At 38.3% G+C, this 57,671-nt stretch carries 58 protein-coding genes; 38 read left to right on the top strand and 20 right to left on the bottom strand.

Annotated features, from left to right (window positions below):
• Positions 1-24: 24 nt before the first annotated feature.
• Positions 25-1,518 (bottom strand): sulfurtransferase, encoded by a 1,494-nt coding sequence (locus ND811_RS11965; protein WP_265352393.1) that lies wholly within the window; start codon positions 1,516-1,518, stop codon positions 25-27.
• A gap of 377 nt (positions 1,519-1,895) precedes the next feature.
• Here ND811_RS11965 and acpP point away from each other — a divergent pair, with 377 nt between their 5' ends.
• Genes acpP through ND811_RS11935 form a run of 6 tightly spaced genes read left to right on the top strand, consistent with a single transcriptional unit; the run spans position 1,896 to position 6,073 of the window.
• On the top strand, positions 1,896-2,129 hold the full coding sequence (gene acpP / locus ND811_RS11960) for an acyl carrier protein (protein WP_002974954.1): 234 nt from the start codon (positions 1,896-1,898) through the stop codon (positions 2,127-2,129).
• Between the two features lie 53 nt (positions 2,130-2,182).
• On the top strand, positions 2,183-2,911 hold the full coding sequence (rnc, locus tag ND811_RS11955) for a ribonuclease III (protein WP_265352394.1): 729 nt from the start codon (positions 2,183-2,185) through the stop codon (positions 2,909-2,911).
• Positions 2,908-3,372, top strand: a complete 465-nt coding sequence (locus ND811_RS11950) for an NUDIX domain-containing protein (protein WP_265352395.1) — start codon at positions 2,908-2,910, stop codon at positions 3,370-3,372. Before rnc ends, ND811_RS11950 begins: the two co-directional genes overlap by 4 nt.
• Positions 3,369-4,460 (top strand): 3-dehydroquinate synthase, encoded by a 1,092-nt coding sequence (gene aroB, locus ND811_RS11945; RefSeq protein WP_265352396.1) that lies wholly within the window; start codon positions 3,369-3,371, stop codon positions 4,458-4,460. Before ND811_RS11950 ends, aroB begins: the two co-directional genes overlap by 4 nt.
• Position 4,461: 1 nt before the next feature.
• Positions 4,462-5,358 (top strand): mechanosensitive ion channel family protein, encoded by an 897-nt coding sequence (locus ND811_RS11940; RefSeq protein ID WP_265352397.1) that lies wholly within the window; start codon positions 4,462-4,464, stop codon positions 5,356-5,358.
• Positions 5,333-6,073, top strand: a complete 741-nt coding sequence (locus ND811_RS11935) for a toxin-antitoxin system YwqK family antitoxin (protein ID WP_265352398.1) — start codon at positions 5,333-5,335, stop codon at positions 6,071-6,073. Before ND811_RS11940 ends, ND811_RS11935 begins: the two co-directional genes overlap by 26 nt.
• A 4-nt stretch (positions 6,074-6,077) precedes the next feature.
• Here ND811_RS11935 and ND811_RS11930 read toward each other — a convergent pair whose 3' ends face one another.
• Together ND811_RS11930 and ND811_RS11925 are read right to left on the bottom strand one after the other, a co-directional pair.
• Positions 6,078-7,097 carry an LIC_10230 family protein gene (locus ND811_RS11930; protein ID WP_265352399.1) on the bottom strand — a complete coding sequence of 340 codons (1,020 nt, stop codon included), beginning with the start codon at positions 7,095-7,097 and terminating at the stop codon, positions 6,078-6,080.
• 5 nt (positions 7,098-7,102) lie between these two features.
• Entirely contained in the window at positions 7,103-8,089 is a 987-nt protein-coding gene (locus ND811_RS11925) for a hypothetical protein (RefSeq protein ID WP_265352400.1), read from the bottom strand.
• 60 nt (positions 8,090-8,149) lie between these two features.
• Between ND811_RS11925 and ND811_RS11920 the strand changes: the two genes are divergently transcribed.
• The 11 genes from ND811_RS11920 (at position 8,150) to ND811_RS11870 (ending at position 20,128) form a co-directional block, all read left to right on the top strand.
• Complete coding sequence (locus ND811_RS11920) at positions 8,150-9,502, top strand: ABC transporter permease (protein ID WP_265352401.1); 1,353 nt, start codon at positions 8,150-8,152, stop codon at positions 9,500-9,502.
• A complete protein-coding gene (locus ND811_RS11915; RefSeq protein ID WP_265352402.1) occupies positions 9,495-10,190 on the top strand; it encodes an ABC transporter ATP-binding protein in 696 nt (231 codons plus the stop codon). The genes ND811_RS11920 and ND811_RS11915 overlap by 8 nt, the downstream gene beginning before the upstream one ends.
• Before the next feature lies 1 nt (position 10,191).
• Entirely contained in the window at positions 10,192-10,977 is a 786-nt protein-coding gene (locus tag ND811_RS11910) for an ATP--guanido phosphotransferase (protein ID WP_265352403.1), read from the top strand.
• Positions 10,978-11,037: 60 nt separating this feature from the next.
• Positions 11,038-13,587, top strand: a complete 2,550-nt coding sequence (locus ND811_RS11905) for an ATP-dependent Clp protease ATP-binding subunit (RefSeq protein WP_265352404.1) — start codon at positions 11,038-11,040, stop codon at positions 13,585-13,587.
• A 26-nt stretch (positions 13,588-13,613) separates the two neighbouring features.
• The gene (locus ND811_RS11900) at positions 13,614-14,048 is read left to right on the top strand and encodes a hypothetical protein (RefSeq protein ID WP_265352405.1); all 435 of its coding nucleotides are present in this window, start codon (positions 13,614-13,616) and stop codon (positions 14,046-14,048) included.
• Complete coding sequence (locus ND811_RS11895) at positions 14,045-14,824, top strand: tetratricopeptide repeat protein (protein ID WP_265352406.1); 780 nt, start codon at positions 14,045-14,047, stop codon at positions 14,822-14,824. The genes ND811_RS11900 and ND811_RS11895 overlap by 4 nt, the downstream gene beginning before the upstream one ends.
• Entirely contained in the window at positions 14,821-16,110 is a 1,290-nt protein-coding gene (gene mtaB / locus ND811_RS11890; protein ID WP_265352407.1) for a tRNA (N(6)-L-threonylcarbamoyladenosine(37)-C(2))-methylthiotransferase MtaB, read from the top strand. The genes ND811_RS11895 and mtaB overlap by 4 nt, the downstream gene beginning before the upstream one ends.
• Before the next feature lie 55 nt (positions 16,111-16,165).
• The gene (locus ND811_RS11885; protein ID WP_265352408.1) at positions 16,166-16,936 is read left to right on the top strand and encodes an efflux RND transporter periplasmic adaptor subunit; all 771 of its coding nucleotides are present in this window, start codon (positions 16,166-16,168) and stop codon (positions 16,934-16,936) included.
• Positions 16,937-18,190: an ABC transporter permease gene (locus ND811_RS11880; RefSeq protein ID WP_265352409.1), complete on the top strand. Its 1,254-nt coding sequence runs from the start codon at positions 16,937-16,939 to the stop codon at positions 18,188-18,190.
• The gene (locus tag ND811_RS11875) at positions 18,191-18,859 is read left to right on the top strand and encodes an ABC transporter ATP-binding protein (protein WP_265352410.1); all 669 of its coding nucleotides are present in this window, start codon (positions 18,191-18,193) and stop codon (positions 18,857-18,859) included.
• Between the two features lie 96 nt (positions 18,860-18,955).
• A complete protein-coding gene (locus ND811_RS11870; RefSeq protein ID WP_265352411.1) occupies positions 18,956-20,128 on the top strand; it encodes a trans-sulfuration enzyme family protein in 1,173 nt (390 codons plus the stop codon).
• Here the strand turns inward: ND811_RS11870 and ND811_RS11865 are convergent.
• The 8 genes from ND811_RS11865 to ND811_RS11830 form a co-directional block, all read right to left on the bottom strand.
• Positions 20,088-21,299: a multiheme c-type cytochrome gene (locus ND811_RS11865; protein ID WP_265352412.1), complete on the bottom strand. Its 1,212-nt coding sequence runs from the start codon at positions 21,297-21,299 to the stop codon at positions 20,088-20,090. The genes ND811_RS11870 and ND811_RS11865 overlap by 41 nt on opposite strands.
• A 26-nt stretch (positions 21,300-21,325) precedes the next feature.
• The gene (locus ND811_RS11860; RefSeq protein ID WP_265352413.1) at positions 21,326-22,774 is read right to left on the bottom strand and encodes a rhodanese-like domain-containing protein; all 1,449 of its coding nucleotides are present in this window, start codon (positions 22,772-22,774) and stop codon (positions 21,326-21,328) included.
• Positions 22,775-22,783: 9 nt separating this feature from the next.
• A complete protein-coding gene (locus ND811_RS11855) occupies positions 22,784-23,740 on the bottom strand; it encodes a hypothetical protein (protein ID WP_265352414.1) in 957 nt (318 codons plus the stop codon).
• A gap of 3 nt (positions 23,741-23,743) precedes the next feature.
• Positions 23,744-24,103 carry a hypothetical protein gene (locus ND811_RS11850; protein WP_265352415.1) on the bottom strand — a complete coding sequence of 120 codons (360 nt, stop codon included), beginning with the start codon at positions 24,101-24,103 and terminating at the stop codon, positions 23,744-23,746.
• A gap of 77 nt (positions 24,104-24,180) precedes the next feature.
• A complete protein-coding gene (locus ND811_RS11845) occupies positions 24,181-25,557 on the bottom strand; it encodes a rhodanese (RefSeq protein ID WP_265352416.1) in 1,377 nt (458 codons plus the stop codon).
• A gap of 226 nt (positions 25,558-25,783) precedes the next feature.
• Positions 25,784-26,395: a helix-turn-helix domain-containing protein gene (locus ND811_RS11840; RefSeq protein ID WP_265352417.1), complete on the bottom strand. Its 612-nt coding sequence runs from the start codon at positions 26,393-26,395 to the stop codon at positions 25,784-25,786.
• On the bottom strand, positions 26,379-27,662 hold the full coding sequence (locus ND811_RS11835) for a hypothetical protein (RefSeq protein ID WP_265352418.1): 1,284 nt from the start codon (positions 27,660-27,662) through the stop codon (positions 26,379-26,381). The genes ND811_RS11840 and ND811_RS11835 overlap by 17 nt, the downstream gene beginning before the upstream one ends.
• Positions 27,663-27,709: 47 nt before the next feature.
• Positions 27,710-28,186: a DUF4395 domain-containing protein gene (locus tag ND811_RS11830; RefSeq protein WP_265352419.1), complete on the bottom strand. Its 477-nt coding sequence runs from the start codon at positions 28,184-28,186 to the stop codon at positions 27,710-27,712.
• Between the two features lie 137 nt (positions 28,187-28,323).
• Here ND811_RS11830 and ND811_RS11825 point away from each other — a divergent pair, with 137 nt between their 5' ends.
• Genes ND811_RS11825 through ND811_RS11805 form a run of 5 tightly spaced genes read left to right on the top strand, consistent with a single transcriptional unit; the run spans position 28,324 to position 33,086 of the window.
• Positions 28,324-29,238, top strand: coding sequence for a sulfurtransferase (locus ND811_RS11825; RefSeq protein WP_265352420.1), 915 nt, complete (start codon positions 28,324-28,326; stop codon positions 29,236-29,238).
• Positions 29,235-30,551 carry a multiheme c-type cytochrome gene (locus ND811_RS11820; RefSeq protein ID WP_265352421.1) on the top strand — a complete coding sequence of 439 codons (1,317 nt, stop codon included), beginning with the start codon at positions 29,235-29,237 and terminating at the stop codon, positions 30,549-30,551. Before ND811_RS11825 ends, ND811_RS11820 begins: the two co-directional genes overlap by 4 nt.
• The gene (locus tag ND811_RS11815; RefSeq protein ID WP_265352422.1) at positions 30,529-31,263 is read left to right on the top strand and encodes a glycosyltransferase family 2 protein; all 735 of its coding nucleotides are present in this window, start codon (positions 30,529-30,531) and stop codon (positions 31,261-31,263) included. Before ND811_RS11820 ends, ND811_RS11815 begins: the two co-directional genes overlap by 23 nt.
• Before the next feature lie 34 nt (positions 31,264-31,297).
• On the top strand, positions 31,298-32,530 hold the full coding sequence (locus tag ND811_RS11810; RefSeq protein ID WP_265352423.1) for an MptA/MptB family glycosyltransferase: 1,233 nt from the start codon (positions 31,298-31,300) through the stop codon (positions 32,528-32,530).
• A gap of 10 nt (positions 32,531-32,540) precedes the next feature.
• Positions 32,541-33,086 carry a TIGR04282 family arsenosugar biosynthesis glycosyltransferase gene (locus ND811_RS11805; protein WP_322113471.1) on the top strand — a complete coding sequence of 182 codons (546 nt, stop codon included), beginning with the start codon at positions 32,541-32,543 and terminating at the stop codon, positions 33,084-33,086.
• On the opposite strand, the gene ND811_RS11800 is transcribed toward ND811_RS11805, so the two are convergent.
• Complete coding sequence (locus ND811_RS11800) at positions 33,083-33,559, bottom strand: OmpA family protein (protein ID WP_265352425.1); 477 nt, start codon at positions 33,557-33,559, stop codon at positions 33,083-33,085. The two genes, ND811_RS11805 and ND811_RS11800, sit on opposite strands and share 4 nt — an antisense overlap.
• 102 nt (positions 33,560-33,661) lie before the next feature.
• Here ND811_RS11800 and lpxD point away from each other — a divergent pair, with 102 nt between their 5' ends.
• Complete coding sequence (gene lpxD / locus ND811_RS11795) at positions 33,662-34,681, top strand: UDP-3-O-(3-hydroxymyristoyl)glucosamine N-acyltransferase (protein ID WP_265352426.1); 1,020 nt, start codon at positions 33,662-33,664, stop codon at positions 34,679-34,681.
• Between the two features lie 3 nt (positions 34,682-34,684).
• Here the strand turns inward: lpxD and ND811_RS11790 are convergent, their stop codons facing one another.
• From ND811_RS11790 to ND811_RS11775, 4 genes are read right to left on the bottom strand one after another with little or no spacing between them, the layout of a single operon-like run.
• Positions 34,685-35,104, bottom strand: a complete 420-nt coding sequence (locus ND811_RS11790; RefSeq protein ID WP_265352427.1) for an SRPBCC family protein — start codon at positions 35,102-35,104, stop codon at positions 34,685-34,687.
• Positions 35,105-35,452, bottom strand: a complete 348-nt coding sequence (locus ND811_RS11785) for an arsenate reductase family protein (protein ID WP_265352428.1) — start codon at positions 35,450-35,452, stop codon at positions 35,105-35,107.
• Positions 35,449-35,688, bottom strand: a complete 240-nt coding sequence (locus tag ND811_RS11780) for a hypothetical protein (RefSeq protein WP_265352429.1) — start codon at positions 35,686-35,688, stop codon at positions 35,449-35,451. Before ND811_RS11780 ends, ND811_RS11785 begins: the two co-directional genes overlap by 4 nt.
• A gap of 39 nt (positions 35,689-35,727) precedes the next feature.
• Complete coding sequence (locus ND811_RS11775) at positions 35,728-36,555, bottom strand: LIC_11366 family protein (RefSeq protein WP_265352430.1); 828 nt, start codon at positions 36,553-36,555, stop codon at positions 35,728-35,730.
• Between the two features lie 35 nt (positions 36,556-36,590).
• Here ND811_RS11775 and asd point away from each other — a divergent pair, with 35 nt between their 5' ends.
• From asd to ND811_RS11705, 14 genes are all read left to right on the top strand, one after another.
• Positions 36,591-38,837, top strand: a complete 2,247-nt coding sequence (gene asd, locus ND811_RS11770) for an archaetidylserine decarboxylase (protein WP_265352431.1) — start codon at positions 36,591-36,593, stop codon at positions 38,835-38,837.
• 2 nt (positions 38,838-38,839) lie between these two features.
• Complete coding sequence (locus ND811_RS11765; protein WP_265352432.1) at positions 38,840-39,163, top strand: DUF971 domain-containing protein; 324 nt, start codon at positions 38,840-38,842, stop codon at positions 39,161-39,163.
• A 94-nt stretch (positions 39,164-39,257) separates the two neighbouring features.
• Positions 39,258-40,328: a flagellar motor switch protein FliN gene (gene fliN / locus ND811_RS11760; protein WP_265352433.1), complete on the top strand. Its 1,071-nt coding sequence runs from the start codon at positions 39,258-39,260 to the stop codon at positions 40,326-40,328.
• Between the two features lie 41 nt (positions 40,329-40,369).
• Complete coding sequence (locus ND811_RS11755) at positions 40,370-41,113, top strand: FliO/MopB family protein (RefSeq protein ID WP_322113474.1); 744 nt, start codon at positions 40,370-40,372, stop codon at positions 41,111-41,113.
• Positions 41,110-41,919, top strand: a complete 810-nt coding sequence (gene fliP, locus ND811_RS11750; RefSeq protein ID WP_407658899.1) for a flagellar type III secretion system pore protein FliP — start codon at positions 41,110-41,112, stop codon at positions 41,917-41,919. Before ND811_RS11755 ends, fliP begins: the two co-directional genes overlap by 4 nt.
• Positions 41,916-42,179, top strand: a complete 264-nt coding sequence (gene fliQ / locus ND811_RS11745) for a flagellar biosynthesis protein FliQ (RefSeq protein WP_002974890.1) — start codon at positions 41,916-41,918, stop codon at positions 42,177-42,179. The genes fliP and fliQ overlap by 4 nt, the downstream gene beginning before the upstream one ends.
• Position 42,180: 1 nt before the next feature.
• Positions 42,181-42,963 (top strand): flagellar biosynthetic protein FliR, encoded by a 783-nt coding sequence (gene fliR / locus ND811_RS11740; RefSeq protein ID WP_265352435.1) that lies wholly within the window; start codon positions 42,181-42,183, stop codon positions 42,961-42,963.
• A complete protein-coding gene (locus ND811_RS11735; RefSeq protein WP_407658898.1) occupies positions 42,960-44,210 on the top strand; it encodes an EscU/YscU/HrcU family type III secretion system export apparatus switch protein in 1,251 nt (416 codons plus the stop codon). The genes fliR and ND811_RS11735 overlap by 4 nt, the downstream gene beginning before the upstream one ends.
• A gap of 4 nt (positions 44,211-44,214) precedes the next feature.
• Entirely contained in the window at positions 44,215-46,329 is a 2,115-nt protein-coding gene (locus ND811_RS11730) for a flagellar biosynthesis protein FlhA (protein ID WP_265352436.1), read from the top strand.
• Between the two features lie 9 nt (positions 46,330-46,338).
• Entirely contained in the window at positions 46,339-47,310 is a 972-nt protein-coding gene (dusA, locus tag ND811_RS11725; RefSeq protein ID WP_265352437.1) for a tRNA dihydrouridine(20/20a) synthase DusA, read from the top strand.
• Between the two features lie 329 nt (positions 47,311-47,639).
• A complete protein-coding gene (locus tag ND811_RS11720; protein WP_265352438.1) occupies positions 47,640-49,337 on the top strand; it encodes a DNA repair helicase XPB in 1,698 nt (565 codons plus the stop codon).
• A gap of 8 nt (positions 49,338-49,345) precedes the next feature.
• Positions 49,346-50,563 carry a pyridoxal phosphate-dependent aminotransferase gene (locus ND811_RS11715; protein WP_265352439.1) on the top strand — a complete coding sequence of 406 codons (1,218 nt, stop codon included), beginning with the start codon at positions 49,346-49,348 and terminating at the stop codon, positions 50,561-50,563.
• A 97-nt stretch (positions 50,564-50,660) separates the two neighbouring features.
• Positions 50,661-51,686, top strand: coding sequence for an SH3 domain-containing protein (locus tag ND811_RS11710; protein ID WP_265352440.1), 1,026 nt, complete (start codon positions 50,661-50,663; stop codon positions 51,684-51,686).
• A 29-nt stretch (positions 51,687-51,715) separates the two neighbouring features.
• Complete coding sequence (locus tag ND811_RS11705; protein WP_265352441.1) at positions 51,716-52,504, top strand: alpha/beta fold hydrolase; 789 nt, start codon at positions 51,716-51,718, stop codon at positions 52,502-52,504.
• Between the two features lie 135 nt (positions 52,505-52,639).
• Here the strand turns inward: ND811_RS11705 and ND811_RS11700 are convergent, their stop codons facing one another.
• Positions 52,640-53,113, bottom strand: coding sequence for a Dps family protein (locus ND811_RS11700; RefSeq protein WP_265352442.1), 474 nt, complete (start codon positions 53,111-53,113; stop codon positions 52,640-52,642).
• 23 nt (positions 53,114-53,136) lie between these two features.
• A complete protein-coding gene (locus ND811_RS11695) occupies positions 53,137-53,754 on the bottom strand; it encodes a CsgG/HfaB family protein (RefSeq protein ID WP_265352443.1) in 618 nt (205 codons plus the stop codon).
• Positions 53,755-53,881: 127 nt separating this feature from the next.
• On the opposite strand from ND811_RS11695, the gene ND811_RS11690 reads away from it, so the two are divergent.
• A complete protein-coding gene (locus ND811_RS11690) occupies positions 53,882-54,796 on the top strand; it encodes an alpha/beta hydrolase (RefSeq protein WP_265368934.1) in 915 nt (304 codons plus the stop codon).
• A gap of 10 nt (positions 54,797-54,806) precedes the next feature.
• On the opposite strand, the gene ND811_RS11685 is transcribed toward ND811_RS11690, so the two are convergent.
• Positions 54,807-56,531, bottom strand: coding sequence for a hypothetical protein (locus ND811_RS11685; protein ID WP_265352445.1), 1,725 nt, complete (start codon positions 56,529-56,531; stop codon positions 54,807-54,809).
• Between the two features lie 9 nt (positions 56,532-56,540).
• Positions 56,541-57,569, bottom strand: coding sequence for an LA_0442/LA_0875 N-terminal domain-containing protein (locus ND811_RS11680; RefSeq protein WP_265352446.1), 1,029 nt, complete (start codon positions 57,567-57,569; stop codon positions 56,541-56,543).
• Positions 57,570-57,671 lie beyond the last annotated feature (102 nt).

Raw genomic sequence — 57,671 nt, 5'->3', positions numbered from 1 at the left:
GAAGTGTGCAAACTGGGAAAGAGATTAGTACTTATAAGCCTTATCTTCTTGAATGAATTTTTTTGTTGTGGTTGCCGTTAGATTGACATTGGGACGTACAACATGTGTAGCGTTGTTATACCATAGGAAGTTTGATACACTCGTGTTATCAGTTCTCCATTTAAAATCGGTTGGTATTTGGTTGATGGATGATGTTCCATGTCCTGCGACAAGTGCTGTCCATTCCACAAGAGAACCATCATAATACACTGTTGGGTATCCGAGAATATTCAAAGAGGCAAATCCATTGACTTGTGCTTCGAAATTGGTTCGGCATTGACTCACTATTGTAACTCCTGGCGTGTAAACAGCTCTTGTTGTATTAAACAGTGTTTTAAGTGCAGCTTTATCCAGATATTCATATCCATCTGCATTATCTTTTAGTAGATCAGACCAAGGAAATGTTTTTGAGGATTTGATACTTCCTTCGAAAGGCACAAAAGTTTGGTTCCCTGCTGATGCGGAAGGTGCACCGGACGATTGGTAGGAAGTTGTGATATAAGCTTGGCTTGCAGGATTCGCAACTAGTAAATTTCTCGGCACATTCAATCCATCTGCTGATCCATCATATTGAGTCGCTGGTCTTGCATCGATAATTTGTTGTTTAGCAGTGAGACCAGAGAGATTTGCATTTCCTCCAGTTTTTGCAATCTCATATATATCCTCAAGGCCCAAGGTAAGAACCGTATTATCGACTCGCAGTTGTTTTACGGAGAATCCACCGTTTCGTTCTAAGTTGATACCGGAACGACTTGTCGAAAGTGGGATTCCAGCACCAGTTGCTTTTTTGTTTAGGTTCCCATTGAGTATCGCGAGGTTTTTGATTTCAGCCCCCCAATAACGTAACCAATAAACGCCACGAGTGATATCTTGGACAGCACCGGCCCCTACAGCTTTGCCAGGATAGGCACCACCAGAAATTCCATTTCCAGTACCTACCGCAAATACAACTAAGTCTTTTGAGAGATTAATTCCAAAGGTTTTTAGCCAATCATCCACAAACTGACCATTTGCTTGGTAACGGACAGAGTTTGTAAATAAGCCGGTATCTCTTGTTTGGTTGAATCGAAAACCACCACTTGGTAAATCTGCCGGTTTATAATCGTCAAGTAAGTATACATAGACACCTTGACCAGGATTTTCTGCTACGTATGGGGAAGCAGCCCCGCCAGCAACACGATTCGCATCATCCGTTTGTAAGATGATGAGGTTTCCTGTGATATGACTTGGTTTGTTTGCGGGCCAATTTGTGACAAATCGAGCCAAGGTCTGCGGGGTGATGAGTCCCCAATTGTTCTGGTTGTAATCATCGGCCGATTCGTTCACCAGATCAGTGGCAGAATTGACTTTGATTTGGTTTGCGGCCAAGTAAAGCAGAGCGGCTAGTAAAGTGTTTTTGTCTTCTTTCTTTTCGACACAGGAAACCGAGAAGGAAAGTAGGAGGAAAGCAGTCAGTGTTTGGGTCCATTTTTGAATCATGGAGTGCTCCTTAATTTTTTTCTTAGGGCTGACTTTAGTGTTCCGGGTTAGGAAGGGAAGCTTGTTCTGTTATAATGGAATATAAATCTGCTAAAATGGATCAAAGGCTTGGAAATCGGACCAGGATTTTGGAAATTTCCTGGATGCAGGGCTCTTCTGTTCTCTTTTCTCAGCAAATCGAACGATTTCAAATCAGATTAATTCAGGTTAGGTGATGTTAGAATGATGTCAAAGGTTTCAAGAGGAAAATAATCTATTTAGACTTGCCAAAAATTTCGACAATTTCATTTTAAAAAAACGCTAGGCGTACATATATACCTAGCGGAAAACGATTTAACACTTGCCCCACTGATTAACAGTGGCCTGGAGGATATAAAATGGCAGATTTCGAAAAAATTAAGTCAATCATCGTAGAACAACTTGGCGTTGATGAATCAGAAGTTACACCTGAAGCTCACTTCATCAATGATCTTGGTGCTGACTCTCTTGATACAGTTGAACTAGTTATGGCTCTTGAAGAAGAGTTTGGTGTGGAAATTTCTGACGAAGACGCAGAAAAAATCCAAACCGTAGGCGATGTAATTAAATTCATCGATAAACTTAAGGGGTAATTCCCAATCCAAAAACCGGGTTCCCCGAATAGAGGAACCCGGATCTTTGTACCTTGTCCGACTCAATTCGTATCAAACTTCCTCAAGAAAGAATTTCCTCTCTCAAAGAACTTCAATCTCTAACAAAAACACAGTTTAACAACATATCCCTTCTCCACCTAGCATTTGTTCACAGGTCATTCGCAAACGAAGACTCTGATCGTTACCTTTCAGATAACGAACGATTGGAATTTTTAGGAGATTCGGTTCTCGGCATCTTAGCTGCTGAATTTTTATACCAGTCACTTCCTAAAGGAAAAGAAGGCAAACTTGCCAGATTAAAAAGTAAAATGGTTTCTGCACCGGCCATAGCGAAGTTAGCAAGATCCTACAGGTTTCCTGAATTTTTATTACTCGGCAAAGGAGAAAAAGAAAAAGGCGAATCCAATACGAATCTCCAAGCAGACTGTTTTGAGGCCTTTCTTGGTGCCCTTTACTTGGACCAAGGCCTTGAGAGCTGCCGTAAGTTCCTGAACCCTCATTTTCAGATCATGGAAAAGGGAGTGGAGGATGCAGAAGAAACGAAAGATTATAAAACCATTTTACAAGAATTTTGCCAAAAGAAATGGAAAAAATTACCCGAATATTCTGTTATGAAAGAAGAGGGTCCTGACCACGATAAAGAGTTTCTTGTTTCTGTGATTTGTGAAAATCACTTCCGAGCGACTGGGGATGGAAAAAATAAACGCCGTGCAGAGCAGATGGCTGCCAAGTCTGCCCTACGTTTTTTAAAAATACTATGATCGATTTTTTATTAAAATCCAAATCGATGCGAGTTCGCGTCGCAGCACTCATCCAAGATCCCAAGGGAAAAATATTGTTTGTCCAACAGCAAAAAAAACAATCTGGGTATTGGCTCCTTCCCGGTGGAGGGATTGAATTTGGTGAATCAGGAGAGGATGCACTCAAACGAGAACTAAACGAAGAGTTGTCTCTGGAAGTGAGCCAAATGGATTTTTTATTTTTAAACGAATCGATTGATCCAGATAAAAAACGCCATTTGATCCAAATTGTTTTTTTAACTAAAGTAAAAGATTTGTTACCCATTTTAAATCCAAAAGAAAAAGCCATATCTGGATTTGGTTACTTTACTACAAAAGAAATATTATCTATGGACATTCGTCCGGATATTAAACATTACTTCCGGGCTAAAAGTACAAATAAACCTCGATATATTTCAAGCCCGTGGGTGAATGAACCATGAAGTTATCAGAACGTGAAATCATTGGGCATGGGTTTCGTTACCCAATTGAATTACACGAAGACTTCCAAGGTCTGTCCGAAAAATTAAATTCGCTTCCGAAAGTTTCTAAGATTTATGTTCTAACGAGCAGAGAAATTGCCGGAATTTACGAAAAATATATTACTAAAGAACTAAATTCCTTAAATGTTCCTTTTACCTATATCTATTTAAAACCGGGAGAAAAGAACAAACACATTGACCGTGTGAAGAAGGTTTATAACCAACTGATTGAAACCGATGCAGACAGAAAGTCTGTTGTCATCGCATTTGGTGGTGGAGTGGTAGGAGATTTCGCGGGATTTATTGCTGCCACCTACCAAAGGGGAGTCCGTTTTGTACAAGTCCCAACAACTCTTCTCGCCTGTGTAGATTCTTCTGTGGGAGGAAAAGTCGCAGTCAATGTAGATTCAGGAAAAAACATGGTAGGTGCTTTTTACCAACCAGAGTTTGTATTTGCTCCTCTTTTTACACTATCTACGTTACCAGAAAAGGAATGGAGTTGTGGCCTTGCTGAAATTGCAAAACATGCATTTCTTGATGGTGGTGATTTTTTAAATAAAATAGCCGAATCGAAACGAGTAGATTTTACAGCAAAATCAACAATCCTTCGTTATGCGATTGAAGAATCTGTGCGAGTTAAATCAGGTATTGTCGCACAAGATGAAAAAGAGTCTGGACTTAGGGCAGTTTTGAATTTAGGCCATACAACTGGACATGCGATTGAATCCTTAACACAATACAAAAAATATTCTCATGGGGAAGCAGTGGCGGTTGGTCTTGTGACTGCTTTACTATTGTCTTGTGAGTTAGTTGGTTTTTCAGAATCAAATTTTCAAAAAGCAATTACTTTGATGAAACAACTGAAACTACCAACTCGTTTAGAAGAAAAACCAGAAGAGATTTTAAAACATATGGAACATGATAAAAAAAAGGAAGGTTCTTCTTTGAAATTTGTTCTATTAGAAGATTTTGGGAAACCAAAATTCGGAGTTTCTGTTGAACGAAAAACAATTTTGGAAATTCTAAAACGTCAGAAAGGAAAGTTATAGAATGGGTGGAGGAAGTCTAAAAGAGTTCTACTTGGATTTGAATCCATTAACTTTGTTACGAAGTTCGAACCGCGATGTTGCAGAAACCATGATCCTATTCGCGTACTTGGTTGTTTTTGCCATATTTTCTTATAAAATTACAATGATTCTTGTTGAGAGAATCAAACCTGCTCCAGATGCCGTTCATGAATACAATCGCCGTAAAGTGGCTCGGATGGGGTTTCTTTTGGTTTTTGGAATCGCCTATTTACCATTAATTTTTTCCAGTTTATCGTTACTCCCTACGGTTCTTGGTCTTGCTGGTGCGGGGATTGTGATTTCACTGAAAGAGGTTTGGCTCAATATGGTGGGTTGGTTTATGATCATGGGAGCCAACGGATTTAAGGTTGGCGACCGAATCGAAATCGATAACATCAAAGGTGATGTAGTCAATATTGGTTTTTTTAAATTTACATTACTTGAAATTGCAGCAGATCCTAGATTTGAGCAATCCACAAACAGACTCATTCATTTCCCCAATTACAATATAGTTCTTAATCGGTTTTTTATCGTATCGGAAACTATGGATTTTGTTTGGGATGAATTTCGTATTTTTTTGGAACTCAACTCTAATTGGGAAAAAGCAGAAAAAATATGTTCTCAAATCTTACACGAAGAATTAGTTTTGGCACCTGAATTAGTAGAGTCTAAAATTCGCGAGATGTCAAAAAACTATCTTGTGAGACTTGGCAAAACCACTCCTATTGTATATACTTCCTTAGAACCGGAAGGAATTATTTTAATGTGTTTGAGATATTTAACGCCTATTAGGTCAAAGCGTTTAAATCGAATCCTAATTTCCAAAGAAATACTGACAAAGTTCAAAAATGAAAATGACATCCACATCCACACCCGTTAAAGATAATTCCATTTGGATTTTTATATCCTTACTTTTTTTAGTTTTTTTATCCAGTGTAGTTTTTGGGCCCTGTAAAGGTGGTACAACAATACCAAAATCAATTCCTAAAGACGCAGTTTATAATAAAAAGACAAATTACTACAGTTATACTAGCGAAGGTATTAATCGCGAGTGGTTTGAGAATGGAAACCTAATTACCGAGTTTCCTGTGAATGCATTCGGTCAACCTGATGGTTACAGCAAAAAATTAAACTATCTGACCGGAATCACCATTATGGAAGGTCGGTTTGTAAATGGGGATCGAGACGGACTTTGGAAGTTTTATTTTTCTGATGGTAAAATCTATATTGAACAAAACTACAAAGCTGGGAATCGGAAAAAACAACTCTGGATCCAAACGGCTGAACTTGGAAATGAAACAGGATCTTATCATCGTTACTTTCGCAGTGGTCGGTTAAACGAAAAAGGCTTTTTCGACGGTGGACTCCGTACTGGGGACTGGGTGCGTTATTATCCAGATACCAAAGTCGAAGAAAAGGGAAGTTATTCCAATGATAAGAAGGTCGGTGAGTGGTTTTATTATTACCCTACAGGAACCAAAGAAGCTTCTGAAGTTTATACCGAAAACGGAGAATTGATTTCTCGTTCAACATACTATCCTAATGGAAATGTTTGGTGTTTGGTAAACAAAGGAAAAGAACCTGAGTGCCATTAGGCACTCAAAATTCCGTAGCTTTTCCGAAAAGACCCAAGTGGTTTTGAATCAGGTCAATATTGAAGAGTAACAGACTAAATAGAAAAGTTACAAACAGAACAATTAAAACAGTGCTAAACGCTGCAAAGAAACTGTTTCGAAGAAATCTAAATTGTAAATAAGCAAAACTAACAGCAAGATCCTTCCAATTACTATTATTTGGTTCTCCTCCCGCTTTTTTGTAGTTGAAGATATAAAACAAAGACAACATTCCCAGTAAAAAGAATATAAAATAACTAAATTCAGTTACGTAATGTTTTTGTAAAAGAAAGAGAGGAATGTAAATTAAATTCCCAATCAAAATTCCTATTAAGATGATGATTGCTACATGAATAATAGGGGCAAAAATCGAACCTGTTTTGGTATTACTCGGTGATCTACCTTCCTCTTCCAAGGAAGATGAGAATTGCAGAGATTGAAATCCTTCTGCTAGTTCCTTATTCTTTAGAATCAAACGATAGGAAAAAATGCTGACTACATAAGTGAACGCTAAAAAGGAAAAATAAAAGTAGGAAAGTATTTCCTGTTGTAACATTAAGTTTAGTTGGAAAAAAACTTTTGGTGCTAAGGCAAAAAAAGTGACCGGATAAAAAACGTTTGCTAATGCTTTATGAAACCAAACCCGGTAAGCATAAGAAGCTGCTGTGGAAAAAGTTAGTAAGAGATAAAACAAATATAGTCCAAGGAGTAACTTTTGTCCTACAAGAACCCTTTTGATATTTTCTTTTGTTTCTTCTGGTTCTGTATCAACAGGGAGTACTCTCGATTCTAACTCTACTAAAAAAGATTCCAAATAAGAAATTCGGTTTAGAACTCCATTCTCAGAAATCACTTTAGGCTTCATGGATTCTGCTGCCTGTTCCGAAGTTTCGGAAGATATGTAATCAGGAAATTGTACCGAATAATCAACAAACAGGCCGTGAATGATGATGAGTGCAATAAATATAGGTGTGATGATAGGAAGGTTTTTTTTTATTTTTTTCATAGAGATTATAAGATTACAAAAATAGTCATCATACCAATGGCAAGAACTACTAACATGATTATGTACGGCATCAAATGAAAACTTTCATCTGCGGAAATTGCAGGACTCTGTTTTGATTTTGATACGGCCACTGTTGGCGACGCAACAGAATTCATAATGTTGGCAGCCCCTTGTTGGCTGTCAGTTGTTTTGATTTTTACAGAGTTTTCTTCTTCGATGATCTTTCCGTAAATTTGTTCATTGATTTTGATGACTACTTCCGAAAAATTCTTGTTATTCGAAATATTGACTATTTTAGCAGGGATTTGTTTGATCGCGCCAGAGTCTTCTTTTAGTTCTAAAGTGTTAATGATAGAATCTGTGACTGCATCTCCTGGTACCAAACGAATGTAAACATTGTCGCCTGCTTTCAGTTCTACAAGTGGTGTTCCATTGACGGGAGATAGTTGGAATTTGAATTGAACAATTTGTTTGTCTGCAGGGATTAAAAATCCAGAAGCCTGCGGGACGGGTGTCGGAGGAGGTGCTTCTTTTTTCGCAATTTCTTCCTCATCCACAGTGGTTTTGGTCATTTCACTTGGATCAATCAGTTCAAAGTGGATTTCGACTTTGGGTTCCGAGTTTCCTGAAGTTCTTTTGTGAATTTCACTAAAAACAAAGTTTAACCTGTCTGTTAGGTTGTGATCCATATAGTGAAGGATCTCTTCTAAAAAACTTTCCGAACCAAATTTGGTTTTGATGAGCTCCTGGAGCGATTTGGTGATATTTTTCTGTTGTTCCCCTTTGTAGATCACCCTCTGCATACGGTTATAAAAGTCCTGAAATGTAGACCGAACTGGCAAAAGGGATAATGGGCTTGTGCACGAGACTCCCTCAAACTTCACCGATTTGGTTTCAACCGGGTCAATGACAGCAGCAATCATGGTGTAAACCATATTGGCTTCGTCTCGAAGGTTTACTTTGACAGAATAATAGTTTGGTGTCTCAGGCATAAGGTTCTTTTTTGACAGTATCCATCTTTAGAAGAAAGCTGTCAAAAAGATTAGGTCATCATGGGAATTGTCTCTTTAATCACAATCCGTTACATCCGAGGGTCCAGAGTACTAGGATTCCTCTCTATCAAATCCAGGCTGTCGTTCATTGTTATGGCGGTCGGAGTGGGACTTCTTGTCGTCGTTCTCTCCATTTTCAACGGATTCCAAAAACAAGTAAAAGAATCTCTCTGGCAAGGGGGACCTCATATCACGGTTGAGAACTCTTATGGGTCTGGGGCCATCTATGATTATGAAAAAGTCATCACTCATCTAAAGTCAGATCCGAAACTGGCTGAATCGTTTGTTTCTGTGGAAGGAAACATAACGAGTCATGGACTCATTCAAAGTAATAACAACTTTAACCCCATTATGATTCGTGCAGTCCCTGTCGATTCCATAGAAAAATTGGTGGAGAATGGGTTACCGAATTTCCCTCGGATTTTGCAATACGACCGCGATAAAATCCAAGCCATCAATACCGAAAAGCTGGTAGTTGTGGGAAAGGAAATGAGTGCCATTTATGGGTATGGGCTTGGCCGAGAGATTACAATGGCTGTCCCTGGAGGTAGGTTTACCGTAGAACGTGGGGTTCAAGTCAATGTACAAACTTTTCGTTTAGTGGGGCTTTTTAAAACGGGATATTATAATTATGATTCTAAGTTTGCGTTTTTGTCTCTCCCGCAAGCACAAGAATTTTTTAAAATGAAAGGGGCAGTCAATCAAGTTGCGATTAAAGTTCGTTCTCTTGATGATTTAAAGGTCACCAAACAAAGAATCTTATCTCGGTTAAACGAAGATAATTGGAATCAAAAAATCCAAGATGAAACTTCCTTTTCGGTAAGAACCATTGCAGAAGAACAGGAAAACTTTTTAGCGGCACTACGACTTGAAAAAACAATCATCTCCATTATAGTGTTTCTATTTATCGTTCTTGCAGCACTTGGAATGGTTGCGACAGTCCATTCTCTCATTCGTGCGAAACGTAGATCCATTGGAACTTTGAAAGCTCTTGGGCTTGCATCCAATGATATCCTTTTGATTTTTACGTTGAATGCAATGATTGTTGGAATTTTGTCATCGCTTGTAGGTGGGATGACTGGAATTTTTATCGCAACAAAATTAGAAGTCATCATCAATATCATTTCTGAGATCATTAATGGAATTGGTGGTTTACTGAATCCCGGAGATTGGGATCCAGTGGAACTTGTGCCAAAAGATATTTATTACTTCGATCATATCCCTGTGGATATCGATATATCTTTTATTTTTATGGTAACAACTGCCGCAACCATCCTTTCTGGACTTGCTGGTTATTTCCCGGCACGTATGGCGGCCAATTTAAACCCAGTGGATACAATAAGAAATGACTAATATGAATTCAAAACCAACTGTTTCTGTTCGCAAGTTAGAAAAATACTATCAGGTTGTGGACAAAAAGTACCATATTATTTCTGGACTCGATTTCGAAGTTTTGCCTGGAGAAATTGTATCTGTCGAAGGAGCGTCCGGAGTTGGAAAATCCACACTTCTTAATATCCTTGGAGCGATGGATTCGTTTGACGACGGTGAGGTGGAAGTTTGCGGTGTTTCATTAAAAAACTTAAATGAAAAGCAAAGAGAAAGTTTTCGCGCTGAAAAAATATCTTTTATCTTCCAGCAACATCTTTTATTACCAGATTTTACTGCTTTAGAAAACGTAATGATGCCGCTTCTCATTGCAAGAATGAATCCAAGTTTGGCAAAACAACAAGCAACTGAGATTTTAAAAAAGGTGGGTCTTGGTGAAAGGACAGAAAGTTTTCCCTCACAACTCTCTGGTGGAGAAAGTGCAAGGGTTGGTGTGGCAAGGGCACTTGTGGGACGAAGGCAACTAATTTTGGCAGATGAACCCACTGGGAACTTGGACAGGGATAACTCGCGTCATTTGATGGATCTTATCAAAGAACTACAAAATGAATTTAAATTTTCTTTAATTTTGGTAACTCACGACTTGGAGCTTGCCTCTATGGCACACAAACGGAATCGAATTGTTTCCGGGCAACTAACTTCCGTTATTTAAAATGGTATTTTGTCGTTTTTGCGGAACCAAAGAAATTCAGTTTCGTAAAAGCGGCAAATTTGGTTGTGGTTATTGTGTTCAAGTTTTTGAATATCCTAAATTTACAAAAACCCAAATCATTCCGAAAAATCGAATTGACGTTCTAGAAAAATTTGTAAAAGAGAATTCTCGATTCCTAACCATATTATCTTTTAGAACACGTATTACCAGAAACATAAAATCAAATCGGTTTCCTTTTTATGATTCCTTGTTTGATAAATCCAAGCAGTTGTTAGTTGAAAATGAAATGGAGTATTGGTTGTATCCAAATGGACTTTATCCACCAAATACTCTCAGTGAGAATTTTGAAGAGAGGATGGGCTTTTATTTGGGCTCAGAGGACCATATTCGTTGGGAAAAAATTTCATTTCCTTATCCGTTGGGTGGGAATGATGGCTCCTCTCTAACAGAAAAAAAAACAAAACACAAAATCTTTCGTTTTTTACTTTTGAAAGAGAATTGGGCTGAATTTGCAGAGATTGGGTATATTTCCTCATGTCCGACCAATTTAGGGGCAGGGCGAAGGGATTCGGTTCTTGTCAGTGTGGATTCGGTAGTGAGTCCGAAGTTTTTTTCAATTTTACAAACATTAACTGAATTTGGTATAGAATTTGCTCCTTCCTCCGATCATAGTTTTAGGAAGATCGGAAAAAACCCGGTTCTTGTCGTAAAAATCTCGTGGAAGAACGCTAGGGCGGTCCAAAAACGTCAGTTTTACAAAATTCTTGGTTTACGAGGCTCCCTTTAAACCGGTACGGTCATGATGGGAACGAGGACGTTCGTCTAATTAACAAAGGCAGGGTGCGGCATGTTGGAATTCACCAAAAGAGCAAAGAGAGTCATCAACGAAATCGCCCAAGATGAGGCTAAACGTTTAGGCTCCGATTTTATCGGTCCTGAACACATTCTACTTGGGCTTCTCCGGGAGGAGGACTCTGTCGCGATTAAGATTCTAACGAATCTAAACATCAATTTGAACGAACTCCGTAAAGAAGTCGAAAAGAGAACTCGTGAGGGTTCCGGTGCCTTGTTATTGGATGTAAGCCAAGGGCAAGACAAATACCAAAAGATGATCGAAGTTTCTAAAGAGGAAGCAAAACGCCTCAAACATAACTATGTAGGGACAGAACACATCCTCTTGGCATTACTTCGCGATAATAATAATATTGCGGGCGGATCGTTATCATCTTTCAGCGTAAATTATAACGTCATTAAATCTGAGATTTTACGACTCCTCGGAGCACCACCTTCAGGTGCAGTAGGAGCTGGTGCAACCGGGACGCAAAGCACACAAGGCCAAACGCAAACCGCAGCTCCAAGACAAGAAAAAAGTAAAACCCCTATTTTGGATGAATTTGCGAGAGACCTAACGCAACTTGCGAGGGAGAAAAAACTGGATCCTGTTATTGGCCGTTCCAAAGAAATCGAACGAGTCATTCAGATCCTTTCTCGTAAAACGAAAAACAATCCTGTTCTCGTCGGAGAATCGGGTGTGGGTAAAACGGCCATCGTAGAAGGTCTCGCACAAGCCGTGATTGAAAAGTTGGTTCCAGATTTACTTTTCGATAAACGAGTGTTATCTCTTGATTTGGCAAGTCTTATTGCGGGAACCAAATACCGTGGTGAGTTTGAAGAACGATTGAAAAAAATTATGAAAGAAATCGTTACTTCACAAAACATAATCATCTTTATTGATGAGTTGCATACACTCATTGGAGCAGGGGCCGCAGAAGGAGCAGTGGATGCAGCAAACATCTTAAAACCTGCACTTGCGCGCGGGGAATTACAATGTATTGGTGCTACAACTAATAACGAATACCGTAAATACATCGAAAAAGATTCTGCTTTGGAAAGACGATTCCAAATGGTAAAGGTGCTCGAACCTTCCGTAGATGATGCGGTTCTTATTTTAGATGGTTTGAAAAAAGCATACGAAGCTCACCATAAGGTTCGTTATACGGAAAAAGCCATAGAACAAGCTGTAAAACTCTCTCACCGTTATATTAACGATCGATTTTTACCAGACAAAGCCATCGATATCATTGATGAGGCAGGAGCAAAGGCACGTCTTGCTAATTGCCAACGTCCTAATGAAATCAAAGAAATCGAAGAAGAGATCAAAGCTCTTTCTGTTAAAAAAGAAGATTTGGTTCGTAGCCAAGAGTATGAAAAGGCAGCAGCAGTTCGCGATGAAGTGAATCGTAAAAAAGGTCAATTGGAAGAAAAAACTAAACAATGGCAAGAACGAATGGAAGGATATGCTGTTTCGATAGAAGAAGAAGATATCCTATCTGTTGTTAGTCTCTGGACAGGGATTCCTTTGAAAAAAATGGAAGAGTCCGAGAACACAAAACTTCTCAACTTGGAACAAGACATCAAGTCGCGTATTGTGGGTCAAACGGATGCTATTGAAAAAGTAGCTAGAGCGGTCAGACGTTCGCGCACAGGTCTCAAAAGTGAAAAACGCCCGACGGGATCGTTTATTTTTCTTGGACCAACAGGTGTGGGAAAAACAGAACTGGCAAAGGCACTCGCAGAACAACTGTTTGGATCGGAAGACAATATGCTTCGTATCGATATGTCGGAATATATGGAACCCCATGCAGTTTCAAGACTCATCGGAGCTCCTCCCGGTTATGTAGGATATGATGATGGTGGCCAACTCACTGAATTTGTGAGAAGAAAACCATATAGTTTGGTCCTTCTGGATGAAATCGAAAAAGCTCACCATGACTTATTTAATATCTTACTTCAAATTATGGAAGAAGGGAACTTAACCGACACAAAAGGTCGTAAGGTAAACTTCCGAGATACGATCATCATCATGACTTCAAACATCGCAGCGAAAGAAATTTCGAAAGGCGGTCGATTGGGGTTTGAAGATTTCGCTGAAGAAAGAGAGACTTACAAAGCAGAACAAGCTCGCGAACAGTTGAAAAAACATTTTAACCCAGAATTCCTCAACCGTGTGGACGAGGTGGTTTACTTTGCTCCTCTGAAAAAAGAAGAAATCGTAAACATTGTGGATATCATGTTAAAAGATTTTAACAAACGTTTAACTGAGAAGAAAGTGCTTGTAGAACTTTCTCTTCCTGCAAAAGAACATTTTGCAACCATTGGATATGACCAAAACTATGGAGCACGTCCACTTCGACGTGTGTTCCAAAGAGAATTGGAAGATTATATGGCAGTGCAGTCTTTGAAAGGTGTTTATGATAACCCAACAAAAATCTATGTGGACTTTGTTGAAGGAAAACTTGTGTATTCGGAAACTCCTTGGTCCGATTATAAAGAAGTTCCCAAAAAAGATGATGGATCTTCCCCAAGTGCTGAGGAAAAAGATTTGGCTCTCGTTTAGAGAGCCTTTCGGAGAGGCGAACGGTAATGGCTATCCTCATTCCCCTCGTCTTTCTGTTTTCTTATTTTTTCATTCGAAAAGTATGGTTCCAGCTCCGAAAAATTCGGACTGTTGGAACCATCGAGCGAATTGAATTAGGTTATATTCGTCCCAACTTAATTCTCCCTGAAGTAAAAGTTTTCTATAAATACTATTTCCAATCGGGATTGTACTTTGGTTCCGGGTATCTAAACCTATCCGATTTTCTCACAACTGAGGAATTTCACCTCCATTTAGGACCTGGTGAAATTCCTATTTTATATACCAAAGATTCAGAAATCATCACCGAAGAACATATTGAACATTACTTGCTTTCCAAAGGGGGCAGTGTTTTCCTATACCTGGACCCCATCGAACCCTACCATTCCAGGATTGATTCGGTTAATTTGAATTCCATTACTGTTCCTTCGGACCTTTTATGAAACATTTGATTTACGCTACATTCGTTGTTTGTCTACTCGTTACGTCTCTCTATTCTCAAGAAAAAGAACAAGTTGGTTCTGCCTACTTCCAAGCAGTAGACGAATACAAGGTAAAGAATTATAATAAATCTATCGAGCTTGTAAAGAGTCTACTTGCTGACGGAAAAACTTCTTACGAATTTTATGCTTTACTCGCGTTTAACTATGATAAGTTAAACGACTTTGAAAATTCATATAAAAACATGTTGGAAGCAAGAAAACGAAAAGCCGACGATGAGGATCTTTTATTAGCAAGTCTTGCGATATTAACACGCCATAAAAAATGGAAACCAGCCATTGAACTTGCGGAAAAAACCATTCCTTTGTATCCACAAAATCCTGAAGTAAGATATTATTATGCGCTAGCCCTTTCTGAAAAAGGTGCTTCCAAAACAGCTCTTTCTCAAATTGAAAAAGCAAAGGCTGGAAGCCCAAATGATTTTCGAATGTTGGCGTTGGAAGGGAAAATTTATTATAATTTAAAAAATTATGATAAAGCGGATGTTAGTTTAAGATGGGCCTCTTCTTTAAATCAGAATTCTGCTGAAATTTGGAATAACTTGGCTCTTGTTCAAGAGTCATTATACAAAACAAATAAAAAAATAGGTAAAAAATCGCAAGCAAACACCTATTTGGCGGAAGCTAAAGAATGTATTCAAAAAGCCTCTAATTTAAATGGCGAAAGTAATACCATTAAAGAAAACTCTAAACGGATTGTGACACTCAACGACTTGTGAAAATTAAGTTCCATACACTTGGCTGTCGGTTGAATTTTTTTGAAACCGATGGTATGTATTCTGTTCTAAAAGACAAAGGATTCTCTCTTGCGGAAGCCCAGGAAGAGGCTCAGTACATTGTTATAAATACTTGTACTGTGACCAATAAAGCCGATGTAAAAAACAGAAATATCATTCGAAATGCTATCCGCACAAATCCTGGTGCCAAAGTTTATGTAACTGGTTGTTATGCGGAAACTGACAAAGAAATTTTACTCAATATACCAGGTGTTTTTGGTGTTTTTGGTAATACGGAAAAAAGTTCTCTTCCATATAAAATCTTAGAAGATTGGGAAGGAAAAGAAGTTTATCCATCAAAAGTACTGGATCGATTTTCTTATTCTGATGTACTTCCGGAAGGTCACACTCGTGCCTATTTAAAAATTCAAGATGGATGTAACAGGAAGTGTTCCTATTGTAAAATCCCGGCCGCTCGTGGTCTTGGTGTCAGTAGAAATTATAGCGATATTTTAGATCAGGTTAGATACCTTCAAGACAATGGAGTCGGTGAAATTCAATTAACTGGAGTTAATTTGGGTTGGTATCGATTAGAGAGCGGAGAAAAGGGTTTTTTAAATCTATTGGAAGATATTTTAAAAAATTTAGAATATTCTCGCATTCGACTTTCTTCTATTGAGCCACCAGACGTAGGATCAGGTTTACTGGATCTAATGAAACATCCTAGGTTCTGTAAATTTTTGCATGTCCCAATCCAAAGTGGAAGCCGAAAGGTTTTAAAAGATATGCGAAGAACTTACCATCCTGATGCATTTCGAACAAGAATTGAACTCGCAAAAGAAAAACTCCCAGGTTTATTCCTTGGAACCGATGTCATTGTAGGATTTCCATCAGAAACTGAGTATGAATTTTTGGAAACTAAGCAATTGTTAGTGGAGCTTGGATTTGCGAAATTACACGTATTCCCTTATTCTGTTCGTAAAGGGACAACTGCCGAATCATTCGGAGATCCCATCCCGGGTGATGAAAAAAAACGCAGAGTGCTTGATTTAATGTCTCTCAGTTCTGAATTACATACTAAGTACGCGGAGACTGTGATTGGAAAATCATACGAAGCCATTCTTGAGAGTGACGGTCGATTTGTGACTGATAACTATTTAAAGGGTAGAATCAGCGATCCTTTCCGATTTGATACTTTACAAACTGGACAATTTGTAGATGTTAGGTGCCTGGAATATAAACCTTCTAAAGATAAAGAAGGTGAGTTCGTTTTTGGATTGGCACTTTAAAATCTATTAGAAAAAGAATTCCCAAAAACTATCAAATAGTTACGATTGGGTCAACATGGATCGTAAAAAACTATATATTCTTGGTTCAATCGTTGTAATAGTTCTAATCGTTTCTTCCCTTTGGTTTTTTCGGAACTCACAATCCAACCGAATAGGAATTCAAAAAGGCTCTTTAGTAGAAGCGGTATATGCCCTAGGAACCGTAAAACCAGTCGATAGTTTTAGTTTAAAATTTGGAATTGCAGCGTCTGTTCGGGAGATCTTTGTGGAAGAGGGCCAAACCGTAATCAAAGACCAAGCCCTACTTGTAAATGATTCAGGAATTACTTTTCGATCACCATTCAACGGCACATTAACGAAGTTAAATGTCGCCAAAAATGAAACGGCAATGCCTGGTCTTCCTCTTTTAGAAATTCAAAATCTAAAGGAAGTTTATATTTCCGTTTCTTTAGACCAAGAGTCAGCCTTACGTGTTAAACCAGGACAACTTGCTCAGCTTAGTTTTGAATCCATTCGCGGGAATGTGTATAAAGGAAAAGTCGAAAGAATTTATCCATCCAATGGACAGTTTTTAGTTCGAATTGAACCACATGAGCTCCCGCAAGGGATTTTGCCGGATATGACAACAGACGTTGCTATCGAAGTTTCTTCTAAAGAAAACGTTATCTTGGTTCCGTTAGTTGCTGTAGACCGTGGTAAGATTACTCGGTTTCGTGATGGGAAAAGGGAAAAAATTGAGATCCGTATTGGAGCCATCAATTCAGAATTTGGAGAACTGATCCAAGGTGATCTGAAAGAAGGCGATGAAGTATTGGTTAAAAACTAAATGTTGTTTCTTGCGATTAGACAGATCCTTTCAAGACCACAACAATCAATTTTAACTTTGATTGGCATCGTTCTAGGAACAGCAGGTTATATTGTATTTTCAGGAATTATGTTGGGTTTCCAAGCTGTTATTACAGACCAATTAGTAAACTCGGACGGACAAATTAAAATTTCACCCAAAGATGAGCTAATAACGGAACGAACATTTGAGGATGTTTTTTTTCAAGGAAAAGTTGTGCGTTGGTTATCACCACCATCTGGAAGAACCGACAATTCTCGCTTAACTAATGTTCTTGGCTGGATGGATAAATTATCTAATGATCATAGAGTCATTTCCTTTTCACCGCAGCTAACAAAAGAAGTTATTTTTGTAAATGGAAAAGCAACGGCACCTGCAAGATTTGTCGGAGTTGATCCTGCTATCCAACCTAAGGTAACCAATATAAGTGATTACATTGTAGAGGGAAAAATTTCAGATTTATCTAAAGGGACTTCTCTTGCGATTATGGGAGAGGGTGTTCTTAACAAATTAGGTGCTAAAATCGGTGATACTATTTCCGTGTACATTCCTGGAACTGATTTAATTCCTTTAAAAGTGGTTGGTATTTTGAGTACGGGGAACCGTTTGGTAGACGAAGTTACAGTTTATTCCTCATTATCCACAGTACAAAGTGTCACAAAATCAAGTGGAGAGATATCGCAGATCATTGTTAAGATAAAGGATATTCGCTCTGCCGCAGAAATTGCTGCTGATTTTAGATACTTTAGCAAGGATAAGGTTGAGAGCTGGGATGAGGTAAATGCAAGTATCCTTCAGGTATTTAAGACACAAGATATTGTAAGAAACTCTACAACATTTACAATCATTCTCGTTGTGGCTTTTGGTATTTATAATATTTTAAATATGGTTGTTAACCAAAAGAAAAAGGAAGTCGCGATCTTACGTTCTATTGGGTTCGACGAAAAAGATACAATTCAACTTTTTATTTTTCAAGGATTGTTTCTTGGAACTCTTGGTGCTGTGATTGGAATATTTGTTGGTATACTTGGATGTTATTATATCGATGGAATTCCTATTGGTGATCCGAAACAAAATTCCAAGGCCTTGATGAAAACAATGATGATTTCCTGGGATTGGATGATTTACGTAAAAGGTTTCTCCATCGCAGTCCTTAGCGCTTCGATTGCGAGTTATATTCCTGCTCGAATGGCAAGTCGTCTTTCTCCAGTAGATATTATTCGAGGAGCAACATAAATGATTGGAATTGATGCCAAACATATTTTTAAATCCTTTGGAGAGCCGCCTCAAGAAGTTTTAAAAGATGTTTCCTTAGAAATAGATGTTGGTGATTTTGTGGCACTTACTGGTAAGTCTGGATCTGGTAAGTCTACGTTACTTTATATTGTAAGTGGTTTGGACAATCCAACAAGTGGTGATGTTAAACTGAATGGAAAATCCCTTGTAGGAATGGGAAGTAAAGAAATTCATACATTAAGAAATCAATCGATAGGATTTGTTTTTCAGTTTCATTACTTACTTCCTGAACTTACTGGACTTGAAAACATAACTATGCCTGCGAGAAAAACGGGATCACATAAGATTATAGAAGAATATGCTCTTCATTTGATGGAAAGTTTTTCAGTTTTACATTGTAAGGATAAGTTTCCAAGTCAAATGTCAGGAGGGGAAGGGCAAAGGGTTGCCATTGCACGTGCCCTTGTCCAAAAACCCAAATTTCTTTTTGCCGATGAACCGACAGGTAATTTAGATACAGCTAATGGTGATAAGGTGATGGAGATATTTAAAAGGATCAACCAAGTGGATGGAACTACGATTCTTTTTGTAACGCATGATCCTGATTATGCGGGACTTGCTGGACGCAGAGTTCATATGATCGACGGAAAAATAGCGGAAATTTCTTAAAATATCTGCTATATTGGTTTAATTTCGATTCTATAGCAGATATTTTCCAAAAAAATTAATGAATTCGAGCGTTCATAACCGACCTTGGCAAAAGATATGTTTGAACACTTTGAAACTGACGCCATCCGCATCCAAACCAAACGAACCGGGGAAAAAGAACATTCTACCCCATTATTTTTGACTTCCAGTTTTGTTTTTGATGATGCGGAACATGCAAGAGCACTCTTTGCGGAAGAAGTAACGGGTAATCAATATACAAGATTTTCGAATCCGAACACGACGGAACTAATTGATAAACTTTGTTCTTTGGAACATACTGAAGATGGAATTGCGACTGCCTCTGGAATGTCTGCTGTTTTTACCTCTGTGTTTGGTCTTGTTAAAGCTGGTGACCATATCGTATCGGCACGTGCTATTTTTGGATCTACTCACCAAATATTTGCAAATATTCTTCCTCGTTTCGGAGTCACTACTACTTATGTTGATATCAACAAACCTGAGTTATGGGAACAGGCTTTCCAAGAAAATACTAAAATAGTTTATATTGAAACACCTTCAAATCCAGGTTTGGATATAGTCGACTTAGAATGGGTTTCTGCGTTATGTAAAAAGAAAAAGGTCATTCTAATCGTTGATAATTGTTTTTGTTCCCCTTATATTCAAAGACCGGCTGACTTTGGAGCTGATGTTGTGATTCATTCCGCTACTAAGTATTTGGATGGTCAAGGCCGGGTGATCGCCGGTGTTATTTTAGGAAAAAAAGAATACATTCAACCGATTCGTTACATGGCCCGTAATACAGGTCCGGCTTTGTCTCCTATGAATGCATGGATTATTTCTAAAAGTTTAGAGACATTGGCTGTGCGTATGGATAGACATTCAGAAAATGCAATGAAATTGGCTGAATTTTTAGAAAAGTCCTCAGACGTAGAGTTAGTTCGTTATCCATTTTTGCCAAATGATCCTGGTTATACGATTGCTAAAAAACAAATGAAAGCGGGTGGGGGAATTGTTTCCTTTGTGATTAAGGGTGGGGTAGACAGAGCAAGGAAATTTTTAGATTCGTTAAAATGGTTTTCACTTACTGCTAATTTGGGAGATACTCGAACAACTGTAACTCATCCAACATCGACAACCCATTCAAAATTATCGGAAGCAGAAAGACTTGCCGTCGGAATTTTGCCTGGTCTAATCCGAGTTTCAGTAGGTTTAGAGCATATTGATGATATTATTGCGGAAGTAAAACAGGCACTTGCCAATTCAAAGTAAATAATAAATAACGAGAGTTCTTCTTCTCTGTGAGGGACTCTTGTAATAACTTTTTAGATTCTGCACTGAGTTTTTCTTTGTTCTTTGTTAGCTGTTCTTCAAAGTTGCGAACATACTGTTCATCAGGGTCAATTTCAATTTCCCACAAAAACTTTTGAACTTTCTTTTCTTTTGGGTCGTAATCAAAACTAACTTGGTGCGATTTTTGAGGTTTGATTCTAGTATCTAAATATTCTTCGGTTAAACTTGTATTAACAATTCTACCAATAATCGATTCTTCTAATAGAATGGGATTTGTACCATTTTTGAAAAATACATAGAAGCGTAAGTAAACTTTGGGGACCAGATAAGTGGGAAACTCATGACCTACAGCAATGGATTTGAGTTCCGCTTGTACTTGGTAGATCCCATTTTTTTCAGTAATCTTCCATTTGGGTAACAAAGAGTTCTGAACAAACGTTTTGTCATGAATACCTTTCCAGGAATGTTCTCTATCGGGCATGTGACAGTTTTGGCAATGAATTCCCTGTTTTGCAAAAGGACTTTTTTCCCATTCAGTATAAACTTCCATTAGTTTTTTCCCATTGAGCCTTATCCCATCTTGTTTGCTTTCGTGGCAGGACTTACAAAACTCAGATGATTCAAATTCTTTTTTAGCAATATACCCGTTATGTGGTAAATTCGCTATGGATAGTTTATCTTTTGCATTTGTACTTGGTGGAGGGCCAAATCGAATTTGATTTCGAATATGACAAGATGCGCAGAGAATCGAAGGATTCGAGATTCCATTGGGGAAATTGTGAAGTTTTGAATTGAGAATTTCTTCGGTTTGGTATTCTTTAGAAAGCTCTGATTTAGTTTCAGCTAATGGTGAGTGACATTGGAAACAAGAGCGATATTCTTCAGAAGATAATATATCCTTCTGCCATAAAAATCCTTTACCGATAGACTTTGAGTGAAAACTTTCTTTCCAATTTTGAAACTGTTTATTGTGGCAAGTTTGGCATGCACTGGGTTCTAAGTTTTTTTCTAATACAGAAAAATGTTCTGGTGGTAAACCTTGGGCAACGATGGGGTTTTTCCAATGGGATTCTAAGAAGTTTGAATCCAAACAACTTACGAAGATCACGGATAGAGCGATAGCCGTAAGTTGATTGGATAGAAAAGTCATATCAATAGTAAACTCTGATTAACGGATTAACCGCCGCAAGCATTTCCTCCTCCACCAGATGGAGAACCACCTCCACCTCCTGATGATCCAGCAGTTGCAGTCCCTCTTAAGAAAGATTTATCTTCCGTTCTAAGTTTATTGGAATTTTTCACAAACTGTCTCGAAACATCCAATTGATAATTAGGAACATTCGCATCTGCATTCGGCGTATTACTTTCTGATAAAGTTGCGATATCTGTACGCCAGTAAGAAGCAGGTTGTGAGATGGCGCTGGGACTTGATCCAGAACTGGGAGATCGTAAACCAAGCGCACCAAACTGCTTCCACCCACCTTCATATAATCTTGTTGGTTTACCAAGAATTTGATGTACAACAAACCAAACGAGCGAACCTTTTGTTGCATCCTCCCCATAAATATAAATTTGTTTATTGGATGAGTAGCCTGTATTGTTTAAATAACTTTGTAATTGGCTGAATGATTTAAACTGAAAAGTAGTTCCATCATACAAATCTGTTGGCACCAAATTTGTTGAAGACTTAATTCGACCTTCATAAGTTACAAGGCAAGTATTTGTAACAAATGTGGAATTTGTTTTTGTGGTACAATTTGCATACTTTGATCCAGAAGCTGTTGAGTTTACTGTTCCTGTAAAAGATGCATTTGGTCTTCCATCGATGATTTGAAATCCTTCCGCTGGGATTGGGTCAACTTCCTCCAAAATAGTATTCCCATTCTTTATTGCATGTATCAAATCACCAATAGTCAGTTGTAAAACAGTGTGATCACGGAAGAGATTTTTTATATTACCTGCACGATTGCTATTTGCATAATTATAAGAAGGAGTTGTGAATAAACTACCTGCCGCTGTTAAATCTGCGATGGAGCCATTTAAAACTGCTAACCTTTCCTTTGGAAAACCCCAATATAGTAGAGAATAGTAAGCAAATGTTGCAGAAGATAGGTTAGCAAGTGAAGTTGTATCGCTAGCAAAAACAATATAATCTAAAGCTGGATCAATTCCGTAGATGGAAAAAAAATCAGATATTTTTTTTCCTTTAGGAACAATCCCATCAATCGCTAATACTCCATCATCTCTTACATCAGAGAGAAGTTCTGACAAGTTGGGAATAGGATAAGCAAATACCTGTTTCCCATCGAAAAAAACATAACGTCCACTTCCTCCCGATGTCTGGACTTGGAAAACTATTAGATTCCCAGAAACTCCTGAAGGTCGATTGTTATTCCAATTGGATAAAAAGCGCGATAACTTACTTGAAGTGATCAGTCCACTTTCATTTAAATTATAATCGGCATTGGATAATGTCGCCAATTCTGCAGGAGTATAAACTCGGAATAAAAATGGAGTTAAATCAATTTTTAAACTTTGCGGTAGAAATAAATATTCTGGCAGACCTTTACAGCCAATCATTTGAATAAATAGAATAAAAAGAATTGTTATATATTTAAGTTTCATCTTGAGACCTCAGAGATTGTAAGGAAGAGTGACAGCAAATCCCATAGTTTTCAGCTTTGCTGTGTTGTATCCTGCAATGGTTTCTGAATAGAAAAGGGTATAAAAATTTCCGAAACTATCCGAATAACTTAAACCTACTTCTGCATTGTGAAAACTTTCTTTTCTACCCCATGCTGGACGTTCATTTTGTACGTATACATCATAAGGATTAATACCATATAAAGACGGTTGTGGGTAACGAACTATGTTTAAAGGTGGTTGTTGTCTCGGATCAGCATAAGCATAACCACCTTGTCCTACTTGGCCACGAAGACCTACTGTCAAAAACAAGGACTCAAAGAATCGTTTGTAAAATGCTCCATAATAGAGAATATCATCGGGAACGGGATTCTCTCTTTTCCGATAAGAAAATTCACCTAAAGAGCCAAGACCCCAAACACCGAAATCTTTTGCTAAATAAAGATTTACTTCGCCACCACTTGCGCCATCACCCAGCGATTGAGGGTTCCGATCATAATCACCTCGTTTGATTCCGCCGACTCGGAGCGAAATAGTCGGCATCCAGCGATACTTTGAATCGAATTCATCTAAAATTTTATATCGAATTCCAAACCTTGTGTCCATAAATCCATATTTGTCTGAAACTTCTGGTGTTTGTTGTAATCCTAAATATCGATTAAATATTTTATGGCGACCTAATTTACCAAAACCAAAAGTTAAATCTGCCGTAAGTCTATCTGTAATTCCATATTCTAATGCCAGGTTCGCGACCGACAAACGAACGTTATCGTCATATTTTGCTTTTTGACCAGCTAAAAATGCACTATCGTATTCTGAATGTATGAATACTGGGCGCACCCATAGTTGTCTCTCGTAAGGTGCCCATGCTTGTTGAGCATAAATACTTGGAGTTACAATAAAAAATAATGAGAATACATATTTTGAGAAATTTAAGAAAGATTTCATTGTTTATTCCTTCTTTTTCTCAGGTAGTTTAACGTTGAATCTAACTTGAATAAAATATTCAAGGGCTTGTAATTGTTCTTCTGATAGTTTGCCTGCAAAATCAGGGAGGTTAACTCGTCTTTTTTCAGTATTAGGTAAACTTCCTTGTAAGTATTCCAATCGTTCTTCTTGGTCTATTGATTTAACGTTTGATTGTTTTTCTAATGTAATATCTTGATTGTAGACTGCTTTTCCTAAGTGATATTTTTCTCTGTCTTGCCCTTGCGGTATATTGGCTATTCCACCTCCGCCAATGCCACCAGATGCATACACACTGGTAATTAGTAATAGATTAATGATTAATAGTTGAATTAACTTCTTCATATAACTTTCCCTGTTATAGTTTTTATTTATTAAAGCCTAAAGAGGAATGATCTCCATTCCTCTTTAGTAGAATTTCTTTAACGTTTGTAAGCTTTGTCATCCTCGATGATTTTTCTTGTAGTTGTTGCTGAAATATTTAAGTTTGTTGGTAAACTTGTATCAACGTCTCCCGCAACATTATACGTAATCACTTCGGAAAGTTCTGGTAAGTCTGTACGGAATGGAGAGTCAGCCGGTAATTTTGGAGACGGTCCCGCACCTGTTAAACTTCCCCATTCAATCCAACTTCCATCGTAATACGTCGATGGATAACCTAAGATCGCGATGTAAGAGAATCCAGTTACCTGAGATCTATTATTAGTTCGGCAAAGTTGGATTGCAGTTTGGCCTACCTGATATCCTCTAGCATCAAAATATGCTTTTAGGTCTGCTTTTGACTTAAATCTATGTTCTGTATCTAAGAGACCTGTCCAAGGTACATCTTTGGCTCCTTTAATTCTACCTTCGAAGCCTACATATTTTCCTGCAGTTTCCGATTGAGTACTTTTGATGGTTCCATTGTATTCAGCAGCACTAGCCGACGATCTTGCATCAGAAACAAAAACACTGGAAGTGAGGCCAGGAATTGTTACATTGTTCGGTGCTTTCACTGCTTTGATTACGTCTTCTAGCGGAAGCATTAAAATCGTGTTGTCCACTCGGAGACTCTTCACACTATAGCGATTGTTATATCCTGGAGGAGTGTTTGTTGTAGAGCTAAAAGGTACGAAATTTCCATCAGTATCAATCAGTCTAGGAAGGGTTCCGTTTAAGAACGCAAGATTTTTATGATCAAATCCCCAATAACGAAAAGAGTAGAACGCTCTTAATGTTCCTTGTACATGGTTTGCTGCATCAGCAGTAGATACTAAGACCACTAAGTCATTGGCAGGATCAATTCCATATTGATTTAAGATTTTGTCGATATGGGTACCATCTGCAATAATAGAAATTGTATCTGCTAGTCCATTGTTTCTTTTTTGGCTAAAACCATCTCCACCATCTACGGCATTCGCACCACTAGCAAAATTGAAGGCATATACTACTACATCGTTTCCATTTCCTCCGATATATTCCTTCCCAGCTTGTGTGCCAGTTCCACCTGTTCCTCTTGGATTCACTCCATTTTGAAGAATCACTAATTTTCCGTTGATCCCCGCAGGTTTAGTTCCGGACCAGTTGTTCACCCATTTTCCTAAAGTGGATGGGGTGATAAGACCGTATTCATTTAGGTTATAATTTTCATTCGATTCTTTTGCTAGTTCAGCAGCAGTATTAACCTTGATACCTGAGGAAAGGGCAAGTGCAGCTAACAGTAAGTTTTCGATATCCTTATTCTTTTTTGCTCCGCCGCAGGCTCCGATGAACCCCGCGGTAATTAGAGCAATCAATTTGTAAAAGAGATTGGTTTTCATTTTTAAATCCTTAGATTGAATTCCTGTTTTTTCTCTGTAGGGGTTGCACCAGAGGCAAAAACATGGTAAGGACAGTCTTTTCAGGGAGGAGAAATTAGAAAACAGACATTCTTATATATTGAATATTTAATCCTATATAACGTATAATATATTCTCGAGATGCACATTGCATTAGTAGGTGTTTCCTTTGGTGGAAATAGAATCGCTCTAAAACAATTAATCCAATTTACCTAGCTTTTTTGGAGGCAATCCATAGGAACCTAGACTCCTCTTTGAATTCATTTTCTAAAAATTCTAATTCTGCTATGGGAAAAAAAGCACTATCCGCTGGTCCCAAAACAAGATCTTTAGTTTTTAATTTGATTTTAATTTTTCCTTCAATTTGATAAATTTTGATATCAAACGCAGAAGGTAAGTGCCCAAATTGGGAAACCTTTCCAAGGCTTAGTTTCCATTCAACGATACTCAATCGATCTCTTTCCTCTTGGTAAAAAACTCGAGATTCGGCTGTATTTTTGGGAGAAATCCACCTTTTCCCTTCATTTGCCCCGATGAAACGTGGCGACTGGGCAAACAAATCGGGTATCATTTCGCCAATAGGGATTCGAAGTGATTTGGATAACTTCCAAAGAATTCCGATACTTGGAGTGGTTTTGCCAGATTCAATAAGTCCTAACATTCCGCGACTAACAGTGGATAGCTGTGAAAGTTTTTCCATTGATAAACCGAGCTCCAGTCTACGTCTTTTTAAGGTTTCACCAAGAACAACCGTTAGAACTTCATCTACATTTCTCTCGTTTTCTGTTGTGGCCGAAAAGCTTTCAATTTCTGTTTCCATACCCAATATTTCCCTTTGGGGCTATGTTTGATATATTGGATATTCTGTAAAGTAAAATGAATATTTGCTTAAAATGCCATAGGAGGCAGATGAGAGAGATTGTGGCTTCCAGAAGAAGGAAGGAATCAGGGATTTCATAAAAATAGGTAAATCCAATACTTAAACGAGCCTTGGTAAAATAGGAAAACTGGGGAAGAGTTATCAAAATCCAAGGCGATAGATTCTGCGACTTGGATATTACAAGGACTGGAATCAGAATTAAAAAATACCAGGGATTATAAACTGGTAATAAAGTCAGGAACATGTAACCAAATAGAAAGTATAAATCTAATTTTCTGGCAGTAGAAAGAAATTTTCGGAGACGTTTTTCTTTATCGATTGAAATCCAGAAAAATACGCTAACGGTAATTAGCTGTAAAAGAAAAGGAAAGGTTTTTAGATCGGTAATTCCGAATATTCTCCAAAAAGGTTCGTAATACTGGTTGAACTTGAAATTGCCACCAAACTTAAATAAATTTGAAATTCCGAAGTCTGTTGTATTTGGAAAAATAATAAAATAAATTAGATAAAAAATTAAAAATCCAACGAATCCCGAAAACAAATAGGGTAACCAATTTACCCAACTTCGTTTCCATTTTTTAAATTTTATTTTATGGATAGTCGAAAATAAAAAGAGGATCGAAAAAATTTTTATATGGATCACTAAACCTAAAATAAAGTTTGCTGCGATTATTTTTTTTTCTCTCTGAAAACTAAAATAGATCCAAAGTAGGGAAAGAATTAATATTTCAAAGTGAAAGTTGATATAAACTTCTTTAACAAGTACTGGGAATATCCAATACAATAAACCAGGTTTGTTAAATTTCCCCTTTGAAAAAAAAAGAAAACTAGCGGTCTCAAATACGAGATAACTGAGCTTTAATAATAAACCGGAAAAACCGAATGAAAACAATGCAAAATAGAGTAAAACGAAAGGACTATAAATGGTTGTCCAGTCGGGATGATTGATTTGCGATAAAATTTGAATTTCAGTTTCACTTAAATTAAGTTCTTTAAAGTAATTTAAAGGGGCAATTTGATAAGGTGACTTACCAATTCGGATTAAATTTCCTTCCCATAAATATCGTGACCAATCATCTTCCCAAAGCGGTGGAAGGAAGAAACAAAGGATTCGTATTACAAATCCTAATAGAAAAATTTGTTTGTTATATTTTTTATAGAAATCTTTTGGAAAGGTTACCATCCATAAAAATAGAACAGTAACCAATGAAAAGATTAAGAATCCAATCCATTGTTGCAACGTTTTACAATAAACTATTTATTGAAGTTTAGATGATTACATCTTTCACAAATTTCTTCCGGAATCACTCCTAGTTTCATCAGTAAACCAAAAGCAAAACAACCCGCACACCAACCCAAAAAAGATTCTAAGGAAGCAAAAAAAACTAAAGTGGCAAGAGTGATTTGGTAAGCTAAAGAAAGGCCTAAAGCAAAAAAGATAAATGCACTAGTGCTAAATAGAAATCCGATCAATTGTGCAAATCGTTTAGGTGGTCCGGCTACACCTACGAAAGATATGCCGAGCCAAGGAACGAGGTATCGTGATGTTAAAAGAGCGAAAGGTTCAAACTTCGGTCCGTAACTAAGTCTCAGTGCAAAACCAAAAACAAGTAATCCTAACACATATGCGTTAGGAAATAAAATAGCAAGAACGCCAAGGATTACCACGGAAGAGGCGACAATCCTCGTGACATTTTCATTGACCACATCTGGATAATAACCTATTTTCATATTGCCTCCATTTACTTCCAAATTACGGAGGGAGATGTTTTAAGCAAGAAAAATTCGTTTTCTTGGATAAAATGTTTATTTTATTGACGGAAATTCGTCTTAAAAGAGATGATTTGTAAAACCAGGAGAATGCCTTTATGAAAATCATGCGTGGGTATGGGGTTTATCTATTTTCTATTTCTTTATTATGGGCATTTTGGCTCCAATTGAGCGCAGGCCCTCGAGGTTCTTCTACTTTGAAAGAAGAATCTCCCTGGTTTTTGACCGCAGAACTTGCTCTTCGCTCTTCTGATTATACGATCCTTGACACTAGATCTTCCGTTCAACGCTGGAAACATAAAATTCCCGGATCGAAAGTCATTTCTTGGGAGGAATTATCTCGTACCGATGTTCCTCATAAAGGGGAACTTTTAGAATTAAAGTTTGTTCGCAAAAAAATTAATGATTTAGGTATAAAAGAAAATCAATATATACTCGTGTTAGGTGATGGGGCTTCGGGTTGGGGAGAAGAGGGTCGTATTGTTTGGAGTTTGCGTGAAGCAGGTTTTTATAATTCTTACTGGCTAGAGGGTGGTTACTCTGCTTTTGAAAAAGAGCTCCAGAAAAAATCAAACATACAGGAAAGGAATGAATCAAACTTTGATAAAGCCAACTATAAAAGAATTTCATCGGCAATTACAAAAGAAGAAATATTAAAAGGACTATCGACAAAACAATTTCAATTCCTCGATACAAGGGAACCTCGAGAATTTTCTGGTGCCACTCCATATGGAGAATCCAGGGGTGGACACATTCCTGGTGCCAAATCATTGTTTTATCAAGAGTTGTTTGATTCAAAAGGAAACATTAGATCAAAGTCTGAAGTAGAACTTTATCTAAAACAAATTGGTATTCAAAAAAATAAACCAATCGTTGCCTACTGTACAGGTGGCGTCCGCTCTGCTTTTGTCGTTGGAATTCTTCGTACTTATGGTTATAATGCTTATAATTATGCGGGTTCTATGTGGGAGTGGTCTCACGATCCAAAACTACCTTTGGAAACTAATCATTGAAACGAATTATTTTCATTCTATTATTCCTATTCCTCGCTTTAGGTATAGGTGTTTATCTCTATCTCAATCAACGAGTCGTAACAATCGAACAAGTATTCCCTGGAAAAATTTGGGCAAAACCGATTGAAAATCTTCCTGATTTGAAAGGAGTTGGTGCACCTACGGCAAAAAATTGCGGAGGTTGTCATACGGAAATTTATGAAGAATGGAAACTTTCGACTCATGCGAATGCACTTTCAGACATTCAGTTTCAATCGGAATTAGCAAAACCAAGTTCTCCAAAATGGATTTGTTTAAATTGTCATATCCCCGTTCAAAACCAAAGAGAAACGATTGTCACAGGACTAATAAATGGAGATTATTTTCGTCCGGTGGAAATTCCCAATCCAAACTTTAATATAGAAATGCAAAAAGAAGGAGTCACTTGTGCGACTTGTCATGTACGATTAGATTCTGAGTCTAATCAAAGCTATGTGATAGGGGGAACGGGTGGAACCTCTCCTCCCCATCCGGTAAAAATCAATCGAAAACAGTTACTTGATCGTTGTTACGATTGTCATAACGAAACATATACCTTAAATGAATCTCTAATTTGTTCTTTTCAAACAGGTACAGAATTAATCGCTACAAAATCAAGTGAATCTTGCTCCTCTTGCCACCAACCAGAAGTTCGTCGGTCACTGGTAAAACCATCTTTAAATAAACCGATAAGGACATCACACAAACACGGATTCATTGGAGGTGGTGTTCCCAAAACTTTTGATTTGTATCCTGATCAAATTAGATTAGGTTATAAACCAGGTATTGTTCTTTCGAATATAAAAGTAGAGAACAATACAATTGAAGTTATATTGACCAATTCAAATGCTTCGCACCATGTAACAACAGGTGACCCTGAGCGGTTTTATCGTTTGATTCTAGTCGGGATCGACAGATTCGGCAAAACAATTTATAAAGAAGAAACCACCATCGGACAAGAATGGACTTGGTCACCCGTTGCCAAAAAGGTAAGTGACAACCGGATTCCCTATAAAAATAGTTTTTTATGGAAACTAGACAGGCCAAATTTACCAATTGAAACATATCAATTCCAAGCAATTCATGTCCGATTGAAAAACATTACATCCGACTATATGGTTCAATCTTCTGGATACGTATCTTCACCGTACAAAGAACAAGTAGAAAAAATGAAAGATTTATATCCTCATAGTTCTTTAATTATCGAGTCACAATACCAGTTAAAAACTAAATCTAGGAAGGACACTCCTTTAGAAGAATTATTCAAAAGGAATGCCAGTAGAAAGGGTGAATAATGTTTTTTGTATCATACCTGCACGTGATGAGGAGGAAGGCATTGAGCGTGCGTTATCTGGTATTATTTCTGAATCTGGGTTACAAAATTCTAACTTTATTATAGTAAATAATGCCTCAAAAGACCAAACAGCAAATATAGTAAAACGTATGGGCTTTTTCTGTCTTGATTGTCATGAAATTGGATATGGAAATGCTTGTTTATTGGCATTGGATTGGATTAAAAACTCTGGTAAATCTCCTGAATACATACTTTTTTGCGATGCCGATGGATCTGATGATCCTGCCGATATTCAGAAATTGATTCGAGTTATTCAAGAGAGCGGTGATGACTTAGTGATTGGTTCGCGAACTTTAGGTAAGGTTGAGAAAGGTGCACTTTCTCCAATCCAAATTTTTGGAAATGCTTTGACTTGTTTTTTGATACTAATATTTTTTCGACGAAAATTTACTGATATGGGGCCACTTCGAATCATTCGTTATTCTTCTATTTTACGGATGCAGATGGAGGATCTTACTTGGGGTTGGAATATTGAAATGCATGTAAAGGCTCTACAATTTGGACTTGCCATTCGTGAAATTTCAGTCAATTATCGAAAACGTTTTGCGGGAGTTTCGAAAATATCAGGAACCTTATCAATGTCAGTTCGTGTTGGAATTAAAATTTTATACACATTTTTTCGATTAATTCTATTTCGTGTTTATCAGAAGTAATTTTACAAAACTAATCCTGGGTATATTGTATCCAATGATTTTATTTGCTTCAGCTCATTGGGGAAGTAGAGACGAATTAGTTATCGTGTTTGTTGTGTCTTTTGTTTTGCCATTATATTTTTATTTTATATCAGCTTCGCTTGTGCTTTTTGGAAATCGTTTTTACCATTTTTTCCTTTATGCATTGTTGTTACGTGTAGTGGTTCTCGGTTCACCTGCTGTATGGAGTGATGACATCTATCGTTATTTATTTGATGCAAAAATTTTTTTAAATGGATTTTCTCCTTATTTATATACTCCGGCAGAGGTCATTAAATTCATTCATAATTCTCCTATAGAATTAGAGACACTATTTTTGAATATGAATAGCCCTCATTTTTATTCCGTTTATCCACTGTTAATTCAGTGTTTTTTCTCGCTAGGAACTTTGATTGGTTCTTTTTTTGGCAGTAGTTTTTTGGGAGTTCAGATATTACTTCTTCTGATTGATATGATAAATTTGATTTTAATCAGAAAGTTATATCCTCTCGCTAGTTTTAATTCATATTGGTTGTATTTTGGGAATCCAATTTTGATTTTAGAAGGTATTTCTCAGATGCATCCTGAAGTCCTCTTGGTAACAGGTTTTTTGCTTTTTCTGATAACGAGTTTTACGTATCAAAAATTAATATCTTTCTTTTTATTAACTCAGTTGAAACTAAATACTTTCATATTTGTTTTGGCGTTTCCTTGGAATCGTAGTTTTTGGACTAAGTTAACCGTCGTTTCTTGTCTTTCGCTGATTGTATGGAAACTTACCGTGTTTTCTGATCTGGGTTTGCAAGGATCTTCTGGGATTGGACTTTTTTTTCATACCTTCCGATTTGCTGGAATCATGGAACCTTTTTTATTTTATCTTTTAACTCCCTTTAAAATAGAATATCTTTCCGGCAGTCTAACTTTGGGTATTCTTTGTTGTATTTATATTTTTTCTTTTCAAAAAAAAATCATTTCTCGGCTAAACTTAAGAGACAGGTTACTTTTCATATATTCTTTATTCCTTTTGTTCTCACCGGTGATTCATCCTTGGTATTGGATTCCTTGGATTTTTTTTATGGTGGGGAAAGAGAAAATGGAATCATTAGTAACGATCATTTCCTTCCTTAGTTTTTTATCTTATGGATTGTATGTTAGAAATGATTTTATTTATTATCACTGGATTGTTTCCGTTTTGGTTTTAGGTTATTATGGAAAAAAACACATTAATTATTTTCGCCAAACAACCTAAGTTAGGAAAAGTGAAAACTCGCCTTGCATCTTCCGTTGGGGAAGAAAAAGCTCTTGGGATTTACTTTGAGTTACTTGAGATCACAAAGAAAATTACTTCTGCTATTGATGTTCAGAAGATTGTTTATTGGGACGAGTTTAGAGATGATAGTCCCAATGAATTTGAATTTGAATACCAAAAAAAAGTGCAAGAAACAGGAGATCTCGGATTCAAAATGGAAAAAGCATTCCAAAATGAATTTAAAGATGGTGCTAGAAAAATTATCATTATCGGAACAGACTGTCCTTTTTTAACAAAAGAAATAATCGAAAATGCTTATTCCAGACTCAATGATTTTGATTTTGTTTTAGGCCCTGCTTTGGATGGAGGTTATTATTTACTTGGTATGAAAGAATATTTTCCTTTTGTTTTTCGTTCCATACCTTGGAGCACGGAAAATGTTTTGTCACTAACAATGAATTTGATTCAAAAAAATAACAAAACCGTAACCCTTTTAGAAGAATTATGTGATATCGACGATATCAATGATTTTAATTTGTGGAAAGGTTCGATTTAAGGAATTTGTTGGATTTTGATTTCTACTCGCCGATTCAATGCTTGGTGTTCTTTTGTTTTATTGGTCAATTTCGAATTTCCATAAAAGAGTCTTCTGATTTGAATTGGTTCTACAAAATGAATTAAAAAAAATCGTTCTACTTCCAAAGATCGTTTTTCACTCATCACTAAATCATCTTTTGCATTTTTCCCTTCGTTTGCATGTGCTTGGATATAAACTTCATAATTTCTATTTTGATTTAGAAAATCTGCAAACGACTGCAAACGAACCAAGTCGGCTTTTGCTATTTTAGAAGACTGTTTGGAAAAATACAAAGTAAAGGATTTGTCTTCTTTAGCTGGTTCTGTTTTTTTATATGGATTTTCGAAGACTACACCTTCTTGTCCCACTAGTTCTTGTGTGAACAAAAAATATTGAACGGTGTAAGTTAACAAAAGCAAACGGATGCCTTTGTTCAAATTTGGGTAGAACATAGTCTAATCATCGGATAGTTTAAAAAGTTTCAATATGATAGATTTTAAAAATATGGTTGAAATATGTCCCTTCCAATTATTTTTCAAGAGGAAGGTGTATAAATGAAACTAAAAGATTTGGCTGAACAACTAGGTGCAAGTTTCACCGGCTCTGGTGAGTTAGAGATCAATGGAATCAAAGATTTGGAGCACCATACTCCAGTAGATCCTAGCAGTATATATTATGTGGCTTCCAAAAAATACTTAGCCAAACATAAAAAAGCCTCTGATGTCAAAATAGCACTTACTATTGAATCATTAGCATCACAATTCCCCAATGCCATCATTATCCCCGAAGAAGGATCAAAAGTAAAATTCATTCAGGTAGTTTCTTTATTTGAGAATAAACCAAAATATAAAACATCAATTTCGGATAAGGCGAGCATCCACCCAACCGCCAAACTTGGAAAAGATGTTACGATTATGGATTTTGCCGTGATCCAAGAAAATGTTGTGATTGGTGATCGGGCCGTTATTTACCCTAATGTGGTATTGGAATCCAATGTCGAAATTGGGGAAGAAACTGTATTGAAGTCTGGAGTTGTAGTATATTACAACTGTAAGTTGGGAAAACGCAATTTGATCCATTCTAATACAGTGATCGGGGCAGATGGTTTTGGATTTTATGATTATGCCGGTGTAAGGTATAAAGTTCCACAAATTGGAAATGTAATCATCGGCGATGAAGTAGAAATGGGTGCTCATTGTACGGTAGACCGGGCGGCTCTTGAATCAACTACCATTGGTAATTTTACTAAATTCGATGATCATGTTCATGTTGGGCACAACTGTCGGGTAGGTAATTATGTTTATATTGCTGGTGCAACTGTGCTTGCTGGTTCCGTTACGATTGAAGATGGTTGTTTCCTAGCTGGACAATCAGCTGTGGCAGAACACCTAACAATGAAAAAGGGATCGATTTTGATGGGACTTTCTGGACTGACAGAAGATTCAAAAGAGAAAACTGCATATTTTGGAATCCCTGCAAGACCTGCTTTGGAAATGCATCGGATTCATAGTTCTTTGCCAATGTTACCAGAATTAACGAAAGAGTTTTCGAAGCGAAAGAAACAAGAATCTTAAGTATTAAGATTCTAATATTTTTTTTAGAGAATTTAAGTTTTCCATCATTTGTGATTTTAGGTTCATTTTCACTAGGCCTTCACTTAATTTAAAAAAGCCTTTTAACTCCATACGATCAGTGATCGTTAGGTGGCAGTCCCCATTAGAATCCTTAAATTCATAACGATCGGTAAATGTCATAGAGTTGGAGTGGCAACTAGCGACAATCAATCTGTTGTCATGCACTTCTTCTAGTGTGTATAACTCTGTAAGTTTGAAAATCCCCAAATCTATTTGCATTTTATATTGATTTGGGTTGTTTGAAACTACTTCCGAAGCGGTGATACTTGAGTTATACAAAGTTTGGTTTTCCATATTTCGAATATACGAAAATACTTCTGGAACTGGCCTTCGGATAACCGCTTCAATGGTGGTTTGTATCATTTATTTTTTAGATTCCAAAATCCACTGTTTCCAAATGTCGGGAACAAATCCAATCGTTGCGCGTTTTCCGTCGCGAACGATTGGTGTTTTGAATAGGAGTGGGTTGGTGAGAAGTGCCTCTTCCTTATCGTATAACATGTATTTTAGATTTTTTTCTTCATAAACTTTTGATTCTGTATCAATCAAATCATCCAAACGGACACTTCCTAAAATAGACCTAAGTTCTCCTTTGCTCATTTCTTTTTCTTGGAGGTTGATGAATTGAAAAGGGATGCGGCGTTCTTGGAAGAACAACTGGGCCTTCTTAGATTCTTTGCATTTTTTGGTTCCGAAGATTTGGAGGTTCATCCAAAAATAGACTTTTTGAAATCTTCTAAAAGAGATTCTGTTCCAGACAACATCAACTCCACTTGATCTTTGTCCAAATCATACATCACATGTGCTTGTAGGTATAAAGTGAATTCTTCTGCCGTCACTTTTTTTGCATCGAAGTTTTCTTTTAGAAAATTATACCAAGCAGCAAGTATGACTTTTTGGTGAGCCAATTCTTTGATACCGATGGTAATGATTTTAGAGGATTTCATGTAATTTTCTTAAAGAATGATACCTTCCCTTGGAGACAGTCAATCCAAAAACCTTTGAAAGACTGAAAAATAGAGAACCCAAGATCCTGAGTTCATATCCAGTCTTCGAAAAGTTTGTGCAGTGCTCACAGTGGCATCAATGACTCTTGTATCATCCAAAACTCCTACCTTACCATCGGCTCGGATATAGAAACTGGAAGTTTCCCCGTTATAATTTCCGCTGAACTTATCAATAGCTATATGGTGGTATCCAAGACCTATTTGGAAAAAAGTGCTTTCGTATAACCGATGATTGATGGCAGTTTCTGCTCTGTAGGCAAGTCCACTTCCTCTAAGCCTGCCCCTTTGGTTAAAGTATTGAGTGTCGGGGGCTAAACCGCCACCTGCCGAAAATCCACGAATGTTCCAGTCAGCAGAAGTAAATCCTCCACCGAGTCCACTTTCCCATTCCCAATTTCGAAATACAGGTACGTTAAAGTAATACATTCCAAGTATATGGTAAGAATATATTTCTGAGCTGAGTTTTGTGTAATAATAGTCGCTCGTAACTTCAGTTAGTTGAAGATTCTGCCAGTCATTTCGTCCAATGACAAATCCGACTCGAGATCTTGAGTCTAGTAGGAATCGAAAAAATCCTTCATACAAATTGGTGGACTTGCCCCCACTTAAGGATACATCGGAAGCTACCAAAGGACTGACGGTAGAGGAAAACTGTTTTAGGTCTCCATCGAATCGTCCAGGGACTCTTTCTCCGCCACCTAAACGTAATCCTACTTCCATCCCGGAAGGTTCTGCGGACAAGTTGCCAATGCTGCTAGAAGAAATCATAAAAACCAGAAACGAAAGGATTACAATACATCTTGACATAACAATTTCATCCAATTTCGTGAGGAAGAACCAATATGGAAACACTCTTTCAAAACGGATCTAAGTTTAATCTGATTTTAGGATCGGACATCCTTAGCCCTTATTTTTATCTTATCCTTGTCGCCTCAATTTACTTGAGTTTTCGTTTGGGATTTCCTCAAATTCGTTTTCTCTTCCTCGCACTCAAGATCCTTACCGGCAATATGGACTTCAAAGGTTCTAAGGGCCAGTTGGTTCATTCACAAGCTTTCTTCGCAGGAATTGGCTCATCACTTTTGGCAGGCTCGGTCATCGGGACAGGGTTAGCCATCGCTTACGGTGGAATTGGCGTTCTTTTTTGGATTTGGGTGATGAGTCTTTTGGTGATGCCCATTCGGTTTGTTTCTTCCACCTTGGCTGTAAAATTTCGAAACCAACTCCCTAGTGGCCGGTATCTCTCTGGACCCATGTATTTTATTGAAAAAGCCTTACGGGCCAAGTGGCTTGCTGTGGCATTTTCTTTGGCAAGTATGGTAACGGTTCTTTTGTTTGGGGGGATTTTTCCTTTTGTCGGTCTCACTTATATTACAAAAGAAGGTCTCAGTCTTTCTGGTTTATCTGGTCCTATTTCTATCTCCGTTATTTTACTATTTATTGTTATAGGTGGTGTTAGGCGAGTGGGCCGTGCCGCTTCCATTCTTGCGCCCGTTGGGATCATTCTATTTATTTTTGGTTATGTTACACTTTTTTCTAACGGTATGATTTCCTTTTTTGGATTCTTATCTGATGTCACCAAAGAAGCTTTTTCCATCAAAGCTTTGCAAGGTGGAGGAGCCTTTGGAATTTTACGGGGACTTTCTGTTTCAATTAGTACTTTCTTTTTATCAACAGAAACTGCCGTAGGGAAGTCTTCGGGAATCGCTGGTGTTGTAAGGACAGATTATGCCGCAAAACAAGGGTTAGTGAGTATGCTTGCGTCCTTTTTTGAAGGTTTTATTATGGCGACACTTGTTGGTTTTGTTTTGTATTCTTATGGTGCAGTCAATTTAGATACAATCCTTTCCTTCCCTGATAGAATTTTAGAACAAAAGGATTCTTTATCAGCCATTTTGTTTTTTATTTCCTTTCTTTGTTTTGGAATTTTAAGTCTTGCTGGTTGGTTCTATAGCGGAGAACAAAATGCATTCTATGTATTTGGTGAAAAGTTTTCGAATTTTTTTAGAATGTTGTTTATTGGGTCCACTCTTGGTTTCGCATATTTTTACGTACAATATGGAATTGAAGTTCTAGTATTTGTAATGCATTGGGGTTACATTGCCGCTGTGATTACTAGTGTACCACTATTAGTTTCGCTTATGTTACTTGGTAAATCTGCCAATTTGGAACTTAAAAAATACCTCTCTGAATCTGGCGCCAGGTATGAAATCTTCAAAGACATTTATCTTTTGTTTTTGACCTTACTTCCGAAAAACTTAATTTCGAAAATTTTTGGGTATTTTTCAACCTTAAAGTTGCCAAGGTTTATGATGATCCCTATCTTAAAGGCATTTGCAAAGGCTTATAAAATCAATTTAGGCGAAGCAGAACTTGAGATTAAAGAATACGCTTCTCTCAATCAATTTTTTACAAGAGCACTCCGTGCAGAAGCAAGGATCATCGACTCAGCTCCAAATGCCGTAGTATCTCCGACTGATTCAAAAATTACAAGTTTTGGGAATATAAACCAATCCACTATCATTCAGGCAAAAGGTATTGATTATTCCGTAAAAGAGTTGTTAGGTTCGGAAAAGTATTACCCATATTTTACTAACGGAAAATACATTACTTTCTACTTGTCTCCGCAAGATTACCATCGCATTCACAGCCCTTTTGCTGGTCAAATTCTTGGTTATTACTACGAACCTGGAAAATTATTTCCGGTGAACGATTTGGCTGTTCTCAATATTCGGGGACTTTTCCCTAAAAACGAAAGGCTTATCACCTTCTTACAAACCGAATACGGCAAAATAGCAGTCATTAAGGTTGGGGCGTCTAACGTAGGAAAGATCCGAGTGACCTATGATGATAAAATTGTAACAAACAACTGGATTCGTTTTGCTAAGGAACATCACTACAAAGATGTATCCATCATGATCGACAAAGGGTCAGAACTTGGTCGCTTTGAGATGGGTTCTACAGTGATACTTGTTTTTGAAAATGATACCATCGACTTGACAAATATCTCCCTTGGTGACAAAATCCAGTATGGGACGACGGTTGGGAATTTCCGATCTAAAACAACGAAGTTGCCGGTGAAACCTTAAAGATGTTAAATTCACAGTTTGCGACCGTACCGAAAGAAATTTCTTTCGATGACGACTCTCTTTACATTGAATGGAAGGATGGTCACGGTTCCCAATATTCGCTTTTGGATCTTAGGAAAAAATGTCCCTGCGCAACTTGTCGCGGGGGACACGGTGGGAAAGTGGGGGATGCCACTGGACATATCCAGTCTATCAAACTCCTCTCCTGGACTAAGGTGGGCCGGTATGCCATTTCCATCGTGTGGAGCGACTACCATAACACCGGCATTTATTCTTATGACAATCTCCGTGCCTATTCGGACGGATTAGCGAGCGCTTTCGACTAAACTCGCTTACTTTTTGTCAATTCGGGAAAAAACTGAGTGACAAAAAAATTCATATTATGTCTCATTATCCTAAGTTTTCCGGAGATATAAGGGTATGGGTGAAGGTTCACTCTCACAAGACGAGATAGACGCATTACTACAAGGTGCGGATGATACATTCGACCTCTCTTCCTTAAGTGGCGCCGCAAGTTCGTCATCGGACAACCTATCTCCCATTGACCGTGACATTATTTCTGATGTGATCGGCTCTGCATTCCAGGTGGCGGGGAACACACTTGGCACGATCTTGGCAAAAAACACTCGTTTTATGAACCCTGCCACCGAATCGAGCTCCTCTACCGATATCCAAAAGGAACTCGGAACCAAATCCGTAAGTTTATTTTCAACGATTAGCGGAAGTTTGGCAGGAAGGGCTTGTCTCATTATGGCCCAAGAGAATGCAGCAAAAATAGCAGGTGTAATGATGGGAGGTATGACTCCTCCCGGACAACTTGATAATGCGCAACTGCAAACCTTAAAGGATTCTTTATCGCCTATTTTGGGTACTGTAACGGCACAAATTGGGATGAAACTTGGCGGGACCATGTCCGGTAGTCCACCAGAAATCGCACTTGTAAATTCTGGCCGTGATTTACAACTACCAGATGACAATAGTTTGGTGAAAACCTCTCTCAGTTTAAATATTGATGGAGTAGGTTCTTTTAAAGTATATTATGTAATCGCTCTGTCAATGGCTAACTCCATTTTGGATATCCAAAAAGGTGGTGCTCAAAAGCAACAACAACAGTCTGGCGGGATGAATGTCAACATGCAACCTAACATGGGTTTGGGTAGTGGACAAGGATCTGTTGGAATCAAAGGTGTTAATTTTCCGTCTCTTGCTACTGCAGGCGGTGGCCCAGGTCAAACCAACCTCAATCTGCTTATGGATGTGCAAATGGCACTCACTGTGGAACTCGGAAGAACCAAAATGTACATAAAGGATATTTTAGGTTTGGGTGAAGGATCCATCATCGAGCTAGATAAGTTAGCGGGTGAGCCAGTGGATTTACTTGTGAACGGCAAACTCATCGCTAAGGGTGAGGTTGTGGTTATCGATGAAAATTTCGGGGTTCGTGTTACCGATATCGTAAGTCCTACCGATCGACTCAAAGGCGAAAAATGATTGGATTCACTAAGAGAATGTTAAAACAAAAGGGGCAAGTTATGTACTTTTGTTTGTCTCTTGTTTTGTTTACATCACCTATCATCTCTCAATCAACAGAAACAAAAGAACTAGACCAAATCCTTCGGCAGGAATTAGGAGATACAAAATCCAAACCTGCCGATGTTGGTAATTCGAATTCTGGTCCAAAGTTTGAAGGTACCCCTAACTCTGGTAAAACGAATCCTGATTCGCAATCAAAGGTTTCAGAAGAAACAAACCTGATCCAAGAAAGATATGCAGAAAATTCCGATGATTCTCCTTCTGCAACCTGGATACTACTTAAGATTTTATTTGTTTTAACTATTCTCGTTGGTGCTGGTTATTTTCTTATCCTACAAATGCAAAAAACAAAATCGGCAAAATATCCCGTGAAAGGGTTTATGAAGGTTTTGTCAAGTTTGCCACTTTCAGCTACCCAGTCAGTTCAGATAGTCGAAGTGGGAGGGCGTACACTTGTGTTAGGTGTTGCGGATGGTTCGGTAAGTTTACTTACGGAAGTTACCGCTCCTGATGAAAAATCGCAAATTCAAAAAATGAAAGAGGAAGCTGATCCTTACGTTCCTAATTTTTTAGAAACAGTCTTGGAAAGTTTACAATCAAAAGCGCAAAGAAAAATTCGTATCGATCCTTCCAAAATGGAAAGTTTGGAATTCGATGGGGCTGCTGAAATTCAAAGAAAGGCCAAAGAGGGTTTAGAAAGACTTCGCAAACACCGTGAGCTGTTAGAAGGAGGGGAAACGTGAAATCTCGTTTTTTTTCCTTCGTTAAGAGACATAAATCTATTATTTTACTCATTGGGATTTTATTCCTGATTTCTGCTGGTGGGTTTACGGGCCTTATGGCGCAGGATAAGGGAACAAGAATTCCCATCCCAAATTTATCATTTAACGTAAATGAGGCGAAGGGTCCAAAAGAAACCAGTTTGTCTTTAATGATCCTTTTTCTTGTGACCATTCTCTCCTTGGCACCAGCGATAGTGATGAGTGTTACTTCGTTTACGAAGGTTGTGATTGTATTTGATTTTGTGAGAAGGGCTCTCTCTTTGCAGAACTTACCACCAAACCAGGTGATGATGGGGCTTGCTCTCTTTGTTACTTTCTTTATCATGGCACCAACTATCGGTAAGGTAAATGATGAAGCTCTCCAGCCATACTTAAATGGAAAAATTGACCAAACTGCGATGATGGAAGGTTCCATGAAGCATCTGCGTCAATTTATGATCCGTCAATTGGGGAAAGATGGAACCAAAGATGTGGCGTTGTTTTTGAAAATTGGGAAAGTGCAAAATGTGAAATCTTTTGAGGATGTTCCTTCTTATGTTTTGGTTCCTGCCTTTATGTTAAGTGAAATCAAAAAAGCATTTATCATTGGTATATATATATTCATTCCTTTTATTGTGATCGATTTGATTGTTGCGTCTGCACTCCTTGCAATGGGGTTTATGATGTTACCTCCTGTAATGATATCGCTTCCTTTGAAACTCATTCTTTTTATCCTTATTGATGGGTGGAACTTACTCGTTTTGGAGCTTGTGAGGAGTTATAAATGACGGAGGTTGATGTAGTAAACTTACTTAGAGAAGCGTTCATTGTTACGCTAAAAATTTCTAGTCCTATCCTTATCACAGCACTGGTGGTGGGACTCATTGTAGGGATTTTACAGACAACGACTTCCATTCAAGAACCTACGATTGCTTTTGTTCCCAAACTTGTTTCTATTTTTGCGGTGATTGTTTTTTTCTCCGCATGGATGGTGCGTGTGATGACTGACTATACCCGCGAAATTTTTTTTATGATAGAAAAGATATGATATGGAAGCATTCGTTCTACACTTTCAATCTTTTCTTTTGGTTTTAGTTCGCCTCCTGGGACTATTCCTCGTTGCACCTTTTTTCTCATCGGAATCGATTAATTTTTCTCTGAGGATGATCTTTTCTTTTATGGTTTCGCTAATTGTATATCCGGTGGTGGCAACCTATATGCCACCTGTTCCAGGTCATATGATCAACTACGGAATCTTAATCGTAACAGAGATTTTGGTAGGCGTTTTTATTGGATTTCTCGTCTCACTCGTGTTTGCTGCATTTCAAATGGCAGGAGAGTTTTTTAACAATCAAATAGGGTTTGGTTATACTGAGATTTTAGATCCTGTGACTCAAAACTCACTTCCTGCGATTGGGACTATGAAGAACTTGATGGCAACGGCCCTTTTTCTTGTGATTGGGGCCCATCGGTTTCTCATTGAAACGCTAGCTTATTCATTTGAAAAAATTCGAATTATATCTTTTACCGGAAAAGTCAATGCTGGCCTTTATCGTTTGATGGAAGAGGCGATCGGTGCTATGTTTGTTGTGGCATTTAAGATCGCTTTACCCGTAATGGGGATTCTATTTTTAGTTTCTCTTGCGGAAGGCCTAATGGGAAAAGCAGCACAACAAATGAATGTTATGTCCATGTCTTTTCCTCTGAAAGTTTTTATTGGAACTCTCACACTCATTGCGACTCTTACCTTTATTGCCACACAAATGGTACAAGGGATACAGATATCTATGGATAAGGCAAGTTTACTCATCCGGGAGTGGCCTAACTTATGAAAGAGTGGATAAAGTTTTTATTCGTCTGGGATTGCACTGGAATAAGTATTTGGACCAAATCATTGTTTGGTGGTTTTCCGTTTTTTTCATTTGCCTTCGTCACTAAATGGCAAACGAATAACTTTGCAATGCCTGCTGGTATTTCCCCTGGTTACTATGAAATAGATCTCCAACTTTTTGCTGCAGCAGATGAAGGGAGAACAGAGCCACCGAGTGAACGCCGTAGACGGGAAGAAAAGGAAAAGGGGAATGTTCCTAAATCCAATGAAGTTGCTTCTACATTAGTCTTGTTAGGTGGAACTGGTGTTCTCTTCATATTGGGTGATACATTTATACGAAATACAGCTATTTTTATCAAAAAATACTTACCAATGGGAATGAAGTTAGACCGCTTTGGTGCAGAAGAGTTCCGTGTGATCCTATCAGGTGTTTCTAGGGATTTTTTTAACCTTCTGTGGCCTGTTCTTGCGATTACCTTAGTATTTGCTGTTGTTGGAAATGTGGTGCAAGTAGGGTTTATGTTTTCTCCCAGGGCTTTGTCATTCCGGTTAGATCGAATTACTCCTAACTTTAAACGAGTTTTGCCAAATCGCCAAACCTTGTTTAATTTGGTAAAATCTCTCGCAAAAGTAGTGTTAATTGGTGTTATTAGTTATATTTTGATCTCCGGAGATTTTTTAAAAGTTCTTTTGACGGGAAATATGGGGATGATGCAGGCCATCTCGTTGATTACTTATTCAGGATTTAAAATCATGATGGCCGCAGGGCTTTTGCTTTTAGGGATTGCTGTCGCTGATTTCTTTTTCCAGAAATCAGAATTTGAAGAGTCGTTAAAACAAACTCCTTCTGAAGCAAAACGTGAGATGAAGGAGGATTCTGGGGATCCGGTGATGAAGAATCGAAGGATGCAACTGGCTCGTGATATGATGCAAGGAAATATGCTTCGTGAAGTTCCGAAAGCCGACGTTGTCATTACCAACCCAACCCATTATTCTGTTGCCCTATCTTATGAATTGGGAAAGGATTCTGCACCGAGAGTCATTGCTAAGGGAGAGAATCGCCTAGCACTGGAAATACGAAGAATTGCCAGGGAAAATGATGTTCCCATCGTCGAGAGTCCCAAACAAGCACGTCTTTTATACGCACAAGTAGAAGTGGGAGAAGAAATCCCACAGGAATTCTTTCAAGCGGTGGTGCAAATCCTCATCACCCTTGAGAAGTTCAAAAAAAAAGTAGGAATGGCATAACCGTATGAACTTTAGAGATATACTCAAACAGTCGGACGTTGTTTTAGGCGTGGGAACCTTATTGATCCTTGGGATGTTAATTGTTCCACTCCCAGGATTTGTTTTGGATATCCTGATTGTTGTAAGTATTGGGTTAGGATTACTGATACTTATGACTGCCTTGTCTGTGACAGAGCCAAGTGAGTTTTCGATTTTTCCTAGTTTACTACTTATTACAACTCTGTTTCGGTTAGCACTAAACGTATCCACAACAAGACAGATTTTATCGAAAGGCCCTGCGATGAATTCCAGTGTAATTGAAGCATTTGGAACCTTTGTAGTGGGTGGTGAGTCTGGGCTTGGGAAGTATGTTGTAGGACTGATTATCTTTATCATCCTTACCATTGTACAGGTGTTAGTGATCACTAAAGGTGCGACTAGGATCTCAGAAGTGGCGGCAAGGTTTACACTCGATGGATTACCACAAAAACAAATGTCCATTGATATGGAACTCAACAGTGGTGCCATAACTGAGGCAGAGGCCAAGGTAAAAAGAAAGAAGGTCCAACGTGAAGTGGATTTTTACGGGGCTATGGATGGAGCTTCCAAGTTCGTACAAGGGGATGTAAGGGCAGGCCTTATCATTACAGCCATAAACTTGATTGGTGGAATCCTCATTGGTTCTACCATTCGCGGGGAATCGTTTTTGGCATCGATTGAAACTTATGGAAAGTTTACCATTGGGGACGGTCTTGTTTCGCAAATTCCTGGTCTTCTTTCTACAACCGCAACTGGTATCATTGTAACACGTTCCAGCTCTGAAAAAAAACTCACTGTGGAAATCAAAGACCAACTTTTTGGGAATGCCAAAACTTTGTACGTTGTGGCTGGTGCCCTCGGGTTAGCAAGTCTCATCCCTGGACTTCCATTTTTCTCTCTATTGTTCTTAGCTGGTGCGATTGGATACTTGGGGTATTCGATTGAACAAGTAGCGAAAGAAGAAATCAAAAAAATCGAAACAGTTTCTCAAGAAAAAGTCCAAGAGAAAAAACCGGAAAATTATATAAAAGAAATTTCTGTCGAAGCCATTCAGGTGGAACTGGGTCGAGATTTACTTCCGTTAGTGGATGCTTCTTCAGGTGGGCATTTACTCGAACAAATTGCCAATACTCGTAAAAAATTTGCCATAGACTTTGGACTTGTGATCCCAGCCATTCGCATCATTGATAATTTAGAAATTCCTCATGATAACTATAGCATTCGCATTAATGGAGTGGTTGTTGGGCAATCGGCAGTAAAAGCAGACAGGCTTATGGCAATGAACAATACTGCGCGGAATTTAGAACCAATCGTAGGAGAACCTTTCACAGAACCAGCATTTGGTTTGAAAGCTACTTGGATTGATCCAAATGATAAAATTGAAGTGGAGAACAAAGGATATTCAGTGGTGGATCCATCAACGGTTATCATCACTCATTTAAAAGAGTTAATTTCTAACTATGCATCACAGCTTCTAGGCAGAGAAGAAGTAAAAGCACTTCTCGAACACTTAAGGCAAACACATCCAACACTTGTTGGAGAATTGGATTACGACAAACAAGGTCGTCTTGGTCTCATCCAACAGACGTTACAGAATCTTTTGGCAGAGGGACTATCCATTAAAAACCTTCCGAAAATTATGGATGCGATTGCGAACCATCTTCCAAGAACAAACAATCCTTTTGATTTAGCAGAACATGTAAGACAGGCCCTCTCTCGTCAAATCATCAATGATTTCCTTTCTCCGGATGGAAAGTTACATGTGGTGACCATTGACCCAAGGATCATTGATCGTATGAACAAAAGTATCACTCTTGATGAAACAGATGGAAGTAAACTCATCATCTTGCCACATGACATTCGTGTGAGGATTTTGGAGTCGGTGTATAATGAATTGCAAAAAGCATTAGATGAAAATCGATTCCTTATCTTTGTGGTTTCTAGGTATCTCCGACAAGCCTTTGCATTCTTTTTGACAAAGGAACTACCCCCAAGGAACTTTGCAGTAATTGCTTCTGAAGAAATCCATAGAGGGGTTCCCACAGAAATTGCCTCGGTTTTAAGCCTTCCTTCCAGAGAGGAACACCCACAAGAAGTATAGGAGATTTTTTTGACAAGTTCAGTACCATCGTACCGCATTTCTGTTGCCCCGATGATGGACTGGACCGACAGACATTTCCGTTTTTTTATGCGGCTAATCTCCAAGCGCGCGTTACTCTATACAGAGATGGTAACAACCGGTGCCATCCTTCGTGGAAAAGACAATCATCGTTATCTCGATTTTTCCAAAGAAGAACATCCCATTGCTCTCCAGTTAGGTGGAGATTCACCGCAAGCTTTGGCCGAATGTGCCAAAATTGGGGAAAACTTCGGATATAATGAAATCAATTTGAATGTGGGTTGCCCTTCGGACCGGGTCCAAAGTGGCAGTTTTGGGGCCTGTCTCATGAAAGAACCAGAACTTGTTGCAGAGATGGTATCTGCTTGTAAAGCAAAGGTTAATGTCCCTGTTACCGTCAAACATCGGATTGGTGTGAATGGAAAAGAAAGTTACGAGGATCTGCATCATTTTGTTTCTAAAATCAATGCAGCAGGTGTGGATCATATCATTGTTCATGCAAGGATTGCAATTTTAGAGGGACTTTCTCCAAAAGAAAATCGCACCATCCCTCCCCTTCGTTATGAAGATGTTTACCGATTAAAACATGATTTCCCTGATTTACCCATCACCATCAATGGAGGGATCAAAACCCATTCTGAAATTAAAGAACATCTAACGAAAGTTGATGGAGTGATGATTGGGCGGGCGGCTTATGATCATCCTTATTTGTTTCATGAAGTAGATCAATTATATTATGGATCTAAGGAAAATCCTTCGTCAAGAGAAGATATCCTTCGGGAGCTCGTTCTCTATATTCGATCGAATCTTGCAAAAGAAGGAAAGGTGCATCATATTTTACGTCATATTTTAGGACTTTATTTTGGTGAAAAGGGTGCTCGCGAATATCGGAAATTTCTCACAGACCGAATGCATCTTTCGGGAGCCAGTGAATCCATCCTCGAGGACTTTTTAAAGCGTTAAGGATCTGGAGGGCGTAAGGCCAGCGCTTCGTCTAACGACGAAAAGCTGGCGGGAGCGTAAGCGCACCCCGGAGGAGCCTGACCCCTGGAAAATGGGAGTTTTAGATAGGATAAATTGGGAACGCACAAAAAACTATAGGAAGTCAATTCAATTATTTTAATTAGGAAGGAATAGATTAACTCTAATTAGACGGTTTGTGTGCGGGGTTTGTTCAGAAAAATTGGAATTTACTCAAAAAGGCAGTGAAAACTCATCGAAAATCTATTAAAATCAAAGGAGTTGACAGGGCGGTTTCTCTTCCCAGCCTGGTTAAATTGAGAGGGAATACCATGACCAAGCCACTCACCGTACAAAGTGACAAAACAATGCTTCTAGAGGTGGATAACCCAGAATTTGAAGCCTGTCGGGACCTCGTTTCCAAGTTTGCTGAGCTCGAAAAAAGCCCGGAATATATGCATACCTATCGCATCTCTCCACTTTCTTTGTGGAATGCGGCTTCCATTAAAATGACAGCCGAAGAGATCATCGAAGGTTTAACTAAGTTTGCCCGTTATTCGGTTCCTAAAAACGTAATGAATGAAATTCGAGAGCAGATTTCTCGTTACGGTAAAGTGAAACTGGTAAAAGAAGAATCGGGGGAATTGTATATCATTTCCAACGAAAAAGGATTCATTACTGAAATTGCAAACAACCGCGCCGTTCAACCCTTTGTGGATGGAATGGAAGGTGATAAAATTCGTATTAAAAAAGAATATCGCGGTCACATCAAACAAGCGTTAATTAAAATTGGTTTCCCTGTGGAAGACCTTGCTGGATATGATGAAGGAAACAAATATCCATTTAACTTACGTCCTACGACATTAGGTGGAATTAAGTTTGGAATGCGTGACTACCAAAGAGCTTCAGTTGAGGCTTTTCATGCAGGTGGACGTAACGAAGGGGGATCTGGAGTTGTGGTCCTTCCTTGTGGTGCGGGAAAAACCATCGTCGGTATGGGTGTCATGCAAATTGTGGGCGCAGAAACTCTAATTCTTGTAACGAACACTTTGTCCATTCGTCAGTGGAGAAACGAAATCGTTGATAAGACCGATATTCCTGAGTCGGATATTGGGGAATATTCTGGGGAACTCAAAGAAATTAAACCCATCACCATCGCCACTTACAATATCTTAACTCATAGAAAGAAAAAAGGTGGAGACTTCACTCACTTTCACATCTTCAGTGCGAACAACTGGGGACTCATTGTGTATGATGAGGTTCACTTATTACCAGCACCCGTATTTCGTATGACATCGGAACTCCAAGCCAAACGTAGATTAGGTCTTACTGCGACTCTTGTACGGGAAGATGGACTCGAAGAAGATGTATTCTCTCTCATTGGACCAAAAAAATACGATGTACCTTGGAAGGAGCTTGAAGCGAAGTCTTGGATTGCAGAAGCCAATTGTGTGGAGATTCGTGTTCCTATGGAAGATGATCTACGTATGAAGTATTCTGTGGCTGACGACCGTGAGAAGTTTCGATTGGCATCGGAAAACCCTGAAAAACTCCGTGCGATTAGTTATATTTTGAAGAAACACTCAACTAACAACATTTTGGTGATCGGACAGTATATCAATCAGTTGGAAGAAATTTCGAATACTTTCAAAATTCCTTTGATTACGGGTAAAACTCCACTTCCAGAAAGACAGGAACTTTACCAAGCGTTCCGAACAGGCCAAATCAAACAGCTTGTTGTATCAAAGGTTGCAAATTTCTCGATCGACTTACCAGATGCGAACATTGCCATCCAGGTATCGGGTACTTTTGGTTCAAGACAAGAGGAAGCGCAGCGTTTAGGTCGAATCCTTCGTCCGAAATCCCAAGACAACACAGCTATTTTTTACTCGCTGATTTCGCGTGATACCAACGAAGAAAGGTTTGGTCAAAACAGACAGCTCTTCCTCACCGAACAAGGGTATGAATACGAAATTTATACTTTGGATCAGTTTAAAGAAACAGTTCCAGAAGAATCACTCACTAAATAGAGGAAAAAATGAAACTTGTAGCAAAACGACTCGATGTCGTAGAACCTTCTCCCACTCTCGCGATCACTGCTAAAGCCAATCAGTTGAAAGCGAGTGGACTTGATGTTGTTGGATTTGGAGCAGGGGAACCTGACTTTGATACACCAGCACATATCAAAGAAGCTGCTAAAAAAGCAATGGACCAAGGGAAAACAAAATACACTCCCGTGAGTGGAACTGTTTCTTTGAAGGAGGCCATCATTCGTAAATTTGAAACTGAAAACGGTTTAAAATACGAAAAGAACCAAATCATTGTGGGAACAGGTGGGAAACAGGTTCTCTACAATTTTTTTATGGCGACATTAAACCCTGGTGACGAGGTAATCATTCCTGCACCGTATTGGGTAAGTTATGCGGACATCGTTCGTTTGGCGGAAGGGACTCCTGTGATTGTTGCTACTGATATTTCGAGTGGATTTAAAATCACAGCAGAACAATTAGAAAAAGCCATCACTCCCAAAACAAAGGTGTTTATTTTTAACTCTCCTTCCAATCCAACGGGAGCCGCTTACACTCGTTCGGATGTTGAAGCTCTTGTAAAGGTTTTGGAACCAAAAGATATTATTACTGTTTCTGATGATATCTATGAAAAAATCATTTATGATGGATTGGAATTTGTAAACCCTGCAATGATCTCACCTAAGATGAAGGAAAAAACTTTTGTCATCAATGGTGTGTCCAAAGCTTATTCCATGACAGGATGGAGGATTGGATACGGAGCAGGGAACGTAGAGATTGTGAAAAACATGGATACCATGCAAGGCCAATCTACAAGCAATGCATCTTCCATATCCCAAGCAGCAGCAGAGGCCGCACTCACTGGTGATCAAACTCCTGTGGCTGATATGTTAAAAGCTTTTGACAAACGCCGAAAACTCATCGTGGGACTTTTACGTGAGATTCCCGGTGTGGAATGCCGAATGCCAGAAGGTGCTTTTTATGCATTTCCTTATATGACCGGAGTGTATGAATTGCCTGGATTCAAACGACTATTAGCGGAGAAAAAGGAAAGTTCTTATTCCAAACTTTTTTGTGATGTTCTTCTTGATAAATACAATGTGGCAGCAGTGCCAGGTATTGCATTTGGAGATGACAAAGCCATTCGTTTATCATATGCGTTAGGTGATAAGGACATCGAAAAAGGTGTGGCTCGCATCAAACAAATGGTAGAGGATTTACAAAAGTAAAATGAGATTTGTCCCTTTGCAGAAACTTTTTTGTAGAGGGATGGTCTTTTTTCAGTCATTGGTATGTTTACGATCGAAGTTGATCGTAAGTAATCGATTGAAGTTTTCTGCCTCATTCATTGCCGGTTTAATCTTTGTAATTCTGTTGAATGGTCCAATTGGTTCTGTTCCAACGTTACTAGAAAAACCTAAACAATCAAAGCCTTCTGAAATTTTGAAACGAGACTTACATTCAGAAATTGTAATTCCCGTGATTGGCCTCAACTTACATTTGTTTGCGGACCAGAAAAGTGATGTTTTGCGTAAACTAAAGTTTGGAGAGCCTGTAAAGTTTGATAAAAATTCTCTCGAAAGTCCTAAAGAAGATTGGATTCCAGTAAAGTTAGAGGACGGTCTCTCTGGGTTTATCAAACGGTCTGTTGTTCGTTCGGTTTCACCCAACAAGTATTTACCTACTTTGTTATTTGAAGCAGAAAGAATGATTCTTTCGAATCAAATAGATTTTTCAGCAAAACAAGAGATTACTGATACAATTTTTGCCATTTCTACTTCGGGAAAATTTACCGGAGATGATTTCATTTTTATTCGAGCCAAAGCTGGATTTTTCCTAAAAAAAACGGTGGATCTTATGAATACAAAGGGAATCAAACCGGACAATGATCCATCCACTTTGGAATTCTTAAAACGACACCAAACTAAGTTATTATATGATTATTCATCTGGAAAATACTATGTGGATTCCAATTATTTTTGGAAACTACTAGAGGCTTATCCAAAAACTAAACATTCTGATTATGCAGGTTTTTTAGCTACGGAAAGTATGCCGAATGTAGAATGTGGGACAGATTTAAAATGTCGATTAGAAGAAATGAGAAAGGGAAAACTTCGTTACATCTATTTGTTTCCAACAGGTAATTATATTACTTTATACACAAAGGATTTGGTCATCAATCTGCAATCTATGACTAAAGATCCAGACTCTATTCCTTGTTTTGCACCAGTAAGTGATGGGATTAAGTCTGAAATCAATCAAATGATTCGTTATGCGTCAGAGATTGGTCCAAGAGAGAAAAAACAAATCCTGCCTCATTTGCAGATCTTAAAAAAAGAATGTTTTCGTTAGTTATCAGCTGATATTCGGTAGGTTATTTGGTGAAATTAAACTACAAACTGTATCCATTCCAAAATCCCAATCGGAAATCGCTAGGCGATATTATCATTTTACATGGGTTATTCGGATCTTCGAAAAATTGGGTGACTGTGGCAAGGTTTTTATCCAACTTTGGATCGGTTTATGCGGTTGACCAAAGAAATCACGGCGATTCTCCACATACTAACGAACATTCTATCCAATTGATGTCAGAGGATTTGGAAGAATTTATTTTTGACCATCAAATCAAAAATCCAATTCTACTTGGTCACTCTATGGGTGGACTTGTGGCTATGTATTTTGATTTAACTCACCCTGGAATCATTCAAAAGCTTATCATCCAAGACATAGCACCGCGGTCTTATCCTTTTGCTTATGACAAAGAGATTCTATCAATGTCTTTTCCTTTAGAGGGATTTACTTCCAGAACAGAAGTCGATTCTGAGATGGCAAAGTATGTACCAGATACCTTTATCAGACAGTTTTTGCAAATGAGTTTGGATCGAAAGGAAGATGGTAAATATCGATGGAAATTGAATGTCGAAGGACTTAATCATGCAAGAAGAGTGTTTGATGATGTATTTACATTTGATAAAACCTCCCAGACTCAAACTTTGTTCTTATTAGGTGGTGATTCTCCGTATATCAGAGATTCTGATTTGGAAGTAATGGACCGTTTTTTTAAGAATAACCAGAAAATCAAAATCGAAGGTGGCGGGCACTACATTCATTTTACACACCAGGCTAAATATTTAGATATTTTGGATCAAGAATTGTCCTTAATCCTTTGATATCGTTTTCCACAGAACGAATCTTTAACGTAATGTATTTCTATTCAAAACTTTTTGTTTTGGCTTTGTTTTTGAATTTATAAGAATGGGTAAGGAAAGTAACAGTAGTCTGGATTTGACTACTGTTTAAAAAAATTAATCTTCGAGTAATGAACGTAACATCCAAGCCGTTTTTTCGTGGATGTCCAAACGTTGAGTGAGTAAATCTAAAGTGGCTTGGTCGTTTCCTTTTTCTGCAGGAGCATAAGCGGCACGTGCGGTGCGAATCACGGCTTCATTTCCTTCTACTAAGTGTTTGATCATATCGTGGGCTTTTGGAACTTCTTTATCTTCTGTTATGCTTGAATACTTTGCAAATTCCCAACCACCCATCGGCGCATAGTATCCGAGAGAACGAATTCTTTCGGCAATAGGGTCTATTGCATTCCATAGTTCAGTGTATTGGGTCATAAACAGAATGTGTAAAGTTTGGAACATAGGCCCTGTTACATTCCAATGGTAACTATGTGTTTTTTGGTACAGAGTGTACGTATCTGCCAAGAGTTTTTTTAGAGACTCGGAGATCGCACTTCTTTCTTCTTCGGGAATTCCAATGTTAATTTTCATCATTTGTCCTTTTATTATTAGATAAATTATTTCTTTAGTTCGGAAACAATACGTTCTACTAAACTTTCTGCCACAAAATCATATTCGCTTGTAGTAAGTAGAATGTCCTCGCGGCTCCAAATGAGACCAAACCCCAAAGTATATTGTAATACCCGACCAAAAGTCCAATCGGCCCCTGGTTTTTTACGTGCATTGACGATTACGTGTCCAGATTCGATATGAACGATTTTTAAAGACACTGTATCAACTAAGTTAGGAATGAGTTTTCCTTTTTCATCATATTTCTTGAGTGCAGATCCTCTGCCAAAAATAAGTGCATCCACTCCTAAAACTTTTCCTATGCGAACGGCTGTTTGTGTATCAATAATTCCTGTTTTGGAAAAACTTTGTTCGTTTACCACTTTCGACAGTTGTTCTCTTTCTATGACTTTGATGGGTAGGAGTTTGGCAATTTGTAAGGATACTGCATCGGTAAATTCATCCCCCCATTTGGCATCTTCAATGTCAAAAAGCAAAACAGCAACCTTAGTGATTCCTAGGTCAGTTTTCCCTGAGTCTGGATATTGGATGGCAGCATCCATAGTGCGACAGTTTACAAAGGAAAGGGTGAGGAGTAGGGAGAAACACGCTAAATATAGTTTCATAGATTTCCTAAAGAAATGATGGATGGATCGTAAGTCGGCAATTCTTTTTCTCATCAAAAACTCGCATTTTGGAAAATTCGCTTTTCCTATTGTGGTCTTTCCTAGATTTTTCCAACTAGGCCCTTTGATGAAAAAGATTTTTAGTGTATTGATTATAGTTCTCACCTTTTTTTTGCTAGGCGCAGGGTATTATTTTTCATCTTCCATTATCTCCTTTCCTATCTCCAAATTACAGGAAGATAAGACGAAATTAAAGATTCATTCCTTTGCCGATTTTGATCTGCCAGAACCAGAATCGGTCCGATTCCAAAACGGAAGTTTACGACTTCGTGGTTGGTATTTTAAAAATCCTAAAAAGAAAAAATGTGGTGTGGTTTTACTTCATGGGCATGGAAGGACTCGTTACGGAGTTCTTAAATACACACCTCTCTTTTGGAAACGAGGTTGCAGTTTGTTTGCTTATGATGCGCGGCATCATGGAGAAAGTGCTGGAGAATACGGAACGTACGGATTTTATGAAAAACAAGACTTGGAAAGGGCCATAGAATTTTTTTCAGAGATTAGCACAGTTCCAGAAGAAGATATTGGTATTTTTGGTGCTTCTTTTGGGGCAGCTACAGCCTTACAATACGCAGAAGGACGAAGCGACTTTGCCTTTGTGATTGCCGACTCACCATTTATGGATATGCGTTCGATTGTGGAAAAACGTGCGGTTGACTTTTATTCGCCTCTGATACTATTTCTTTCACCGATTGCCCTCTCCATTGCAGAACTCAGGGCAGATTTTCTTGTGAACGAAGTGTCCCCTAAAAAAGCCGCAAAACAAATATCTGTGCCAGTTCTCATCATTCATTCCAAGGATGATGAGGTAACGCCCGTTACTCATTCCGAAGAAATTTTCCAAAATTTAAAATCAAATCGCAAAGAATTATTTATTACCGATTGGGGTGCCCTTCATTGTAAATCAATTGACACTCGATTTAATGAATACGAAGCGATTGTGAATTCTTTTCTAAAAGACAAGACAACGTTTCCCAAATGAATCCCTTTTTTTAGCGGATCTTAATCAAACGAGGGAGAGTTTCCCAGCTTCCATCATCATTTGTAAAACGGGTGAGAAAAACAGGTAAGGAGCCAATTCCAATCGGGCCATAGATGGACCAGGTATAGTTTAATTTCCCATTGGCAGATTGTAATTGTTCTGCATTGGAAATGGGAGAGCTGTATTCGGCAGGAATGGCTGGTAAGATGGAAGCGCTGGCCAATGAATCTGTACTTCGATAGATTTGATAATTCGGTGAAATGGACGTTGGACTAGTGGAAAGAAGAAAAAAATCCGAGTTGCTAGAGCTTTTCACAGAGCGAAGGAGAGGATCGGAACTTGCCAAAGTTGAGCTAAATCCAGTTATGGGGCTTGTATTTTTTGTAATGGTTGGACTGGATCCGCCGTAGTTATCAGTGGGAAAAGTAAATCCCACTACATTCGGACTAAAATTCAGTAGCCCCACCAATTTCCCTCGTACATAAAATATAGGAGATTGGAATGTGTAACCACCTCCACCTGTATCAAAAGTTAGGACTCGATTGGATAATCCAACACTATCTAAGCTACGGACTTGGATTGTCTGACTGTTCATTAATGAAGATGTGTTTTGGCATTGTAAATATTCTGTCCCACCCACATTGATCAATTGGTAAGAGATAGCTCCGAGATTTGAGTCCGCTATCATACAACTAAATCCCAAAACAGCGTCTTGGGTTACTGCAAAATTTTCGTTTAATAAGGTTGGTCTTATTTGTGTTCCTGAGCTGTAAGCGGGTGAGACAAGGTATCGACTAGAAAAATAAAATGCCGGGTAAATCCACGGAAACGCATCAGGCCTGTACAAATTTGCATTGGAAGCAATGGGAAGGTTGACCACTTCACTTGCGCTTGGGAAAGACTGGGGGATTTTAAAAATTAAGTTTCTATTGGACTGGTAGGTTCCTGGAGCAGGGTAGGTGGACCTTTCCTCTGATAAGAAAAAAACATATTCCGATCCATTGAACATCGGTTTGGATATTTTTAAAAAGGTTTCGTATCCTGAATCTACTTTCAGGTTGACTCCATCAATCTTTGTTACTTGGTCATAATACTCCCCATCGGCACTTGAGATGATATATCCAGTAGAAGAATACTGGGTGGAGGATGTATATGATGTTTGTACTTGTAAATAGAGAAACTGGCGCCCGTTTGCTGATCCAAGTGAGGTAAGTGCATTGGATGATCCCAATCGGTTTCTATAATTAGCTAAGTCTTCCAAAATAAACTGTGTGGAACCACTTTGGCTTAACCAGAAAAATGATTGTTTGGTGATTCCATTGTAAACTCGAAAACTCGCATTACCGACATCGGCATTTCCTGAATTTTTAACTGTGATTTTTGCAATTCCTCTTTCGCTGAAAAATAAAAATCCACGTCCATAAGCATCTAAAGTCACAGTATAGGGTTGGATATTACCTGTATCTCCAAAGGGTGAAACAGGAACTCCATTTTCATCGGCTTCATTAAAAACAAAATATTCGGCCGTTCCTCCTGCATAAGGAGTGCCATTGGGATCGGCAAATTTCATAAAGGCAACGGTTTGGCTATAGGTATTAAAAGCATCGGCTAAAGCAAGATACCGTAATAATGTTTGTAAGGTGCCTAAATCCTGAGAGGGATCCAGATCAGAAGGTTTAAAAATTCTACATTGAAAGGAGAGAAGAATGAGTAGTGTGGTGAATATCTTTTTCATAAAAACTCCTTAGAATAAAAATGAATAACGGATTTCCGCATATACCGCACTGGTCTGCGGTCGAATTCCAGTAATCGAGTATGGTCTGTCCCAACTCGTCTCAAAGTCCAAACCTTCTTTGATTTGTTTTCCGCCAGTGCTGACGGTGGGCCTATCTGGATACCTGTCTTTTCCGATCATGTAGGCATGAACTAAATTTGTGATATAGAGGATACTTGCTGTGCCCAGTCCCGCTAAGTATTTTGTATTGGAGCTTTTTGCATTTTCTCTGCTTTTGGCAATGAAATCTTCAGCGATCGATGATTCGGCAAAAACTTGGAAAAATTCGGAAGGCAAACTGATGTTTTGTGCGTTGAGTCTTGTGCCTGGCCCTCCTATTTGGTTGAGTAAAATCATGGTATCGTAATGGGATTTGGCGTTTTGTTCTTCTGTACGTAGTGGTCCTAAGGTAAAAACTAAGGTCCCAAAAAATAAGGTGCTAAATGTTCCAGCCGATGCATAATAACCACCACAGAGTTGTCCCCATCCAGGGATTAAGGCTGATCGCCAAATTAAGGCTAGTCGACCGCCGCATTGGTTAGCGGCAGGAGAGGGGCCAAGTTTTCTAGTTGTTAGCCACTCTGCTTCTGCCCTTGCTTCCTTTTCAGCTAATGTTTCTTTATTTTTTTCTTCGGCGAGCCTCGTTTGTTCCGCGATTTTTGCTTCTTCTTCTAAACGTTTTTGTTCTTTGGCTTCCGCTAGCAGACGTTCTTTTTCGAGTTTGGCTTTTTCTTTTTCCTCTTTCTCGCGTAGTTTCTTTTCTTCCGCAATTCGAATCTTTTCTGCTTCTTGTTCAGATACGTCTTTATAAATTACTTTTAGGATTTGTGATTTAGAAATAGTTTGTGGACCGTCAGCAGTTTGTACAGTGAGTCCTTGTTCATTTTGGTTGGTGACTTTGCCTTTTAGAGTCTTCCCGTTTTTTAGAATGACAGTGTTTACAGCAAAGACTGGGAGTGATAGGATGAGAAGGAGGAAGAGGCAGGCGAATTTTTTCATACTATAAATCTCTGGCAAGGCACCTAAGATTTTGCATCTATTCAAGAAATTGCAAGAGAATTTTACGAGATTCTAATTTAGCAATGGTAGCTGTTAGCGAAG

This window comes from Leptospira soteropolitanensis (assembly GCF_026151655.1).
Classification (GTDB): domain Bacteria; phylum Spirochaetota; class Leptospiria; order Leptospirales; family Leptospiraceae; genus Leptospira_A; species Leptospira_A soteropolitanensis.
The sequence above is the reverse complement of the archived record's forward strand: the minus strand, read 5'-3'. Positions and strand labels throughout refer to the sequence as shown.

Coding starts and splice junctions, on each gene's coding strand:
- ND811_RS11965 (WP_265352393.1), bottom strand. CDS start 1,518: ATGATTCAAAAATGGACCCAAACACTGACTGCTTTCCTCCTACTTTCC.
- acpP (WP_002974954.1), top strand. CDS start 1,896: ATGGCAGATTTCGAAAAAATTAAGTCAATCATCGTAGAACAACTTGGC.
- ND811_RS11950 (WP_265352395.1), top strand. CDS start 2,908: ATGATCGATTTTTTATTAAAATCCAAATCGATGCGAGTTCGCGTCGCA.
- aroB (WP_265352396.1), top strand. CDS start 3,369: ATGAAGTTATCAGAACGTGAAATCATTGGGCATGGGTTTCGTTACCCA.
- ND811_RS11940 (WP_265352397.1), top strand. CDS start 4,462: ATGGGTGGAGGAAGTCTAAAAGAGTTCTACTTGGATTTGAATCCATTA.
- ND811_RS11935 (WP_265352398.1), top strand. CDS start 5,333: ATGACATCCACATCCACACCCGTTAAAGATAATTCCATTTGGATTTTT.
- ND811_RS11930 (WP_265352399.1), bottom strand. CDS start 7,097: ATGAAAAAAATAAAAAAAAACCTTCCTATCATCACACCTATATTTATT.
- ND811_RS11925 (WP_265352400.1), bottom strand. CDS start 8,089: ATGCCTGAGACACCAAACTATTATTCTGTCAAAGTAAACCTTCGAGAC.
- ND811_RS11920 (WP_265352401.1), top strand. CDS start 8,150: ATGGGAATTGTCTCTTTAATCACAATCCGTTACATCCGAGGGTCCAGA.
- ND811_RS11915 (WP_265352402.1), top strand. CDS start 9,495: ATGACTAATATGAATTCAAAACCAACTGTTTCTGTTCGCAAGTTAGAA.
- ND811_RS11910 (WP_265352403.1), top strand. CDS start 10,192: ATGGTATTTTGTCGTTTTTGCGGAACCAAAGAAATTCAGTTTCGTAAA.
- ND811_RS11905 (WP_265352404.1), top strand. CDS start 11,038: ATGTTGGAATTCACCAAAAGAGCAAAGAGAGTCATCAACGAAATCGCC.
- ND811_RS11900 (WP_265352405.1), top strand. CDS start 13,614: ATGGCTATCCTCATTCCCCTCGTCTTTCTGTTTTCTTATTTTTTCATT.
- ND811_RS11895 (WP_265352406.1), top strand. CDS start 14,045: ATGAAACATTTGATTTACGCTACATTCGTTGTTTGTCTACTCGTTACG.
- ND811_RS11885 (WP_265352408.1), top strand. CDS start 16,166: ATGGATCGTAAAAAACTATATATTCTTGGTTCAATCGTTGTAATAGTT.
- ND811_RS11880 (WP_265352409.1), top strand. CDS start 16,937: ATGTTGTTTCTTGCGATTAGACAGATCCTTTCAAGACCACAACAATCA.
- ND811_RS11875 (WP_265352410.1), top strand. CDS start 18,191: ATGATTGGAATTGATGCCAAACATATTTTTAAATCCTTTGGAGAGCCG.
- ND811_RS11870 (WP_265352411.1), top strand. CDS start 18,956: ATGTTTGAACACTTTGAAACTGACGCCATCCGCATCCAAACCAAACGA.
- ND811_RS11865 (WP_265352412.1), bottom strand. CDS start 21,299: ATGACTTTTCTATCCAATCAACTTACGGCTATCGCTCTATCCGTGATC.
- ND811_RS11860 (WP_265352413.1), bottom strand. CDS start 22,774: ATGAAACTTAAATATATAACAATTCTTTTTATTCTATTTATTCAAATG.
- ND811_RS11855 (WP_265352414.1), bottom strand. CDS start 23,740: ATGAAATCTTTCTTAAATTTCTCAAAATATGTATTCTCATTATTTTTT.
- ND811_RS11850 (WP_265352415.1), bottom strand. CDS start 24,103: ATGAAGAAGTTAATTCAACTATTAATCATTAATCTATTACTAATTACC.
- ND811_RS11845 (WP_265352416.1), bottom strand. CDS start 25,557: ATGAAAACCAATCTCTTTTACAAATTGATTGCTCTAATTACCGCGGGG.
- ND811_RS11840 (WP_265352417.1), bottom strand. CDS start 26,395: ATGGAAACAGAAATTGAAAGCTTTTCGGCCACAACAGAAAACGAGAGA.
- ND811_RS11830 (WP_265352419.1), bottom strand. CDS start 28,186: ATGAAAATAGGTTATTATCCAGATGTGGTCAATGAAAATGTCACGAGG.
- ND811_RS11825 (WP_265352420.1), top strand. CDS start 28,324: ATGAAAATCATGCGTGGGTATGGGGTTTATCTATTTTCTATTTCTTTA.
- ND811_RS11815 (WP_265352422.1), top strand. CDS start 30,529: ATGCCAGTAGAAAGGGTGAATAATGTTTTTTGTATCATACCTGCACGT.
- ND811_RS11810 (WP_265352423.1), top strand. CDS start 31,298: ATGATTTTATTTGCTTCAGCTCATTGGGGAAGTAGAGACGAATTAGTT.
- ND811_RS11800 (WP_265352425.1), bottom strand. CDS start 33,559: ATGTTCTACCCAAATTTGAACAAAGGCATCCGTTTGCTTTTGTTAACT.
- lpxD (WP_265352426.1), top strand. CDS start 33,662: ATGAAACTAAAAGATTTGGCTGAACAACTAGGTGCAAGTTTCACCGGC.
- ND811_RS11790 (WP_265352427.1), bottom strand. CDS start 35,104: ATGATACAAACCACCATTGAAGCGGTTATCCGAAGGCCAGTTCCAGAA.
- ND811_RS11785 (WP_265352428.1), bottom strand. CDS start 35,452: ATGAACCTCCAAATCTTCGGAACCAAAAAATGCAAAGAATCTAAGAAG.
- ND811_RS11780 (WP_265352429.1), bottom strand. CDS start 35,688: ATGAAATCCTCTAAAATCATTACCATCGGTATCAAAGAATTGGCTCAC.
- ND811_RS11775 (WP_265352430.1), bottom strand. CDS start 36,555: ATGTCAAGATGTATTGTAATCCTTTCGTTTCTGGTTTTTATGATTTCT.
- asd (WP_265352431.1), top strand. CDS start 36,591: ATGGAAACACTCTTTCAAAACGGATCTAAGTTTAATCTGATTTTAGGA.
- ND811_RS11765 (WP_265352432.1), top strand. CDS start 38,840: ATGTTAAATTCACAGTTTGCGACCGTACCGAAAGAAATTTCTTTCGAT.
- fliN (WP_265352433.1), top strand. CDS start 39,258: ATGGGTGAAGGTTCACTCTCACAAGACGAGATAGACGCATTACTACAA.
- ND811_RS11755 (WP_322113474.1), top strand. CDS start 40,370: ATGTACTTTTGTTTGTCTCTTGTTTTGTTTACATCACCTATCATCTCT.
- fliQ (WP_002974890.1), top strand. CDS start 41,916: ATGACGGAGGTTGATGTAGTAAACTTACTTAGAGAAGCGTTCATTGTT.
- fliR (WP_265352435.1), top strand. CDS start 42,181: ATGGAAGCATTCGTTCTACACTTTCAATCTTTTCTTTTGGTTTTAGTT.
- ND811_RS11735 (WP_407658898.1), top strand. CDS start 42,960: ATGAAAGAGTGGATAAAGTTTTTATTCGTCTGGGATTGCACTGGAATA.
- ND811_RS11730 (WP_265352436.1), top strand. CDS start 44,215: ATGAACTTTAGAGATATACTCAAACAGTCGGACGTTGTTTTAGGCGTG.
- ND811_RS11720 (WP_265352438.1), top strand. CDS start 47,640: ATGACCAAGCCACTCACCGTACAAAGTGACAAAACAATGCTTCTAGAG.
- ND811_RS11715 (WP_265352439.1), top strand. CDS start 49,346: ATGAAACTTGTAGCAAAACGACTCGATGTCGTAGAACCTTCTCCCACT.
- ND811_RS11700 (WP_265352442.1), bottom strand. CDS start 53,113: ATGATGAAAATTAACATTGGAATTCCCGAAGAAGAAAGAAGTGCGATC.
- ND811_RS11695 (WP_265352443.1), bottom strand. CDS start 53,754: ATGAAACTATATTTAGCGTGTTTCTCCCTACTCCTCACCCTTTCCTTT.
- ND811_RS11690 (WP_265368934.1), top strand. CDS start 53,882: ATGAAAAAGATTTTTAGTGTATTGATTATAGTTCTCACCTTTTTTTTG.
- ND811_RS11685 (WP_265352445.1), bottom strand. CDS start 56,531: ATGAAAAAGATATTCACCACACTACTCATTCTTCTCTCCTTTCAATGT.
- ND811_RS11680 (WP_265352446.1), bottom strand. CDS start 57,569: ATGAAAAAATTCGCCTGCCTCTTCCTCCTTCTCATCCTATCACTCCCA.